General features: G+C 73.8%; 39 protein-coding genes, 1 tRNA gene and 3 pseudogenes. 23 read left to right on the top strand and 20 right to left on the bottom strand.

Annotated elements, in window-relative coordinates; translation table 11 throughout:
* Positions 1-136: 136 nt before the first annotated feature.
* Complete coding sequence (locus KME75_RS14300) at positions 137-490, bottom strand: hypothetical protein (RefSeq protein WP_219415124.1); 354 nt, start codon at positions 488-490, stop codon at positions 137-139.
* Between the two features lie 123 nt (positions 491-613).
* On the opposite strand from KME75_RS14300, the gene KME75_RS14305 reads away from it, so the two are divergent.
* Positions 614-1798: an IS630 family transposase gene (locus KME75_RS14305; protein WP_219415125.1), complete on the top strand. Its 1185-nt coding sequence runs from the start codon at positions 614-616 to the stop codon at positions 1796-1798.
* On the opposite strand, the gene KME75_RS43120 is transcribed toward KME75_RS14305, so the two are convergent.
* From KME75_RS43120 to KME75_RS14315, 3 genes and pseudogenes are all read right to left on the bottom strand, one after another.
* Positions 1799-2305: a GNAT family N-acetyltransferase gene (locus KME75_RS43120; protein WP_308282776.1), complete on the bottom strand. Its 507-nt coding sequence runs from the start codon at positions 2303-2305 to the stop codon at positions 1799-1801. It lies immediately after the preceding gene.
* Between the two features lie 197 nt (positions 2306-2502).
* Positions 2503-3195 (bottom strand): annotated as a pseudogene (locus KME75_RS46735) (GNAT family N-acetyltransferase); the annotation flags it as partial.
* 11 nt (positions 3196-3206) lie between these two features.
* Positions 3207-3692, bottom strand: a complete 486-nt coding sequence (locus tag KME75_RS14315) for a DUF309 domain-containing protein (protein WP_219415149.1) — start codon at positions 3690-3692, stop codon at positions 3207-3209.
* Between the two features lie 57 nt (positions 3693-3749).
* On the opposite strand from KME75_RS14315, the gene KME75_RS14320 reads away from it, so the two are divergent.
* Together KME75_RS14320 and KME75_RS14325 are read left to right on the top strand one after the other, a co-directional pair.
* Positions 3750-4886 (top strand): dipeptidase, encoded by a 1137-nt coding sequence (locus tag KME75_RS14320; RefSeq protein WP_219415127.1) that lies wholly within the window; start codon positions 3750-3752, stop codon positions 4884-4886.
* A gap of 52 nt (positions 4887-4938) precedes the next feature.
* Positions 4939-5550, top strand: a complete 612-nt coding sequence (locus KME75_RS14325; protein WP_219415128.1) for a vitamin K epoxide reductase family protein — start codon at positions 4939-4941, stop codon at positions 5548-5550.
* 9 nt (positions 5551-5559) lie between these two features.
* Here the strand turns inward: KME75_RS14325 and KME75_RS14330 are convergent, their stop codons facing one another.
* A complete protein-coding gene (locus tag KME75_RS14330; protein WP_219415129.1) occupies positions 5560-6351 on the bottom strand; it encodes a helix-turn-helix domain-containing protein in 792 nt (263 codons plus the stop codon).
* Positions 6352-6432: 81 nt separating this feature from the next.
* Between KME75_RS14330 and KME75_RS14335 the strand changes: the two genes are divergently transcribed.
* A complete protein-coding gene (locus KME75_RS14335; protein WP_219415130.1) occupies positions 6433-7428 on the top strand; it encodes an NmrA family NAD(P)-binding protein in 996 nt (331 codons plus the stop codon).
* A gap of 634 nt (positions 7429-8062) precedes the next feature.
* Here the strand turns inward: KME75_RS14335 and KME75_RS14340 are convergent.
* A tRNA-Leu gene (locus tag KME75_RS14340) sits at positions 8063-8146 on the bottom strand.
* Positions 8147-8253: 107 nt separating this feature from the next.
* Here KME75_RS14340 and KME75_RS14345 point away from each other — a divergent pair.
* The 5 genes from KME75_RS14345 (at position 8254) to KME75_RS14365 (ending at position 13047) form a co-directional block, all read left to right on the top strand.
* Positions 8254-8889, top strand: coding sequence for an ANTAR domain-containing response regulator (locus tag KME75_RS14345; protein ID WP_219415131.1), 636 nt, complete (start codon positions 8254-8256; stop codon positions 8887-8889).
* A gap of 154 nt (positions 8890-9043) precedes the next feature.
* Complete coding sequence (locus KME75_RS14350; protein ID WP_219415132.1) at positions 9044-10372, top strand: branched-chain amino acid ABC transporter permease; 1329 nt, start codon at positions 9044-9046, stop codon at positions 10370-10372.
* A gap of 10 nt (positions 10373-10382) precedes the next feature.
* Positions 10383-11468 carry a branched-chain amino acid ABC transporter permease gene (locus KME75_RS14355; protein ID WP_219415133.1) on the top strand — a complete coding sequence of 362 codons (1086 nt, stop codon included), beginning with the start codon at positions 10383-10385 and terminating at the stop codon, positions 11466-11468.
* Positions 11465-12307: an ABC transporter ATP-binding protein gene (locus KME75_RS14360; RefSeq protein WP_219415134.1), complete on the top strand. Its 843-nt coding sequence runs from the start codon at positions 11465-11467 to the stop codon at positions 12305-12307. Before KME75_RS14355 ends, KME75_RS14360 begins: the two co-directional genes overlap by 4 nt.
* Entirely contained in the window at positions 12304-13047 is a 744-nt protein-coding gene (locus tag KME75_RS14365) for an ABC transporter ATP-binding protein (protein ID WP_219415135.1), read from the top strand. Before KME75_RS14360 ends, KME75_RS14365 begins: the two co-directional genes overlap by 4 nt.
* A 29-nt stretch (positions 13048-13076) precedes the next feature.
* Here KME75_RS14365 and KME75_RS14370 read toward each other — a convergent pair whose 3' ends face one another.
* From KME75_RS14370 to KME75_RS14385, 4 genes are all read right to left on the bottom strand, one after another.
* Positions 13077-14369: an ABC transporter substrate-binding protein gene (locus KME75_RS14370; protein ID WP_219415136.1), complete on the bottom strand. Its 1293-nt coding sequence runs from the start codon at positions 14367-14369 to the stop codon at positions 13077-13079.
* Between the two features lie 145 nt (positions 14370-14514).
* Complete coding sequence (locus tag KME75_RS14375; protein ID WP_308282772.1) at positions 14515-14937, bottom strand: hotdog fold thioesterase; 423 nt, start codon at positions 14935-14937, stop codon at positions 14515-14517.
* Positions 14938-14949: 12 nt separating this feature from the next.
* On the bottom strand, positions 14950-16089 hold the full coding sequence (locus tag KME75_RS14380) for a winged helix DNA-binding domain-containing protein (RefSeq protein ID WP_219415138.1): 1140 nt from the start codon (positions 16087-16089) through the stop codon (positions 14950-14952).
* 48 nt (positions 16090-16137) lie between these two features.
* Positions 16138-16953 (bottom strand): class I SAM-dependent methyltransferase, encoded by an 816-nt coding sequence (locus KME75_RS14385; protein ID WP_219415139.1) that lies wholly within the window; start codon positions 16951-16953, stop codon positions 16138-16140.
* Positions 16954-17184: 231 nt separating this feature from the next.
* Between KME75_RS14385 and rpsA the strand changes: the two genes are divergently transcribed.
* The 5 genes from rpsA to KME75_RS44910 all read left to right on the top strand — a co-directional run bounded on the left by rpsA (position 17185) and on the right by KME75_RS44910 (position 22382).
* Positions 17185-18657, top strand: a complete 1473-nt coding sequence (gene rpsA, locus KME75_RS14390) for a 30S ribosomal protein S1 (protein WP_219415140.1) — start codon at positions 17185-17187, stop codon at positions 18655-18657.
* Positions 18658-18812: 155 nt separating this feature from the next.
* On the top strand, positions 18813-19502 hold the full coding sequence (locus KME75_RS14395) for a hypothetical protein (RefSeq protein WP_219415141.1): 690 nt from the start codon (positions 18813-18815) through the stop codon (positions 19500-19502).
* Between the two features lie 21 nt (positions 19503-19523).
* On the top strand, positions 19524-20720 hold the full coding sequence (gene coaE, locus KME75_RS14400; protein WP_219415150.1) for a dephospho-CoA kinase: 1197 nt from the start codon (positions 19524-19526) through the stop codon (positions 20718-20720).
* Positions 20721-20814: 94 nt separating this feature from the next.
* Positions 20815-21543 (top strand): RNA polymerase sigma factor, encoded by a 729-nt coding sequence (locus KME75_RS14405; protein ID WP_219415142.1) that lies wholly within the window; start codon positions 20815-20817, stop codon positions 21541-21543.
* Entirely contained in the window at positions 21540-22382 is an 843-nt protein-coding gene (locus KME75_RS44910; RefSeq protein WP_219415160.1) for a hypothetical protein, read from the top strand. The genes KME75_RS14405 and KME75_RS44910 overlap by 4 nt, the downstream gene beginning before the upstream one ends.
* 97 nt (positions 22383-22479) lie before the next feature.
* Here the strand turns inward: KME75_RS44910 and KME75_RS14415 are convergent, their stop codons facing one another.
* Complete coding sequence (locus tag KME75_RS14415) at positions 22480-23031, bottom strand: ribonuclease FAU-1 family protein (RefSeq protein WP_219415151.1); 552 nt, start codon at positions 23029-23031, stop codon at positions 22480-22482.
* Positions 23032-23072: 41 nt separating this feature from the next.
* Here KME75_RS14415 and uvrB point away from each other — a divergent pair, with 41 nt between their 5' ends.
* From uvrB to KME75_RS14430, 3 genes are all read left to right on the top strand, one after another.
* Positions 23073-25262 carry an excinuclease ABC subunit UvrB gene (uvrB, locus tag KME75_RS14420; RefSeq protein WP_372452597.1) on the top strand — a complete coding sequence of 730 codons (2190 nt, stop codon included), beginning with the start codon at positions 23073-23075 and terminating at the stop codon, positions 25260-25262.
* A 341-nt stretch (positions 25263-25603) separates the two neighbouring features.
* A complete protein-coding gene (locus KME75_RS14425) occupies positions 25604-26875 on the top strand; it encodes a glycosyltransferase 87 family protein (RefSeq protein ID WP_219415143.1) in 1272 nt (423 codons plus the stop codon).
* On the top strand, positions 26872-27210 hold the full coding sequence (locus KME75_RS14430) for an MmcQ/YjbR family DNA-binding protein (protein ID WP_219415144.1): 339 nt from the start codon (positions 26872-26874) through the stop codon (positions 27208-27210). The genes KME75_RS14425 and KME75_RS14430 overlap by 4 nt, the downstream gene beginning before the upstream one ends.
* Here the strand turns inward: KME75_RS14430 and KME75_RS14435 are convergent.
* Positions 27162-28117, bottom strand: a pseudogene (locus KME75_RS14435) (LysR family transcriptional regulator). The gene KME75_RS14430 and the pseudogene KME75_RS14435 sit on opposite strands and share 49 nt — an antisense overlap.
* Positions 28118-28188: 71 nt before the next feature.
* Here KME75_RS14435 and KME75_RS14440 point away from each other — a divergent pair.
* From KME75_RS14440 to KME75_RS45880, 3 genes and pseudogenes are all read left to right on the top strand, one after another.
* Positions 28189-29109: an EamA family transporter gene (locus KME75_RS14440; RefSeq protein ID WP_219415153.1), complete on the top strand. Its 921-nt coding sequence runs from the start codon at positions 28189-28191 to the stop codon at positions 29107-29109.
* An 87-nt stretch (positions 29110-29196) separates the two neighbouring features.
* Positions 29197-29700: pseudogene (locus KME75_RS47585) on the top strand (GAF domain-containing protein); the annotation flags it as partial.
* A 139-nt stretch (positions 29701-29839) separates the two neighbouring features.
* Positions 29840-30400, top strand: coding sequence for a hypothetical protein (locus tag KME75_RS45880; RefSeq protein WP_308282777.1), 561 nt, complete (start codon positions 29840-29842; stop codon positions 30398-30400).
* A 52-nt stretch (positions 30401-30452) separates the two neighbouring features.
* Here KME75_RS45880 and KME75_RS14450 read toward each other — a convergent pair whose 3' ends face one another.
* From KME75_RS14450 to KME75_RS47455, 5 genes are all read right to left on the bottom strand, one after another.
* Positions 30453-31412, bottom strand: coding sequence for a hypothetical protein (locus KME75_RS14450; RefSeq protein ID WP_246632089.1), 960 nt, complete (start codon positions 31410-31412; stop codon positions 30453-30455).
* Between the two features lie 135 nt (positions 31413-31547).
* Entirely contained in the window at positions 31548-32438 is an 891-nt protein-coding gene (locus KME75_RS14455; protein ID WP_219415145.1) for an ABC transporter permease, read from the bottom strand.
* Positions 32435-35194, bottom strand: coding sequence for an alpha/beta fold hydrolase (locus KME75_RS14460; protein ID WP_308282773.1), 2760 nt, complete (start codon positions 35192-35194; stop codon positions 32435-32437). The genes KME75_RS14455 and KME75_RS14460 overlap by 4 nt, the downstream gene beginning before the upstream one ends.
* 65 nt (positions 35195-35259) lie before the next feature.
* Positions 35260-35571, bottom strand: a complete 312-nt coding sequence (locus KME75_RS14465) for an antibiotic biosynthesis monooxygenase family protein (RefSeq protein WP_219415146.1) — start codon at positions 35569-35571, stop codon at positions 35260-35262.
* Complete coding sequence (locus KME75_RS47455) at positions 35547-36677, bottom strand: ABC transporter substrate-binding protein (RefSeq protein ID WP_246632090.1); 1131 nt, start codon at positions 36675-36677, stop codon at positions 35547-35549. The genes KME75_RS14465 and KME75_RS47455 overlap by 25 nt, the downstream gene beginning before the upstream one ends.
* A 179-nt stretch (positions 36678-36856) precedes the next feature.
* Here KME75_RS47455 and KME75_RS14480 point away from each other — a divergent pair, with 179 nt between their 5' ends.
* Positions 36857-37249 carry a cupin domain-containing protein gene (locus tag KME75_RS14480; protein ID WP_219415147.1) on the top strand — a complete coding sequence of 131 codons (393 nt, stop codon included), beginning with the start codon at positions 36857-36859 and terminating at the stop codon, positions 37247-37249.
* 106 nt (positions 37250-37355) lie between these two features.
* Positions 37356-38294, top strand: a complete 939-nt coding sequence (gene ligD, locus KME75_RS14485) for a non-homologous end-joining DNA ligase (protein WP_219415156.1) — start codon at positions 37356-37358, stop codon at positions 38292-38294.
* A gap of 228 nt (positions 38295-38522) precedes the next feature.
* Here the strand turns inward: ligD and KME75_RS14490 are convergent, their stop codons facing one another.
* Both KME75_RS14490 and KME75_RS14495 read right to left on the bottom strand, forming a co-directional pair.
* Positions 38523-39032 (bottom strand): metallophosphoesterase family protein, encoded by a 510-nt coding sequence (locus KME75_RS14490; RefSeq protein ID WP_219415157.1) that lies wholly within the window; start codon positions 39030-39032, stop codon positions 38523-38525.
* Positions 39033-39034: 2 nt separating this feature from the next.
* Positions 39035-39409 (bottom strand): FKBP-type peptidyl-prolyl cis-trans isomerase, encoded by a 375-nt coding sequence (locus tag KME75_RS14495; protein WP_308282774.1) that lies wholly within the window; start codon positions 39407-39409, stop codon positions 39035-39037.
* Between the two features lie 83 nt (positions 39410-39492).
* Here KME75_RS14495 and KME75_RS14500 point away from each other — a divergent pair, with 83 nt between their 5' ends.
* Positions 39493-40986, top strand: a complete 1494-nt coding sequence (locus KME75_RS14500) for an MFS transporter (protein WP_308282775.1) — start codon at positions 39493-39495, stop codon at positions 40984-40986.
* On the opposite strand, the gene KME75_RS14505 is transcribed toward KME75_RS14500, so the two are convergent.
* Complete coding sequence (locus KME75_RS14505; RefSeq protein ID WP_219415148.1) at positions 40987-43065, bottom strand: S9 family peptidase; 2079 nt, start codon at positions 43063-43065, stop codon at positions 40987-40989.
* Between the last annotated feature and the right edge of the window lie 203 nt (positions 43066-43268).

Genomic DNA, 43268 nt, shown 5'->3' on the forward strand with positions numbered 1-43268 from the left:
GGCCACCGCGCGGTCGCCACCCGCTACGACAAGCGCGACTACATGTTCCGCGGAACCATCGACGTCGCCTCGATCAGGATCTGGCTCCGCGACCCCGTCCCATGATCCAAGGGACACGCTCTAGTGGTTCCGGTCGTTAGTTCGTCGGGGGTCTGAGGTCCTGCCAGGCGGTGGGATCGCCGAGGTAGAGGCCGCAGGCGAGGTCGAGGGCGTCCTGGCAGGTCCCGATCGGTAGTCCGCTCGGGAAGATCGACTCTTGGTAGTCGTCGTGGCTGGCCCGGTAGATCGCGACCTGCCAGTCGTGGGCGGACCCGACGTAGCGCAGCCGGCACAACGGCAGGGTCCCTGCCTCGGTAGTGGCCTCGACGTAGGTGAACACGCCGCGGTGATGCATCTGCAACTCGGTGATCTGCGGCCAGCGTTCGCGGGCACGAGCGGCCAGCCGCTGCCGCACGGAGATCTTGGTCGACTCGGGGAACGTGACCGCCACCTACTCATCGTGACAGCCGCCCGGTGTGCTGCCGGGCCCAGGACAGGTGCCTCTGGCCGCCCGGACTGGGATCACGGTGTGTCGCGACCCCGCTCATCATCGCTGCCAGAGGACAACGCAGCGATGCCAGTGCCCAGCCCGTTTGTCATCGTGCTCACCGCGACCGAGGAGACCGAGTTGCTGGCACGAGCGCGCAACGGGCGCACCGAGCATCGAGACCGGGTCCGAGCCCGGATTGTGCTCGCCGCCGCGGCCGGTGACTCCAACGCCGCGATCGCCGCCGAACTCAGGCTGTGTGTCGACACTGTGCGCAGATGGCGCCGTCGGTTCCTCGCCGGGCGCCTGGAGGGCTTAGCCGATCGGCCCCGGTCCGGGCGGCCGCGGCGGTTCACCGCGGTGCAGGTCGCCGCGATCACCGCGCTGGCCTGCACCCTGCCCGCCGAGACCGGGATACCCCTGTCACGGTGGAGCAGCACCGAGTTGGCCACCGAGGCCATCACCCGCGGCGTCGTCAAGACGATCTCGGCGTCCACGGTGCGCCGGTGGCTGGCCCGCGCGGCCATCAAGCCCTGGCAACACCACTCCTGGATCTTCCCCCGCGACCCCGACTTCGAGACCAAAGCCGCCCGAGTGCTCGACCTCTACGCCCGCACCTGGGAAGGGACCGAGCTGGGCCCGGACGACTACGTGATCAGCGCGGACGAGAAGTCCCAGCTCCAAGCCCTACAACGTCGCCACCCCGGCCGACCTGCCGGTCCGGGCCGAACCCGGCAGGTGGAGTTCGAGTACCGGCGCGGCGGGACCCTGGCCTACTTTGCCGCCTACGACGTCCACCATGCCCAGGTGATCGGCACCATCGCCCCGAAGACCGGGATCGAGCCCTTCACCGAACTGGTCGCCAAGGTCATGACCAGTGAGCCCTACGCCTCCGCGCGGCGGGTGTTCTGGATCGTCGACAACGGCTCGTCGCACGCCGGGCAGGCCTCGGTCGACCGGATGACCGCAGCCTGGCCCACCGCGACGCTGGTGCACCTGCCGATCCACGCGTCCTGGCTCAATCAGGTCGAGATCTACTTCTCGGTCCTGCAGCGCAAGGCCATCAGCCCCGTCGACTTCCCGATCTCGACGCCCTCGCCCAGCGCATCCTGGCCTTCCAAGATCGCTACAACACCAGCGCGACACCGTTCGACTGGACCTTCAGCCGCACCGATCTCCGAGCACTGCTCGACCGCCTGGGCCCACCTGAGCAGACCACCGCGCTCTCGACCGCCGCATGACCCCCGACGAACTAACGAACCCAACCACTAGCTAGCGCGGACACGCTGGTCGGTCCGACACGAGCCGGTCGTACCAGCCACCGTCGTCGAGCCGGCGCTCCTCCCCGACGCCGACGAGCCCGTCCTCCCGGAACCGCCCGGCCAGGGTGAACCCGGCCCGCTCCGCGACGTGCCGGCTCGCGGTGTTCGTCCAGGAGGCGCCGATCTGCAGCCGGTGCCTGCCCAGCCCGCCCGCCTCGACCGGGGTGAACGCGTGCGCGGTGACCAGGTCGACGGCCTCGCCGACGACCCCGCGGCCGCGCGCGTCGGGGTGCGCCCAGTAGCCGATCTCGCCGCCCGTCGGGTTGCGCGGCGTGTCGAGGCCGAAGATCCCGACGTTGGCCAGCAACCGGTCGTCGGCCTTGTCGGTGACGGCCCAGGTGGCCCCGTCCCCAGCGACTCCTGCAGCCGGCAGCCCAGCACGAACGCCCGGGCGTCCTCGGTCGTGTACGGGTGCGGCAGGTGGACGAGCCAGCGCCGGGTCCGCTCGTCGCCGCAGGCCTCGGCGATCCGCGGCAGGTCGGCCTCGACGCGCGCGCGCAGCCGCACCCGCTCACCCTCCAGGACGGGCACCGGCCACCAGGTCGTCCGGGGCCGGGCCGGATCGCCCGGGCGCAGGGAGGCGTACCAGGCGTCAGCCAGGGCCCCGCGCCGATCCAGTGCCCGCGGACGGACGCCGTCGAAGGTGAACCCGCAGGCGTGCGCCACCCGCCAGGACGCCAGGTTCCCCGCCGCCGCCCACCAGTGCACGATCGGCAGGTCGTGGGAGTCGAACCCCCATCGGGTCGCGAGCCGGACCGCTCGGGACATCACGCCGCGGCCGCGGGCCCACGGCGCCAACGCGTACCCGAGGAACGGTGGTGCCCCGGGGCTCAGCGCGACGTTCCCGGCGAACCGGGTCCGCTCGCCGTCCCGCGCCTCGATCGCCCACCCGAACGCGCTGCCGTCGCGCCACCCCGCCGGGACGGCGTCCTCGACCCAGCTGCGGGCATCCGCGGGACCGTACGGGCTCGGGATTCTGGTCCAGCGGACGGTCTCGGGATCGCGGGCCATGGCGACGAGGTCGTCGACGTCGGCGAGCGTGGGGAGGCGCAGCGTCACCACGCCGTCGGTGAGCTCGGGCGGGGACATCGCCAGATCATGGCGGCCGCGCGAGGGCGACGCGATCGAAATCGGGGCCCCGCGAAGTACGTACCGGCGCGGTGCTCCCGTAGCCCTGCGCCCCGACTGCCGGCGCTGTCCGGATCGGCGCGAGAACGCCGTGTCTGCTGGCTGAAGTGCGCGAAACGTCATCTCGCCACGATCTCGGTCGTGGTGATCGCGGCGAGTGCGCGGTTTCCGTTGCCGGCGGCGCAGCGAGCGCACTGTCGCGACGATCTCGGCACGCATCCCGCGGATGGTCAGAGCGGGTCGGCGCCGCGCAGCCGTGGCCGCACGTCCGCGTCGGTCAGCACGGCGACGCCCGCGTGCCCGATCTGCCGGGCCAGCGCCTCGGCGTGCGCCCGCAGCCCCGGGACGTCGATCCCCGCGGGCGCGGGCCCGTCCCACTCCGCGAGGTGCCCCGCCGCCCGGTCGAGGAGCGCGGCCGCCCCGCGGTCGTTGCCGCGCTGCACGTGGGTGAGGCCGACCGCGAGCTGAGCCAGCGCCCGCCACAGCTGCCGCTCGTCCGCCGGCGCGGCCTTCCACGCGCCCTCCAGCACCTCGTGGGCCTGGAACGGCAGGCCGTCGTCGAGCAGGCGCTGGGCCTCGGTCACCGACTCGTCCGGGGGCAGCACCAGGTCATCGGGCACCCGGTCCACGCCGGCGGCCCCGCGCGGCAGCGGGCGGCCCGAGGCGTCGCGGGGACGGGAGTTGCGGGCCCGCCCGGTGGCGTCGCGGTCGCGCATGGTCACGGCGCCCACCCTGCCACCGCCCGGGCGACACCGCAGGAATACTCGGGCACCGTGCACCACGACGCCGCGCTCGACCTGCTCACCCGCACGCCGCTCGTCGACGGGCACAACGACCTGCCGTGGGCGCTGCGCCGGCTCGCCGGGCCGGACCCCCGCGCGGCCGTTGCGGGCACCGACCTCGCGGCCGGCCTGCCCGCCCTGCAGACCGACCTGCCGCGGCTGCGCGCCGGACGGGTCGGCGCTCAGTTCTGGTCGGTGTACGTGCCGTGCTCGTTCGCCGGGGCCGACGCCGTCGCCGCGGTGCTCGAGCAGGTGGAGCTGGTGCACCTGCTCGCCGAGCGCTACCCGGCCGACCTCGGTCTCGCGACCACCGCCGACGAGGCCGAGACCGCCTTCGCGGACGGCGGGGTGGCCTCGCTGCTGGGCGCCGAGGGCGGACACTGCATCGGGGGCTCCCTCGGCGTGCTGCGGGCGCTGCGCCGGCTCGGCGTCCGATACCTGACGCTCACGCACAACCTGAACACCGACTGGGCCGACTCCGCCACCGACGAGCCGGTGCACGGCGGGCTCAGCGCGTTCGGCCACGAGGTGGTGCGCGAGATGAACCGCATCGGCATGGTCGTCGACCTGTCCCACGTGGCCGTCACGACGATGCGCGACGCCCTCGCGACGACCGCCGCGCCCGTCCTGTTCACCCACTCGTCCTGCCGGGCGGTCACCGACCACCCCCGCAACGTCCCGGACGACGTGCTGGCCGCCCTGCCCGCCAACGGCGGGGTCTGCATGGTGGCTTTCGTGCCGCGCTTCGTCTCCACCGCCGTGGCCGAGTGGGACGCGCTGCTGCAGGAGGCCATGACCGCCGCCGGGCTCGACCATCGGGACCTGCGGGCCCGCGACGCCTTCGCCGCGAGGTGGGACGGCCCGCCGTGCCCGTCCGCCACGCTCGACGACGTCGTCGCGCACGTCGAGCACGCCCGCGAGGTCGCCGGCATCGACCACATCGGCCTGGGCGGCGACTACGACGGCACCGCCGAGCTCCCCGTCGGGCTGGAGGACGTGTCGCGCTACCCCGCGCTCTTCGCCGCGCTGCTCGAGCGCGGGTGGAGCGAGCAGGACTGCGCGAAGCTCGCCGGCCGCAACGCGCTGCGGGTGCTGCGGGCGGCCGAGGACGTCGCGGGCACGTCCTGACCGGGACCGCCTGCCCGCGTAGCGCCGACCCTGCTGGGTACAGCCGGGGGACGTGGTCGACGAGGGAGGCGGCATGGGCTCGTGGTGGAGCAGACGGCCGGCGGGGCCGCGGGCCGCTGCCGTGCGGCCGGGCGGCGGGGGAGTGGGCCGGTCCAGCTCGCCGGCGGCGGAGCGGGTGAGCGACGACCTGCGCCGCGGTACCGGCAGCTACCTGGAGCAGCGGCGGCGGATCGCCGGGCTCACCTCGCTGGCGGGGTTCGCGCTGGGGGTGGTCGGGCTGTACCAGTTCGGGCTGCTGCGCCGGATCCCGGAGCCGCCGCTGCGGATCTTCGACGCCGCCGCGGTCGACGCGTCCGGTGAGGCCTACCAGGAGTTGAAGACGCCCGACGCGACCCTCGGCCTGCTCAGCGCGGCCGTCACGCTCGTGCTCGCCGGTGCGGGCGACCGGAACCGGGCGCGCACGGCGTCGTGGCTCCCGCTGCTGCTCGCGGCCAAGACCGCGGGCGACGCGGCCGGCGGGCTCGTCCTCACCGCGGAGCAGCTCACGAAGCACCGCAAGGTGTGCTTCTGGTGCACCATCGCCGCCGTGGCACAGATCGCGACCGTGCCGTACGCGGTGCCCGAGGCGAGGGCAGCGCTGCGACAGCTCCGCGGCCGCGGCTGACCGGTGCCGTCACCCACGCACGGCGCTCGGCGCCACAGCCCGCTCGCGCTTGAACGCCGCGCTGAACGCGAACGCGTCGGCGTACCCCACGCGACGCGCGACGGCCGCCACCGTGGTCGCCGGGTCGGCGAGGTACTCGGCCGCGAGCGTCATCCGCCACTCCCGCAGGTACGTCAGGGGCGCACACCCCACCAGCGCGCGGAAGCGGCGGGCGAACGCCGCCCGGCCCGATCCGCCCCGCGCCGCCAGCTCCTCCACCGTCCAGCGGTGCGCCGGTTCGTCGTGCAGGGCGGCGAGCGCCGGGCCGACCACCGGGTCGGCGAGTGCGGCGAACCAGCCGGGCCGCTCGGCCGCGCGGGCGCCGAACCAGGCGTGCAGCGTGCACGTGAGCAGCCAGTCCAGCAGCCGGTCGCGCACCACGGACGGCCCGTCGCCGCCGATCTGCCGGTCGAGCAGCTCCAGGAGGGTCACGCAGTCCGGCCCGTCGGGCGCGACCACGGCGACGCCGGGAAGCGCGCTGGTCAGCCGGACGCCGCCGGCCCGCGCCCGGTACCCCCACACCATCACCGACGCGCCGGCACCGCCCGCCGTCACGGGCACCGGGTGGCCGGGCTGCAGCATCACGACGCCGCCCGGGGGCAGCGGTCGGCCTTCGACCGTTAGCTCGCCGGTGACCAGCCCGACGAACACCAGCGGCGCGCGTACCGGGACGGCGTACTCCTCGCCCCGACCGAGGCGGGCGCGCAGCAGCGTGCCCTCGTGGGTCCGGATCCCCCGCAGGAGCGCCTCCAGAACAGTCACGCCCGGATCGTAGACGCGCACGCAGCCCTCCCAGACGCGCCGACATGGCCGCGGGACTCGGGGCGCCGTTGACTGATCGACATGAGTGCAGAGATCGCCGTCCTCGCGGGGACGGGCAAGTCGGGACGGCGGGTGGCCGCCGCGCTCCGGGCGGACGGACATCCGGTGCGCGTCGCGTCACGGCGCGCCGAGGTGCGGTTCGACTGGACCGACGACCGGACCTGGCCGGCCGTCCTGGACGGGGCCGGCGGGGTCTACCTGGTCGCCCCGGACGACCCCGCCCCGGTCCCTCCGTTCGTCGCCGCGGCCGAGCGCGCCGGGCTCGAGCGGGTCGTGCTGCTGTCGGGCCGGGGCTCCGAGGCGTGGCACGGCCGGTTCGGACGGTCGATGGCCGCGGCCGAGGACGCGGTGCGCGGCAGCGGCCTGCGCTGGACGGTCGTGCGGCCCAACAACTTCATGCAGAACTTCACCGAGGACCTCTTCCACGCCCCGCTGCTCGCCGGCCGCCTGGCCCTGCCCGCGGACGGGGTGCCGGAGCCGTTCGTCGACCTCGACGACGTCGCCGCCGTCGTCGCGCGGCTGCTCACCGCGGACGGCCACGCCGGCCGGACGTACGACCTGTCGGGCCCCACCGCGCTCACCTTCGCCCAGGCCGTGGCGACCATCGCCGCCGCGGCGGGCAGGCCGATCCGCTACGAGACCCTGACCCCCGACGCCTACGCCGCCGAGCTGAGGGCCGGCGGCCTGGGGGAGTGGGCCGCCGAGCTGAACGGCATGTTCGCGATCATGGCGGAAGGACACATCGCGGCCCCGGCAGGCGGTGTCGAGGAGGTGCTGGGCCTGCCGCCGCGGTCGTTCGCCGACTGGGTGGCCCGGACCGCACCCACCGGCGTCTGGACCCCGGGGGGGCTGACTCCTCACGCCTTCGGCCCCACCACCTCGTCGAGCGCGGCCACCGCGGCCCGGCGGGCCACCGAGATCGTGTCGGCGCGGGGGCGGCGGTGGGCGATCCCGAGCCGGTCCAGCGCGGCGGCGCAGAGGGCGAGGATGTCGGCGGACTTGTTCGAGAAGAAGTAGCGCGGATACTCGTGGCGGGTGGTCCTGCCGTCGACCGTGCGGGTGGCCCAGTTGGTGATCCGGCAGCCGTCGGAGTGGAACAAGCCGCGGAGGAACGCGCCCGTGTGCTGGTCGACGAGGTCCTCCTGCCACGGCTCGAGCAGTATGGGTCGGGTGTGCTTCTTCCCCGGGCCGTGTTGCGGGAAGAGGCATAACCAGTGCTTCGAGTAGCTCTTGATCTCCATGCAGCCCGTGCGGCGGACCCGGCACACGGACGCGGCCAGCACATCACGCATCGACGCCTCGACGTCGTCCATGATCTTCGGCCAATCGTCGGAGCAGGAGAGGGACAGCGCTTGAACGCCGCGTCGATGCATCGTGATGTGGCCATCGCCGAGGTAGGCACCAAGGAGATACGCATAGGACCCGGCGAGAGTGCCGTGGCCACAGCGCGGGCAGCGGGATCCAGATTGCCCGGAAGCCCGGCGATCGCCTCGTCGCCAGTGGGCGATGGTGCTTTCCGGTATGCCTGTCACTCGGGCGATCTCACGCGTGGACACACCCGGGTGGCACAGTGCCAGGACCCGGTCGACCGTGTCCTGGGGGTACATGCTCCGAGTATCCGGAGCGGCACCGACAGTTCTGGAGAGAGGAGTGCCGGGAGCGGGACTCGAACCCGCATGTCCGTCAGGACAGACGATTTTGAGTCGTCCGCGTCAGCCGATTGCGCCATCCCGGCGGGGTGCGGTCTAGAGACTAGCAGCCACTGAGATCACAGGCCTTCGTGCCCGCGAGGCCGGTAGTCTGAATGCATCCCGTACGACCCTCCGACGAAGGAGCCCCCCTGTGACCCAGCAGGTTTCGGAGCAGGACAGCACCGCCGGCGAGGCCGCACCGGCCACCGGCCTGCGCGTGCTCGTGGTGGAGGACGAGGCGCTGATCCGCCTGGACCTCACCGAGATGCTCACCGAGGAGGGCTACGTCATCGCCGGTGAGGCCGGCGACGGCGAGCAGGCGGTCGCGCTTGCCCGCCAGCTGCGCCCCGACCTCGTGATCATGGACGTCAAGATGCCCAAGGTCGACGGCATCGCGGCCGCGGCGTCGATCGTCGAGGACCGGATCGCCCCGGTCGTCATGCTCACCGCGTTCAGCCAGCGCGAGCTGATCGAGCAGGCCCGCGACGCCGGTGCGATGGCCTACCTGGTGAAGCCGTTCGCCCGGCACGAGCTGGTGCCGGCCATCGAGCTCGCGGTGTCGCGCTTCGCGGAGAAGCGCGCGCTCGAGGACGAGGTCGCCTCGCTCAACGACCGGCTCGAGACCCGCAAGGTCGTCGACCGGGCCAAGGGCCTGCTGATGATCCGGCAGAACATGACCGAGCCGGAGGCGTTCCGCTGGATCCAGCGCACCGCGATGGACCGCCGCACCACCATGAAGGGCGTGGCGCAGGCGATCGTGGACGGGCTGGCCGCCCCGAAGGCCTGACCAGGGCCCCTGCGGCCGGACGGGTTCCGGCCGACAACTGAACATTACGGCGAGTGCACGATTCGGCCGCGCAACCGGACGTTCGTCACTCGCTGAGCTAAGGTTCCGCGCCGTGCGGCAACAACCGGTCGACACCGGGGGTCCAGGAGGATTCGTGCGGCGACGACTGGTCACTCTTCTCGTCCTCGTGCTCTGCGCCATGGCGGCAGGCACCGGGTGGGCGACTGCCCAGGAGGGGGAGGCGGTCGGCGGCACCCTGCGCGGGCCCGAGGGCGATCCGGTCGCCGGGGTCACGGTCACCGTCACCCAGGGCGGCCAGGAGATCGGCTCGGCGACCACCGATGCGGAGGGCGCCTGGCAGGTGCCCGTCCCCGCGCCCGGCAACTACGACATCACGCTCGACCCGGCCACCCTGCCCGACGGCGTCGTGCTGCGCGACGCCGACGGCGCCACGCTGGCCGGCGTGACGATCCGGCCGGGCCAGCAGCGCACCGTGCTGTTCCCCCTGGTCGCGGCCGGTGAGGCCGCGCCAGGAGGGGAACCGGGCGGCGGGCCGGCGCCCCCGCCCGTGCCGGCGGACACCGGGCCGGGCATGGGCGCGTTGCTGGCGCAGCTCGTCGTCGCGGGCATCAAGTTCGGCGCGATCATCGCGATCACGGCGATCGGCCTGTCGCTGATCTTCGGGGCCACCGGCCTGATCAACTTCGCGCACGGCGAGCTGGTGACGATCGGCGCGGTCGTGGCGTTCTTCCTCAACGCGGCGGCGTCCGGGCCGGGGTGGCCGCTCATCCTCTCCGGCGTCATCGCGGTAGTCGTCGGCGCCCTGTTCGGGGCCGGCCTGGAGCGCGGCCTCTGGCGGCCGCTGCGGATCCGCGGCACCGGCCGGATCCAGCTGTTCATCATCTCGATCGGGCTGTCGCTGCTGCTGCGCTACGTCGTGCTCGTGATCTTCGACTCGCGCCCGCAGCCCTACGCCGACTACGTCATCCAGCAGGTGATGGAGTTCGGCCCGGTCGCGATCACGCCGCGAGACCTGGTGATCACGCTGCTGTCCCTGCTGGTACTGGTCGGGGTCGGCGTCATGCTGCTGCGCACCCGCATCGGCAAGGCGATGCGCGCGGTGGCCGACGACCGCGACCTGGCCGAGGCGTCCGGGATCGACGTCTCGCGCGTCACCCTCTACGTCTGGACCCTGGGGGGCGGGCTGGCGGCGCTCGGCGGGATCCTCTTCGGCCTGTCCGAGGTCGTCGCGTGGGACATGGGCTTCCGGCTGCTGCTGCTGATGTTCGCCGCGGTGATCCTGGGCGGCCTCGGCAGCGCGTTCGGGGCCATGGCGGGCGGGCTGTTGGTGGGCCTGGTCGCGCAGCTGTCCACGGCCTGGTTCCCCGTGGAGCTGCAGAACGCGTGGGCGCTCGGTGTGCTGATCCTCGTGCTGCTCGTCCGTCCACAAGGCATCTTCGGCCGGGCCGAGCGGGTCGGGTAGGGGGCTAGCGATGGATCTGGTCGTCATTCTCGCCGACGCGGTCCGGGGCGGCTTCGGCCCGGTTGCCGCGATCTACGCGCTCGCCGCGGTCGGCCTGAACATCCACTTCGGCTACACCGGGCTGCTCAACTTCGGGCAGGTCGGGTTCATGCTCGTCGGCGCGTACGGCGTGGCCATCACGGTGGCGGTGTTCGGCGGCCCGCTGTGGCTCGGGGTGCTCGTCGGGATCGTTCTCGCCGTCGTGCTGGCGCTCCTGCTCGGCATCCCTACGCTGCGCCTGCGGGCCGACTACCTCGCGATCGCCACCATCGCGGCGAGCGAGGTGTTGCGCATCGTCTTCAACGCCGGGTTCGCCCGACCGGTCACCGGCGGTGTGTTCGGTCTGCAGCAGTTCGCGAACGCGTTCTACGCCGTCAACCCGATCCCCGGCGGCTCCTACGGGTTCGGCAGGCTGAGCTTCTCGCAGCGCGACCTCTGGGTGATGCTCGTCGGCTGGGGCGCTGTCGCGGTCGCGACGCTGGGCGTGTTCCTGCTGATGCGCAGCCCGTGGGGCCGTGTGCTGCGTTCGATCCGCGAGGACGAGGACGCGGCGCGCAGCCTCGGGAAGAACGTCTACGGCTACAAGATGCAGAGCCTCGTGCTCGGCGGCGTCGTCGGGGCGTTCGGCGGCATGCTGCTCGCCATCGACGCGCAGGCGGTGGCCCCCAACACGTTCAACCCCGAGGTCACCTTCTACATGTACGCGCTGATCATCCTCGGCGGCGCGGGCACGGTGCTCGGGCCGGTGCTCGGCTCCGTGCTGTTCTGGCTCCTGCTGAGCGTCGCCGACAGCGCGCTGCGGCAGGCGGCCGGGGCGGGGTACCTGCCGGAGATCATCTCGGCCGCCGACGTGGGCGCCCTGCGGTTCGTGCTGGTCGGGATCCTGCTCATGCTGCTGCTCGTGTACCGGCCGCAGGGCATCCTGGGCAACGCGCGGGAGATGCGCCTCGAGGCCGGGGCGGGCGGCATGGCCGCCGGGCGCAGGCGGCGACCGTGGTCGCGGCGCCGCTCGGCGGGGGCGGACGAGCAGCGCGTCGAAGAGAAGGTGGGCCGATGACCACGACGGATGCGCTGGCCGGCGTGGCCGCCGAGCCCGGTTCCGCGAAGCCCGACCCGCTGCTCGTGGTCGACGGCGTGCGCCGCGACTTCGGGGGCATGCGCGCGGTGGACGTCGAGCACCTGGAGGTGCAGCGCGGGGTCATCACGGGGTTGATCGGGCCGAACGGCGCGGGCAAGACCACGCTGTTCAACCTGCTCACGGGCTTCGACAAGCCGACGGCCGGCCGGTGGACGTACGACGGGCAGGACGTCACGGGCGTGCCCGCCCACAAGCTCGCCCGCCGCGGGATGGTCCGCACCTTCCAGCTCACGCGGGTGCTGTCGCGCCTGACCGTGCTGGAGAACATGAAGCTCGCCGCCGTCGACCAGCGGGGTGAGCGCTTCATGGCGGCGCTCCTGCGGCCGCTGTGGGGCGCCCAGGAGGCCGAGGTGGAGCGCCGCGCCGACGAGCTGCTCGAGCGGTTCCTGCTGCACACCAAGCGCGACGACTACGCGGGGTACCTCTCCGGTGGGCAGCGCAGGCTGCTGGAGGTGGCGCGGGCGCTGATGGTGGATCCGACGCTGGTGATGCTCGACGAGCCGATGGCGGGGGTGAACCCGGCGTTGCGGCAGGACCTGCTCGGCCACATCGACGGGCTGCGGCGGGCCGGGCGCACGGTGCTGTTCGTCGAGCACGACATGGACGTGGTCATGGAGATCAGTGACTGGGTGGTGTGCATGGCCCAGGGCCGGGTCATCGCCGAGGGGCCGCCGGCAGTCATCTCGGGCAACCGCGAGGTGATCGACGCCTACCTCGGCTCGCAGCATGACGAGCCCACCTACCGGGAGGAGTCATGACCGACACGGCCGCCGGTGAGCCGTTGCTCGCCGCCGAGTCCGTCGTGGCCGGGTACCTGCCCGAGGTCAACATCCTCAACGGCTGCGACCTGCACCTGGCGCCCGGCGAGATCGTCGGGATCATCGGGCCGAACGGCGCGGGCAAGTCCACCCTGGTGAAGGCCATGTTCGGGTTGCTGCCGATCCGGTCGGGGTCGATCCGGCTCGACGGCACCGAGATCACCAACGTGGCCGCGCACCGGCTCGTCTCGCTCGGGATCGGGTACGTGCCGCAGAGCCGCAACGTGTTCCCCTCGCTCACGGTTGAGGAGAACCTGCAGATGGGTCTGTACCAGCGGCCCAAGCGGTTCGCGGAGCGGATGCGGGCGGTCACCGACCTCTTCCCGCTGCTCGGCGAGCGGCGCAAGCAGCGGGCCGGGTCGCTGTCGGGCGGGGAGCGCCAGGTGGTGGCGATGGGGCGGGCGCTGATGATGGAGCCGAAGGTGCTCCTGCTGGACGAGCCGTCGGCGGGCCTGTCCCCGGTGGCGCAGGACGACGCGTTCGAGCGCATCCGCACGATCAACGGGGCCGGCGTGTCGATGGTGATGGTGGAGCAGAACGCGCGGCGCTGCCTGGAGATCGCCGACCGCGGCTACGTCCTCGACCAGGGCCGCAACGCCTACACCGGGACGGGCCGGGAACTGCTCACCGACGAGTCGGTGATCGAGCTGTACCTGGGGACGCTGGCCAAGGCGAAGTAGTCCGGGAGACAGCGGAAGGGGTCATCGGATCAGCTCACGGGCTGGGACTGCACCGTGTCGAGGGTGACGAGCTCACCCTGCTCGTTGAACGAGTAGATCTCGATCGACGCCGTGCCCGGCTCGCCGGCCGGGACGAACTCCAGCGGGCCGCTGGCGCCGTCGTAGTCGATGTCCTCCCCGTTCGCGACGAGCTCCTGGCACTCGGCGAAGGACGTGCACTTCGTGCCCTCCCTCGTGACTCCGACGATCTCGTCCTTGAAGACGCTGGGGTCGTCGGTGCCCGCCACCGCGGCGGCCAGGGCGATGATGTTGACGCAGTCGAACACCTGCGGGGCGAACTGCGTCTCCACCAGGTCGGGCGCGAACTCCCGCAGCCCGGTCAGGAACTCCTCGTTGGCCGCCGACGCCGGCGCGGTGCCCTTCATCCCCGCGAGGACCGCCGGGTTGCCCGGCGCGACGAGCGAGGCCAGGTCGGTGTTGCGCAGGCCGTCGGCGCCGTACACGCCGACCGCGTTCGGGCCGAGCCCGGCCTCGATCAGGCCCTGCAGGATCTGGGTGCCCTCCTCGAACGCGATCACGACGACCGCGTCCGGCTGGGCGCCCTGCACCTGCTGCACCAGCGCGTCGAAGTTCTGAGCGTTCGGGTCGTAGGTCTCGTTGAGCGCGACCGTGGCGCCCGCCTCTTCGAGCGCCTGCGCCGTGGCGTTCGCCAGGCCCACGCCGTAGTCGTCGGCGCGGGCGACGATGGCGACGTTGCTGTGGCCGTCGGAGATGATCGTCTCCGCGAGCACCGGCCCCTGCAGGGCGTCGCTCGGCGCCGTGCGGAAGTAGTAGTCCTGGTCGTTGTAGTCGGTGAAGTTCGGCGCGGTGTTCGAGCCGGAGCACTGCATGACCTCGGCGCCGGTGACCCGGTCGATGATCGCCAGCGACTGGCCGGATGCCGCGGCGCCGAGCAGGGCGTCGACGCCGGCCGCCAGCACGCGGTCGGCCGACTGCTGGGCCACGGCCGCCTGGTCGGACTCGTCGCCTGCGACCAGGTCGGGGATCGGCGCGCCGAGGACGCCACCTGCCGCATTGATCTCGGACACGGCGTAGCGCGCGGCTTCCACCTGCGGTGGGCCGAGGTAGGCCAGCTGGCCGGTCTGGGGGAAGACGTATCCCAGCATCAGGGTGCCGTCGCCGCCGTCGGCGGCGCCGCCGCCGGGAGTGGGGGCCGCGTCCGGGGCCGTGCCCTCGCCGTCGCCGCCACCACCTCCGCAGCCGGCGATCAGGAGCGCGGCCGCGGACATGACCGTGATCGCGCGCAAACGGGTGCTCGTCATCTGCTCCTCCGGTTCGTGGAGATCACGAGGTGTCCGCGGAGCGTAGTCGGGGACCGGCGGCGCGGGAGCCGATTGGAGCCGAGTCGTGACCCGTTCGCGTCGTCGGGGGCCCGCATCGGGGGATCGGCTCGGGGCGGCCGCCGGGTCAGCCGGGCCGGTTGTCGCGGTGGAGGCAGGTGAGCTTCGCGGTGCACGTGCGCCGCCCCTCCTCGTCGGTGATGACGATCTCGCTCGTCGAGGTGCTGCGGCCGACGTGGATCGGGCGGGCGACGCCGGTGACGACGCCGCTGGTGGCCGAGCGGTGGTGGGTGCAGGCCAGCTCGAGGCCGACCGGGAACCGGTCGGGGAGCGCGTGCAGTGCGGAGAGCGTGGATCCCAGCGTCTCGGCGAGCACCGCGTTCGCCCCGCCGTGCAGGAGCCCGAAGGGCTGGCGGTTGCCCTCGACCGGCAGCGTGCCGACGACCTCGTCAAGGCTCAGCTTCAGCAGGGTGATGCCCATGCGCTCGGCGAGCTGCTCCGGGGGCGGTGGCGGGTGGCAGGTCGGCGGGGTCGATCGGCACGGCTGCACTCTATGTCGCACTCATGCCCCCACCTCCTCCCACCCGACGCGGACCGCTCCGGCACCGGTCAGCGGGCCGAACCGCTGGGGGGCGGCGTCGACGGCCCGGCGCAGCGGCGGGTCGACCGCGGCGAAGGGATGCACGGTGACCGCGAGCTCGCCGCCCCGGCGCTCGTGGCTCCAGACGCCTGCCACTGCCCCGTCGACCACCAGCACCGGCGAGATCCAGCCCGCGGTGCGGGACACCGCCGCCTCCCTGCCGGGTGGGATCGCCCGCCTGCGGTGGCTCAGCGGGGCGATCACCCACGGGTCGAACCCCGGGAGCAGCACGGGCGCGTCGGCGGCGTCGGTGCCGCCGTCGGGAACGGCCGCGAGCGCGTCGGCGTCCTCGGCGCGCACGACGTAGCCGGCCTCGCCGTCGATCTCGACGGGGGTGAGCGCGTCGGCGTGCTCGCGGATCCACTGCCTCGCGGGTGCGGGCTGCTCGCCCCACCAGCGTGCGATGTCGGCCGGGACGGCGGGGCCGTTGGCGGCGAGGAACCGCAGCAGCACCTCCCGGTTCGCCGCGGCCGGGTCGAGCGGCGTGACCGGCCTGCCCAGCCACGCCGCCGGGTCCACGAACGTGACGGTGCCGTCGGTGGCGGGCCCGGAGCAGAGCAGCCCGCGCGCCGCGGCGGGCTTGAGCAGCCCGCCCCACCCCGTGGCCAGGGGCCCGGCGAGCGACGGGTAACCGAGTCGCGCGCATACGGCGTCGGCGAGTTCGTTCCGGGTCATCGGGGTGGCGCCGAGCACCTCGGCGACCGCGTCGGTGATCGCGCGCAGTCGGGCGCCGGTGACCCCGTGCTCGCGCTCGAACGACGGCGGGAAGCGGCGCCGCGACTCCCGGTCGGTGAGCGCCCCGACCCACACGTCCAGCTCGTCGGCGGGCAGCAGGTGCAGGGTGCCGCGCATCGCCCAGGTACGGACGAGGCAGCGATCGCCCCACAGCGCGCGGTCGAGGTCGGGCGGCCCCGCGCTGCGGACACCGGCGATGAGCGCGGTGGCCGACGCGACCTGCGCGTGCAGCCCGCAGACGCGCCTGGCCGCACCGACGGCGTCGGCCGCGGGCTCGAGCAGCAGCTGACGGCGCAGCCGCCACCGGACCACCTGTCGCCAGGTCACCTTCACGAGGCGATCACAGCACGGGGGTCCGACAGTTCGGCGGGCGCGCTACGGCCGGTGACAGATGAAGATCGCCGTACCCGGGAAGAGGGCCCCCCGCAGCGGGGACCACTGCCCCCACACGGTCTCCCGCCCCTCCGGCCATTCCGGCTCCACGACGTCGTCGAGCACCAGCCCGGCGGCCACGACGTCGCGCACGCGGTCACCGATCGTGCGGTGGTGCTCCACATAGGTCGCTCGGCCGCTCGCGTCGATCTCCACGTACGGGGTGCGGTCGAAGTAGGACTGCTGCACCACGAGCCCGTCCGGCCCGGGGTCGTCGGAGAACATCCAGCGCATCGGGTGGTTCACCGCGAACACCCAGCGGCCGCCGGGCCGCAGCACGCGCGCCACCTCGCGCATCACCCGCTCCGGCTCGGCCACGAACGGGACGGCTCCGAAGGCCGAGCAGGCGATGTCGAACGACGCGTCGGCGAACGGCAGCCGCTCCGCGCCGGCCTGCACCAGCGGCACACCCACCCCGGTGGCGGCGCCCAGCGCGGCGGCGTGGCGCAGCATCGCCCCCGACAGGTCCAGCGCCACCGGCCGTGCGCCTGCCCGCGCGAGCCAGCGCGCGCACGGGGCCGAGCCGCAGCCCACCTCGAGCACGCGGCGCCCGGCGACGTCGCCGAGCAGGTGGGCGTCGGCCTCGCGCAGGCCCTCCGGGCACCAGACGAAATCGACGTCGCCGATGTCGCGCCCGTGTTCGGCCAGGTAGTCGTCTGCGTCGGCGTCCCACCAGAGGCGGCTGGCGCGCTCGGACTCCTCGGTGCCGACGGTGCGGCGGGCGACCCCCGCCGTCCCCAACATCTCCTCGGCGCTCATGTCAGGATATTGGCAGCTCGCACGGGGGTACCCGCATTGCCGTGCTGATCGGGGCGCGCGTAGCATCGTACTCGCGGTGTGGTCAACGTCGCGGGTTCAGCGCGCGCTTCGCCCGACCACACGTCGCGTTGCAATCCACGATCCACGAGCAAGGGTGACAGCACCACGTCACAAGACGTACTCCACCAGGTCCGCACCACCAATCCATCCACCACCGGAGCACTCCACTACATGTCCACCGACACCACCGCCGCCCCGACCACCACGCCGCAGGTCGCCGTCAACGACATCGGGACGGAGGAGGACTTCCTCGCCGCCATCGATCAGACGATCAAGTACTTCAACGATGGCGACATCGTGGAGGGCACCATCGTCAAGGTCGACCGCGACGAGGTTCTGCTCGACATCGGCTACAAGACCGAGGGCGTCATCCCCTCGCGGGAGCTCTCGATCAAGCACGACGTCGACCCCGCCGAGGTCGTGTCGGTCGGTGAGTTCGTCGAGGCCCTGGTCCTCCAGAAGGAGGACAAGGAAGGCCGCCTGATCCTGTCCAAGAAGCGCGCGCAGTACGAGCGCGCCTGGGGCACGATCGAGGCCCTCAAGGAGGCCGACGAGCCGGTCGAGGGCACGGTCATCGAGGTCGTCAAGGGCGGCCTGATCCTCGACATCGGGCTCCGGGGCTTCCTTCCCGCCTCGCTGGTCGAGATGCGCCGCGTGCGCGACCTGCAGCCCTACGTGGGCCGCAAGATCGAGGCCAAGATCATCGAGCTGGACAAGAACCGCAACAACGTGGTCCTGTCCCGGCGCGCCTGGCTGGAGCAGACCCAGTCCGAGGTCCGCAGCGAGTTCCTCAACCAGCTCGCCCGCGGCCAGGTCCGCAAGGGTGTCGTCTCCTCGGTGGTCAACTTCGGTGCGTTCGTCGACCTGGGCGGGGTCGACGGCCTGGTGCACGTCTCCGAGCTGTCCTGGAAGCACATCGACCACCCGAGCGAGGTCGTCGAGGTCGGCCAGGAGGTCACGGTCGAGGTCCTCGACGTCGACCTGGACCGCGAGCGCGTCTCGCTGTCGCTCAAGGCCACGCAGGAAGACCCGTGGCGCCTGTACGCCCGCACCCACGCGATCGGCCAGATCGTGCCGGGCAAGGTCACCAAGCTCGTTCCCTTCGGTGCGTTCGTGCGCGTCGAGGAGGGCATCGAGGGCCTGGTGCACATCTCCGAGCTGGCCGAGCGCCACGTGGAGGTTCCGGAGCAGGTCGTGCAGGTCGGCGACGACGCCATGGTCAAGGTCATCGACATCGACCTCGACCGGCGCCGCATCTCGCTGTCGCTCAAGCAGGCCAACGAGGGCATGACAGCCGAGACCGAGTTCGACCCCACCCGCTACGGCATGGCCGCCGAGTACGACGACCAGGGGAACTACATCTACCCCGAGGGCTTCGACGTCGACAGCGGCGAGTGGCAGGAGGGCTTCGAGGCCCAGCGCGAGGCGTGGGAGAAGCAGTACGCCGAGGCGCACACCCGCTACGAGCAGCACATCGCGCAGATCCGCAAGACCGCCGAGGCGGAGGCCGAGGCTGCCGCCGACGGCGGCGGTGCCGCCAACTACTCCTCGCAGGGCGGGGGTGCCCCGGCCGAGTCCGGCGGATCGCTCGCGAGCGACGAGCAGCTGGCCGCGCTGCGGGAGAAGCTCTCCGGCGGAGCGTGATCACCCTCCGGGGATGATCCTCGGACGGCCCCGGCGACCACTGGTCACCGGGGCCGTCCCCGTTCCGGTGACCGAAGGGTCACATTTGGGCCCCGTTCGGTGCTCGACCGGGTGCGTGAGGTGAGTTCCGCGCCGCTGCGATCTACCGTGGAACCATGCGCGGGGGACGTCGCCGAAGGAGAGGCCTCCGCGCGGGTGCGGTGGCCCTCGTCGCGATCGCGCTGGCGGCGGCGTGCGGTGCGCCGTCCGCGGAGAACACGCCCGTTCCCACGTTCGCCACACCCACCGAACAGCGCGACGCGTCCGGCGCACCCACCCCCGCCGACGGGGAGATCCCCGACGACTGCGTGCGTGTCCTCGACCCCGCCGTCATCGAGGCAGTGCTCGGCCTCCCGCTGGGTTCGGTCGGTGTGCGCACCATCATCGGCATCCCGCAGCCGTCCGTCGGGCGCACCGAACGGGTCTCGTGCAGCTACGTGGGCACGCCTGCGGGGCCGGCGAACGGTCGCACGCTGCTCGACGTCAACGCCAGCGCCTACACCGACCCGGACGCGGCCAGGAACCAGTGGCGCGTCAACGCCGACGCTGAGGACGGCGACCGCCGTGAGCTGCCGATCGGCAGCGCGTCCGCCGTGCTGATCGACCGCGCCGACGAGTCCGTGCTGATGGTCGTGCACGGCACGAGCAACCTCAGCCTCGTGCTCCCCGACCGGCCACTGCCCGGGGGCCGCCCCCGTGGCGACGCGCTCGTCGACATCGCGCTGCGGGCACTGCCGGCCGTCGCCCAGTCCGGGGCGGCCCCGCCGCCCCCCACCAGCCGCACACAGCGACCGGGCTCCGCGTGAAGATCGCGTAGCGTGACCCGCATGCTGCGGGCGGGGTTGACCGGGGGAATCGGATCGGGCAAGTCGACCGTCGCGCGCCGGCTCGTGCGGCACGGAGCCGTGCTCGTCGACTCCGATGTGCTCGCCCGCGAGGTGGTCGCCCCGGGCACCGAGGGTCTCGCCGAGGTCGTCGCGGCGTTCGGTCCCGAGGTCCTCGACGCCGAGGGCGCCCTGGACCGTCCGGCGCTCGCCGCCGTGGTCTTCGGCGACCCGGGCGCACGGGAGCGCCTCAACGGCATCGTGCATCCCCTCGTCCGCCGCCGCAGTGCCGAGCTGATCGCCGCTGCACCCGCGGACGCCGTGGTGGTCCAGGACATCCCGCTGCTCGTCGAGGGCGGGATGGCCGCGCTGTTCCCGCTGGTCGTGGTCGTGCACGCGGACCCGGAGGAACGGGTCCGGCGCCTGGTCGAGCTGCGCGGCATGCCCGAGGCCGACGCCCGCGCGCGGATCGCCGCCCAGGCCGGCGACGATCTGCGCCGTGCGGCCGCGGACGTCTGGCTGGAGAACACCGGCGCGCCCGCGGAGCTGGAGGCCGCCGTCGACGCGCTGTGGTCCGGCCGGCTCGTCCCGTTCGAGGAGAACGTGCGCATGCGCCGTCCGGTCCGCGGCGGGCCGGCCCGGCTCGTCGAGCCCGATCCGGAGTGGGCCGCCCAGGCGGCGCGGCTGGCCGCTCGGGTGGCCGCGGCAGCGGGAGAGCGCGGGCGCGGCGTCGCCCACACCGGTTCCACCGGGGTTCCCGGGCTGCCGGCGAAGGACGTCATCGACCTGCAGCTCGGCGTCGACTCCCTGGCCGACGCGGACGCGATCCGCGACGCCCTGCGCGACGCCGGGTTCCCGCGCCGGCCCGAGATCGACCACGACAACGCGAAGCCCACCGGCTCGGCACCGTGGCCCGAGCGCTACCACGCCTCCGCCGACCCGGGCCGGCCCGTGCACCTGCACGTGCGCGAGGTCGGCTCACCGGGCTGGCGCCACGCCCTGCTCTTCCGCGACTGGCTGCGCGCCGACGCCGACGCGCGCGCCGAGTACCTCGCGGTCGAACGGGAGGCCGAGGCACGCTACGGCGACGATCCGAACGGACTCCGTTACAGCGAGTACACGGAGCCGTGGTTCGACGCCGCGCTGCCCCGCGCCGAAAGCTGGGCCGCATCCTGCGCGTGGTCTCCGTCGTTGCACTGATCGGACGAGCGGCTCGTAACGCACCGCAGCGGGCTCGCGATGGGGAAACAGGATCGGTCCACGTCCGTGTGATCGGTGATGGGAGGACCAGAAGGTGAGCGCACCGGTCGACCAGCGTGCGAACGCCGACGAGATCCCCGCCGCAGAATCCGGGAACACCCGCATCGTGCAGGACGACCCCACCCCGACGCCCGCCCAGCTGCGCGTCGACTTCGGTGCCCACCTCGAGGCCAACTACCAGCGGCTCGTCGCCCAGCTCTACGCGATCACGCTGGACCCGGGTGAGGCCCACGACGTCGTCCAGGACGCCTACTCGCGGGCCTGGCGCAACTGGGCCGAGGTCGGCCGCTCGCCCGACCCGAGCGCCTGGATCCGTCGCGTGGCGGTGCGCTCCACCATCCGCAGCTGGCGGCGCCTGTTCGCGCGCCTGGGGATCGGCCGCCCGCGCACCATCGGGGCGGGCGTCGACCCGCGCACCGGGGCGCTGCTCGCCGCACTCGGCAGGCTGCCGGCCGCCGAGCGCCGCGCGGTCGTCCTGTCGCACATGGCCGGCGTGTCCCTCGCGGAGATCGCCGCGGTGGAACAGGTCACGGTCGGCACGGTGCAGGCGCGCCTGTCGCGGGCACGGAACGTGGTCACCGAGGGCATGGCGGACGCCCTGCCCGCGGTGCTGGGGGTCGCCGTCGACGACGGCTACGACGACGACTACGAGGTCGGGGCGCACGACGCCGACGAGGACGGTGCCGACGGGCACGCGGCCGAGGGGCACGACGTCGAGGGGTACGGCGTCGACGCGCACGACGACGAGGGGGAGAACCGGTGAACGAGTCCTTCGACCGCGTGACCGACGAGTTCCGGCGGCTCGACGACGAGCTGTCCGCCGCGGTCACCCTGCCCGCCGTCGACTCGGTCATCCGCCGTGCCGGCACCCTCAACCGGGCCAGCACGGCCGCCGCCGCCGCGGTGCTCACCGTCGGTTCGCTCGGGGCGGTCACGGCACTCGCACAGGTCGCCGCCCCCGTCTCCACCGCGGAGGCCGCGGGCGTCGTGTCGCCCGGGGCGTCCCCCGGTGGCACCGAGGCGCAGGACCGCGGCCCGTCCGCGGGCGGGCAGGACGCCCAGGCCGGCGGCGGCGCCGCCGCGCCCGCCCCCGGATCGCCCCAGCAGCAGCAGCTCGCCCCGCTCCTGCCCGGGCAGCCGCTGCCCGAGGGGATCGGCGGCGACGTCCCGCTCGCGCCCCCGCCGCCGCCCCCGGCCGACGGACCGCCTCCCGCCGTGCTCCCGCCCGCGGGCGCGGTCACGCAGGACCCGACGGTGAACCCGCCCGCGACCGGCGAAGGTCAGCCGGACCCGACGACGCGGCCGTCGCGGCCGTCGACGAACAACCCGCCGCGAACAACGAACCCCCGCCCGCCGGTGACGACGAACCCGCCGACCGAGGAGCCTCCCACCGAGGAGCCCCCGACGGAGGAACCTCCTACCGAGGAGCCGCCGACGGAAGAGCCTCCGACGGAGGAACCTCCTACCGAGGAGCCCCCGACGGAGGACCCGCCCACGGAGCCGCCGTCGGACGGCGGTGGCGAGACCTCGACGTCGGCCGCCCCGCCGATGACGGAGACCGGGACAACCGTGCCGACGGGAACTCCGACCACCGCCGCCTGATCCCGGCGAAACCCCGCTGATCAAGGCGCAGACGTCGTCCTGACAGATCGACAAGGGACGTCAGTGCCATGATCACGGCATGCGGGCCGCGTGGCGCTCAGGGTGGAGGGCTCGGCGACGCGGGTTCGGCCGCCGGGCGCTCCTTCCAGCTCAGCACGATGCCCATCCCGGCCAGCCAGGCGTTCAGGTCGTGCCCGTGCGCCGCCAGCCCGTCGATCGCCCGGTAGGCCCGGAGCATGGCCGACTCCGCGGCCGCCGGGTCCAGCAGCCCGAGCGCCACGGCGGCGACGAACTCGTCCACGTCGATCAGCTCCGCGCCGCAGTGCTGGTGCACGACGATGTCGAGGTAGTGGTCGGTGAGCAGCCACCGGTCGCCGTCGCGGACGATCTCGCACACGTCGAGGTAGAAGTCCTGATCGCGCTCGTGACCCGGGTTCCACCACCAGTCGGTGACGCAGAGCCCCAGCTCGGGCAACAGCCAGGACTGCACCCAGTGCGCGGTCGGGCGGTTGATCATCGCGCGGCTCATGTAGAGGCCGAACGGCGTCAGCCGGTACTCGTCCACGGCACGCTCGATGCCCTTGGTGTCGATGTTGATCCTGGCCGGGACGTCGAAGTGGGCGGTCTTCGGCGGGTGCACGGGGTCGATGCTGCCAAAGACTGTCGGTGGGGGCTCGTACCCTGGAGGACGTGGCATTCGCGACAGAGGTTCCGGGCAGCGCGGCGCAGGGGGAGCAGGACGTCCCCACCGCGCACTCCGAGTTCCGCCCGGTCGGGGAGATCGAGCGCAAGGGCGGCCGGTTCGAGGTCGTCAGCCCGTACCAGCCCGCGGGCGACCAGCCCACCGCCATCGAGGAGCTGGAGAAGCGCATCCGGGCGGGCGAGCAGGACGTCGTGCTCCTGGGCGCCACCGGCACCGGCAAGTCGGCCACCACCGCGTGGCTGATCGAACGGCTGCAGCGGCCCACGCTCGTGATGGCGCCCAACAAGACGCTCGCGGCGCAGCTGGCCAACGAGCTGCGCGAGATGCTGCCGAACAACGCGGTCGAGTACTTCGTCTCGTACTACGACTACTACCAGCCCGAGGCGTACATCGCGCAGACCGACACCTACATCGAGAAGGACTCCTCGATCAACGAGGACGTCGAGCGGCTGCGCCACTCCGCCACCCACAACCTGCTGTCCCGGCGCGACGTCGTCGTGGTCGCGTCCGTGTCGTGCATCTACGGCCTCGGCACGCCGCAGTCCTACCTCGACCGCTCGGTGAAGCTGGAGGTCGGCGGCACCGTGGAGCGCGACGTGCTGCTGCGTGCGCTCGTCGACGTGCAGTACAGCCGCAACGACCTGGCGTTCAACCGCGGCACGTTCCGGGTGCGTGGCGACACCGTCGAGATCATCCCGGCCTACGAGGAGCTCGCGATCCGCATCGAGTTCTTCGGCGACGAGATCGAGGCGCTCTACTACCTCCACCCGCTCACCGGCGACGTCGTCCGCCAGGTCGACGAGCTGCGCATCTTCCCCGCCACCCACTACGTGGCGGGCCCGGAGCGCATGGAGAAGGCGGTGCGCAACATCGAGGCCGAGCTGGAGGAGCGGCTGGCCGAGCTGGAGGGCCAGGGCAAGATGCTCGAGGCCCAGCGGTTGCGCATGCGCACCCAGTACGACCTCGAGATGATCCGGCAGGTCGGGTTCTGCTCCGGCATCGAGAACTACTCGCGCCACATCGACGGCCGCGGGCCCGGGTCGGCGCCCGCCACGCTGATCGACTACTTCCCCGACGACTTCCTGCTGGTCATCGACGAGTCGCACCAGACCGTCCCGCAGATCGGCGGCATGTACGAGGGCGACATGTCGCGCAAGCGCAACCTCGTCGACTTCGGGTTCCGGCTGCCGTCGGCGGTCGACAACCGGCCGCTCACGTGGGAGGAGTTCGCCGACCGGATCGGCCAGACGGTCTACCTGTCGGCCACCCCCGGACCGTACGAGCTGTCGCGCACCGGCGGTGAGTTCGTCGAGCAGGTCATCCGGCCCACCGGCCTGGTCGACCCGAAGGTCGTGGTGAAGCCGACCAAGGGCCAGATCGACGATCTGGTGCACGAGATCCGGGAGCGCAGCGAGCGCGACGAGCGGGTGCTGGTCACCACGCTCACGAAGAAGATGGCCGAGGACCTCACCGACTACCTGCTCGAGCTCGGCATCCGCGTCCGATACCTGCACTCAGAGGTCGACACGCTGCGGCGGGTGGAGCTGCTGCGCCAGCTGCGGCTCGGCGAGTTCGACGTGCTGGTCGGCATCAACCTGCTTCGCGAGGGCCTCGACCTGCCCGAGGTCTCGCTGGTCGCGATCCTCGACGCCGACAAGGAGGGCTTCCTGCGCTCGGGTACCTCGCTGATCCAGACGATCGGCCGCGCGGCCCGCAACGTGTCGGGCGAGGTGCACATGTACGCCGACAAGATCACCGAGTCGATGCAGTACGCCATCGACGAGACCGACCGCCGCCGGGCCAAGCAGATCGCCTACAACGAGGAGCGCGGGCTCGATCCGCAGCCGTTGCGCAAGAAGATCGCCGACATCCTCGACCAGGTGTACCGCGAGGCCGAGGACACGGAGGTCCCCGTCGGTGGGTCCGGCCGCAACGCGTCGCGCGGCAAGCGGGCCGCGGGGGAACCGGGGCGGGCGAGCGCCAGCTCCGGGGTCGTCGCGGGCCGCGACACGGCGAACATGCCACGCGCCGAGCTCGCCGACCTCGTGCAGCAGCTGTCCGACCAGATGCTCGCCGCGGCGCGCGACCTCCAGTTCGAGCTCGCCGCCCGGCTCCGCGACGAGATCGCCGACCTCAAGAAGGAACTGCGCGGGATGGACGCGGCCGGCATCCGCTGACCACGCTCCCGCCCACCGGTCGGGCGCTCGGTGCGCCCCGTGGTGGTCGGTGCCCCTCGTCGACGGGGCGCGTGGCCGGTGTCGGGATGCGTGGCCGGGTCGGGGTGGCGGCAAGGCCGCGGTGTCCGTGCCCCCTCTCGTGGTCGGTGCGCCCCGTCACGGGGTGCATGGCCGGAGACGGGGTGCATGGCCGGAGACGGGGTGCATGGCCGGAGACGGGGTGCATGGCCGGAGACGGGGTGCATGGCGTCGCCCGTCCCTCGTGACGCCCCCGCCGCCGGAACGTGTCACAGAAGGGTTACCGTGACGGGGGATCGGACGACCGGAGGAGAGGGCACAGCGTGACGGTTGTCGGCGCGACGGGCACGCGCGCCGGGCAGCGGCTCCTCGACCTGCTCCGCGCGCCCCGCCGGGTGCTGCTCGTCACCGTCCCGCTGCTGGCGCTCGTGCTCGCCGGCCTGGTCGTGCACACCGGCGGGCGGCACATCGACCTCGAGGTCTACCGGTTCGGCGTGCAGGCGTGGCTGTCCGGCGGCGACATCTACGGTCCGCTTCCCGAGACGTCCGGGAAGATCGCCCTGCCCTACATCTACCCGCCGTTCGCGGCGTTGCTGATGGTGCCGCTCGCGGTCGTGCCGTGGACCGCGGCCTGGGTCGGGCTGCTCGCGGTGTCCGTCCTCGCGCTCGGCGCCACCCTCTTCGTCGTCGCGCGCAGGCTGTGGCCGTCGGGCGGGCGGGGTGGCGCGCTCTCGGTCACCTCGATCGCGCTGCCGCTGGCGCTCGCGGTCGAACCGGGCCACGCGATCGACTTTGACGTCCCCGCCGACCGACCGGCGCTGGCCCTCGAGCCGGTGCTCCAGACGATCGAGTTCGGGCAGATCAACCTGGTGCTCATGGCGCTGGTGGCGCTCGACTGCCTGGTGGCGCGGCCGCGCTGGCCCCGCGGGCTGCTCATCGGGATCGCCGCGGCGATCAAGCTGACGCCCGCGGCGTTCGTGCTGTACTTCCTGCTGCGCCGCGACTACCGCGCCGCCGTCACGGCGGCGATCAGCGGGGCGGCCGCCACGGCGATCGGGTTCGCGATGGCGCCCGCGGCGTCGCTGCAGTTCTGGCTGGACAACCCGACCGGCGGGGTGAGCGGTTCGCCGTTCTTCACCAACCAGACGATCGAGGCCGTGCTCGTGCGGGCGGGCGTCGACGGCACCGTCCGCACGGTCGCGTGGCTGCTGCTGTCGGTCGCGCTGCTGGCGATCGCCGTGCCGGTGATCCGCAAGGCGCCCCCGCCGCTCGCCTTCGTGGCCACGGCGGGCGTTGCACTGCTGGTGTCGCCGACGTCCTGGTCGCACCACTGGGTGTGGGTGGCGCCCGCGCTGCTGGTCGCCGCGGCCACCGCATGGCGGGAGCGGTCGCTGCTCGGGGCCGTCGTCACCCTCGCGATGGCCGCGGTGTTCGTGATGGCGCCGCACCAGCGCGGGTTGCCCCGGGCCGGCGAGCGGGAGTTGGGCTGGACGCCGGCCGAGCAGGTCGTGGGCAGCACCTACGTGTGGTTCACCGTGCTGCTGTTCGTGCTGCTGTGGTGGCGATGGCGGTCCCGCCCGGTGCCGCAGCCGTGACCCACGACGAGCTGGTCGCCTACTGCCTGGCCAAGCCCGGCGCCACCCCCGATGAGCCGTGGGAGGGCGACCTCGTCGCCAAGGTCGGCGGGAAGATCTTCGCCTTTCTCGGGGGCGGCGGGCTGGGCGTCAAGTGCGGTCGCGATGCAGATGAGGCCGCCGAGTTGCGCCACCGCTACCCCGACAGCGTCGCGGTCATGGCCTACATCGGCCGCCATGGCTGGAACAGCATCACCCTCGACGGCGCCATTCCCGACGACGAGCTGCGCGAGCTCGTCGACGAGTCCTACGACGCGGTGGTCGCGAAGCTGCCCCGGCGCCTGCGCCCGGCCTGATCCCGGGTCACGACCGCCGCCGCCTCGGCGCGCAGCGCGTCCAGCACCGTGCGCACGGCGGGCCGCTCCGCAGTGCTGGTGCGCAGCACGGCCTCCACCAGCCGTGCCGCCCGCACCCCGGTCAGCGGGCGGCGCACGAGCCGACGCCCGCCCCGGTCGTCGGTGGAGTAGCGCGGCAGCAGCGCGATCCCCCGGCCGGCGGCCACGAGCTCCTCGGTCACCGAGAAGTCGTTGATCCGCTGCACCACCCGCGGCGTGGTGCCGGTGCGCACGACGAGCGAGCGCAGCACGTCGTCGACGGGCCAGCCGACCTCCACGCTGATCCACGCCTCGTCCGCCAGCTCCTCCAGGCGCAGGTGCCGACGACGGGCGAGCGGGTGGCCCGGGGGAGCACCACGTCGAGCGGCTCGCGCAGCAGCGGCACCACCTCCCAGCGCTCGGACGGGTGCGGGGGAGCCACCTCGTCGCGGTGGCTGATGACGATGTCGAAGTCGGCGGCCAGGGCCGGCACGTCGGCGGGGGTCATGTCGACGTCGCGGCACTGCGGCCCGACCTCGGGCACGGTGTCGAGCCGGGCCAGGAGCCCGGCCAGCATCATCCGGGCGCCGGACGGGAAGAGCGCGATCCGGACGTGCCCGCGCGGGGTGGTGCGCAGCCGCTCGACGGCGGCGTCGGCGCGCGCCAGTGCGGCGAGCACGGCCTCGGCCTCGGCGACCAGTGCGTGCCCGGCCCCGGTGAGCCGCAGCCCACGGCCGGCGGGCTCGGTGAGGGGCAGCCCCACCTCCTCGGCCAGCGCCTTGAGCTGCTGGGAGATGGCCGACGGGGTGAAGGACATGGCGGCGGCGACGGCGGTGACCGAACCGCGGTCGGCCAGCTCCCGCAGGATCCGCAGCCGCTGCACCTCCATGAAGCCACGCTACAAGGACGGCTCAGATCTTTTCGATGGTCTTCCCGGTCGCGGCCAAGGACGGTGGAGGGGTGAACGCCCGCGACCGCCTGCTCGCCGCCTTCGTCGCGGTGCTGTGGGGCGCCAACTTCCTCGCCATCCACGTCGGGCTCGAGCACTTCCCGCCGCTGTTCCTGGCCGCACTCCGGTTCGCGGTGATCGCGGTCCCGACCGTGCTGCTGGTGCCCCGCCCGCAGGTGCGGCTGCGGTGGCTGATCGGGTACGGAGTCGGGTTCGGCACGCTGCAGTTCGTCTTCCTGTTCGTGGCGATGGACATCGGCATGCCGACCGGGCTGGCGTCGCTCGTGCTCCAGGCGTCGGCGCCGTTCACCGTGCTGCTCGGGGCGTTGCTGCTGCGCGAACGCCTCTCGGCGCGCCAGGCCGTCGGCATCGCGCTCGCCGTGCTCGGGCTCGCGGCGATCGCCGCCGTGTCCCGGGCGCAGACGGCAGCGGTGCTGCCGGTGCTGCTCACCCTGCTCGGTGCGCTCGGCTGGGCCTTCGGCAACCTCGCCAACCGGCTCGCGGCGCCGCCGAACCCGCTGCACCTGACGCTGTGGATGTCGGTCGTGCCCCCGGTCCCGCTGTTCGCGATGTCCTGGGTGACCGAAGGGACCGCGTCGTGGGGGGCCGCGCTGCGGGCCGCCGTCACGCCCGCGGGCCTGCCCGGCGTGCTCGCCCTGGCCTACACGGCGGTGCTCGCGACCGTCGTCGGCACCGGGATCTGGACGGCGCTGATGCGCCGCCACCCCGCTGGCGTCGTCGCGCCGTTCTCGCTGCTGGTGCCGGTGGTCGGGATCGCGCTGGCCGCGCTCGTGCTGCACGAACGGCCGAGCGCCGTCGAGCTCGCGGCGGCCGTGGTGATCGTCGGCGGCGTCCTGCTCGGGACGCCGCGGGCAGTGCGGGCCGGCGATCACCCGCCCGAACCCCTCGCCCGGACCGCTGCGAGTGCCTAGTCTGGCGCTCGGGTGATGCCGATGACAGCCGCGGACGACGGGGTCTGCGCGATCCGGCCGGGAGTCGACCTCGGCCGCCACGCTCGCATGCTGGCCCGCGTCCACGACGCGCTGCTGTCGGGAGACCGCCCGCCGGTCGCCCCCCGCACGCTCGTGGCCCGCTCCTGGCAGCGGGTGCGCGCGCAGGGCGTCGACCCCGACCGTGGCGGCGCACACCGGCCGGTGTCCGCCGAGGAGGTGGAGCAGCGCCGGGCCCGCTCGCCGCTGCAGCGGGTGCTGCCGGAGCTGCGCGCAGCGCTCACATCGGTGGCCGAGGACGCCCGGCACGTGATGGTGATCACCGATGCCGACGGGGTGCTGCTGTGGCGCGAGGGCGCCACGCAGGTGCGCCACCGCGCCGACCGGCTGGGGTTCGCCGAGGGCGCGAACTGGTCGGAGGCCGTGGTCGGCACCAACGGGATCGGCACCGCCCTCGCCGAGGACGCCCCGGTGCAGATGTTCGCCGCCGAGCACTTCGTGCGCACCCACCACGTGTGGACGTGCACCGCCTGCCCCGTGCACGACCCGCGGACGGGTGAGCTGCTCGGCGTCGTCGACGTGAGCGGGCCCGCGGAGACGGTGCATCCCACCACCGTGGCGCTCGTCGGCACCGCCGTGAAGCTCGGCCGAGGCGAGCCTGTGGCGCCGCCACGAGAGCCGCCTGGAGGCGCTGCGCACCGTCGCCGCGCCGGTGCTCGCGGCGGTGCCCGGCCCCGGGCTCGTCGCCGACGAGCACGGCTGGGTCGCCGCCGTTACGGGCATACCGTTCGTCGAGCGGGTCGCGGTGCCCAGGGCGGACCGGCCCGTCGCCGTGCAGGGCCTCGGGCTGTGCGTGCCCGAACCGGTGCCCGGCGGGTGGCTGCTGCGCAGCGGCCCGGCCGGCGCGAGCGCCCCGCTGCACCTCACCCTCGACCTCGACGGCAGGCCGCCGCGCGCGACGGTGCAGGGCACCAACCGGTGGGTCCACCCGCTCTCCACCCGGCACGCCGAGGTACTCCTGCTGCTGGCCCACAACCGGGACGGGCTCGACGCAGCCGCCCTGAGCGCCGCGCTCTACGGGCACAGCGGCTCGCTGGTCACCGTCCGGGCCGAGGTCTCCCGGCTGCGCAGGACCCTGGGCGGGCTGCTGCTCGCGCGGCCCTACCGGATCGCGCCCGAGGTGCGGGTGGAGCTCCCGGAACTCACCGGCACCACGTTCGTCCGCAAGTCGAGCGCGCCGGGGGTACGCGCGCTCGCGAAGCAATTCCGATAGGACGACCGGCACTTTCGTCCAATCCTATTGAACGAACGTGCCGTTCGTGCCGTCAGCTCGAGGGGATTGCGTACACCGGTGGGCGCGGGGACCGCGCCGCGTTGCGATAGTTGCGGCGGAGTTCGTCCAGTACCCGGGTGGGGTGGAGCTCCAGCTTCGACGGCTGTGTGTGCATCACGACGATGTCCTCGGCCATTATCGTCGAGCGGCGATCGAGGGTGCGCTCGTAGTCCTCGGGGCTGAGATGCCATTCCTTCGAGTCGATCTCCCAGGCCAGTCCCACGTCGTCGAACCAGGCGTCGGGCATCGCGAGGAACCGCCCCGCCCGGTCGTAGAGCTTCACGTTCCACATCGGCGCCGGAAGGGCGCTGCGGCGCACGAGAGCGCGTGCGTTCGCCTCCGCCACCGATCGGACCCCGTCGCTGATCTCGGTCAGTACCTCGCGCGGAAGCTTGGTACCCCGGCCGCTGCCCGCCTCGACCTCCGCGTGGAGTTGCGCCGGCGTGCACCGGTTCCGCTGGACCACCTCGGCGATCGCCGAACGCACCTGGTCGCGCTCGCGGATCCGGCGGGCGAAGTCCAGCACCGCCCGCGCGATCGGGGCCAGCGGCCACCGTCCCGGCTCGGGTACGGGCAGCCGGTCCGTGCGTTCGGCGAGCACCCGGCCGGACCCGGCCCGGCGCCGGTCGGCCGGCAGCAGCACGTGAACCGGACCGGACGGGCTGGGCACCCGCCGCATCCCGTGCAGCTCCAGCGCGTCGAGTCCGGTCAGAACGGCGCCGTCACCGGCGTACAGCAGGGCGGCCCGACGGCGGTCGTCGCGGGTCGGCGCCCCGTTGGTGAGCATGACGATTCCGGGCAGCAGCCAGCGCCACGGCCCGCCCGCTCGGCAGCGGTGAGCGACGGTGCTGCGGCCCAGCCCGAGCTCGCGCAGCGCCTCGACGCGCACGACGGCGCCGCCGCAGTGGAGGGCGAACTCGTCAGGCCGCAGGGAACAGGATCGATGTGGCATGGGCCAATGCTCACCCGGAGGGGCGCGGCGAACGAGTGATTCGCGATTCTGTGGATGAGCGAAGCCCGATGTGCACAACGTCAGGGGCACGAACGGCACTTCCGTCCAAACCTATCGGACGAAAGTGCCGTTCGCTCAGCTCGTCACGTCTTTGCGCGTGAAGCGCCACACCGCCGCCGACGTGAAGATCGCGGCGTACGCCAGCGCCGAGAAGGCGCCGCTCGTCATGTCGCCCCAGTCCACCTGCTGGGCGAGCAGGGCCGCCCACGCGTCGCCGTAGTGCGTGGGCAGGAAGTCGCGCAGGTCCTCCAGCGCGGTGATCTGGTCGAGGATCTGGGAGACGATCGACGCCATCACCGCGCCACCGACGGCCCCGAGCGGCGCGTCCGTCGACACCGACAGCAGCAGCGCCAGCCCGGCCACCCACAGCAGGTGCACGGCCACGTAGACCGCGCCGACCAGGACGCGCCCGGCGCCGGTCCAGAACGGCAGCGACTCACCCGTGGGGCTGACCAGGTCGCCCGCCCCGTACGCGAGGACCCCGACCAGCAGCGCGACCACCGGCAGGAGCAGCAGCGCCGCCGTCGACAGCAGCCCGGCGACGATCGCCTTCTGCCGCAGCAGCCGCGCCCGAGGGATCGGCGCGGCCAGCAGGTAGCGCAGGCTCGACCAGGACGCCTCGGCCGCCACCGTGTCGCCGAAGAACAGCGCCACGACCACGACGAGCAGGAACGACGCCGACGCGAACAGCGCGAACACCGCGAAGTTGACCGCGCTGCCCTGGGCGAGGTCGACGAGGCTGAGCGAGCCACCGGGCCCGTCGTCCTCGGCCAGCGCGAACGCCGCCCAGAGGATGACCGGCAGCGCGGCGACCAGCGCGAACGTCACCTGCGTCCGCCGTCGCTTCAGCTGACGCACGAGCTCGACCCGCAGCGGCAGGGTCCGACCGGGGCGGTAGGTGGACGGGGCGGGACCGTCGCCGCCGAGCGCGCCGGCGGTGCCCTTCCTGGTGGACGGGACGGTCATGGGGTGGTGTCCTCTCCGACCAGTTGCAGGAAGGCGTCCTCGAGCCGCCTGCGGGGGCCGGCGGCGGTCACGCCGACGCCGGCGTCGACCAGCGCCCGCACGGCCGACGCCCGCAGCGTGCCGTTCAGCTCGGCGTGCACGGCGCCCGCGCCGACCTCCACCGACCGGACGCCCGCGAGCGCGGTGAGCACCGAGGCGGCCCGCTGCGGCTCGTCGACGGTGAAGCTCGCGGCGCCGCCGCCGGCGATCACGTCGTCCACCGTGCCGTCGGCCACGACCCGGCCCCGGTGCATGACGACGACGTGGCTGCACGTCTGCTCCACCTCGGCGAGCAGGTGGCTCGACACCACCACCGTGCGCCCGGCCGCGGCGTAGCGGTGCAGCACCTCGCGCATCGCGGAGATCTGGGGCGGGTCGAGCCCGTTGGTCGGTTCGTCGAGCACGAGCAGCTCCGGCAGGCCCAGCATCGCCTGCGCGATCGCGAGCCGCTGCCGCATGCCATGGCTGTACGTCCCGACCCGGCGCCGCACCGAGTCGCCGAGCCCGGCGATCTCCAGCGCCTCGTCCAGGTGCGCCTCCGACTCCGGGCGGCCGGTCGCCGCCCAGTACAGCCGCAGGTTCTCGATCCCGGACAGGTGCGGCAGGAACCCCGGCCCCTCGACGAACGCCCCGATCCGCGCCAGCACCGGCGCGCCGGGTCCGACCTCCTCCCCGAACGCGCGGATGGTGCCGGCGGTCGGGCGGATCAGCCCCATGAGCATCCGCAGCACGGTGGTCTTGCCGGCGCCGTTGGGCCCGAGCAGGCCGAGCACCATCCCGGCCTCGACGGTGAACGACACGTCCGTGACCGCGCTGAACCCGCCCTTGTAGGTCTTGGCGAGGCCGCGGATCTCCAGGGGGCGGTCATCGGGTCGCGCCGGCGCGGGCCGCGGCCTGCGCAGCCGGGCGACGAGCCAGGCCAGCAGCGCGGCGGCGAGCACGCCGCCGATGCCGAGCAGCGGCCCGAGCGGCACGGTGTTCGCGGTGACGTTCGGGCCGGGCACCACGGGCACGACCAGCGCGCCACCGGCGTCGACCTGCCAGACGGCGGGCTCCGGCGAGCCGGTGAAGCCCTGGTCGGTGGTGCTGATCGCCACCTCGAGGTGGTTGCCCGCCTCGACCGGCGCCACCACCCCGGGCAGCGTGACGGACACGGTGGCCGGGGTGCCGTCGGCGGGCACGGGCACCCGGATCGGGGCGACCGCCCCGCCGAGCAGGGTGCGCCGCCCGTCCGGCGCGACCTCCGACATCGACACGTGGAGCACGGCCTCGGCCGGGCCGGGCTGTCCGGGGACCCGCGACACCGACACCTCGCCCCGCGGCGCGCCCGTCACCAGCAGGGGGACGTCGAGCGCCGGCGTGCGGAACTGCGCCGACTGGCCGGGGAGGGCGCCGGTGACCGACCCGAGCGCGCTGCCCAGCGCCCCGAGCCCGCCGAGCCCGGGGAGCGAGGTGATCGCCGCGGGGTTGCCGCCCGCCGGATGCAGGACGATCTGCGACGCGCCCTCCAGCCCGAGCGTCTCGGTGCGCAGCGGCGCCGTGCCGGCGAGGCCGGGGTACTCCGGTGCGACGACGGTGCGGCCGGTCGGGGTGTCGCCGCGGGTGCGCACCCCGCTCTCGACGGCGTAGGCGAACCCGGTGCCGGGGTCGTCGCCGGTGCCGGCGAGGTGGAAGGCGAACCAGTCACCGATCTCGTCGCGCACGGCCTGCCCCGGCGCGGCTCCGTCGTGGCCCCCGGCGTACCACACGACTTTGACGGTGCCGCCCGCCGCCGCGATCTGCCGGGCGTTCGCGTCGGCGTGGTCGAGCCCGAACAGGGTGTCCCGCTCGCCCTGCACGAGCAGGGTCGGCGCGGTGATCCGGTCGGTGCCGGTGGCGGGGGACGACCGGCGCAGCAGCTCGGCGGTCGCGGGGGAGAGGCGGCCGGTGGTGGCGGCCTCCGTGTAGGCGGCGCACACCTCGGCGGTGAACCGCCCGCAGGTGGCGGGCAGGTCGGTGCCGTTGACGTCGGGGGCGGGGCCATCCGGGGGCGGCGCCAGCCCGGCGGAGAAGAACACGCCGGCCCAGCCGCTCTTGAACACCCCGTCCGGGGCGAAGGCGCCCGGCGCGGGGGTGGCCGGTGGGGGCGAGGCGGCCGCCGCGTTGGGGAACAGCGCCTGGCCGAGGTCGTTCCAGGTGATCACGGGGGCGAGCGCGTCGACCCGGTCGTCGTACCCGGCCAGCAGCAGCGCGATCGCCCCGCCGTACGAACCGCCGGTGATCCCCACGCGCGGGTCGCCCGGTGCGTCGAGCTGCACCTCGGGGCGTTCGGCCAGCAGGTCGACGAGCGCGCGGGCGTCGGCGACCTCGTGGTCGGGGGAGTTGAGCGCGATCCGGCCGGTGCTCGCGCCGAACCCGCGGGCCGACCAGGCGAGCGCCACGAAACCGCGGGCGGCCAGCTCGCGGGCGTCGGCATCCACCGACTCCTTGCTGCCGCCGAACCCGTGAGCCACGAGGACGGCGGGCGCCGGGGTCGCCGCCGGGAGGTAGAGCGTGGTGTCCAGCTCGACCGGACCGGTGCTGCCCGGCCCGCCGGGCACCGTGACGCGCTGCTCCTCCAGGCGGACCTCCGCCGGGGACGCCGCCGCCGGCGGGGCGCCGACCGCGGTCGCGGACAGGGCCAGCAGGACGAGCACGAGGATCGGCGCGGCCCGTCGGCCGCGCGGGATGGGGGGCACGCGACGACGGTATGTGAAGGCGTGCCCGGCCCCGCGCGGCAGCCCTCAGCCGGTTCTCAGATGACTCAGTGACCCAGGGCAGGCTGCGTCAGGACGTCGTCGGCGTGCTCGACGCGCGGCTCCCCGGCGAGGTGCGGGCCGATCAGCTCGCGCCAGCGCGTGAAGTTCTCCGACTGGCGGAACCCGACGGTGTGCGCCTCCACGCTGTCCCACTCGACGAGGAGCACGAACCGCGTGGGCGTCTCGATGCTGCGGGTGAGCCGGGCCCCGCCGAAACCGGGCGTGTCCGCGATGTACCGCACGCCCTCACGCACGGCGGCGGCGAACTCGTCCTCCGTGCCGGGACGGACGTTCAGGTCGGCGATCTCGAGCACCATGCCCGCATCCTGCCACGGTCAGCTGAGGGCCCGGCTCCCGCGGCCATCTGGCCGCGGAACAGCACCTGCGCCGTCGGGACGTCGTCCGGGCTCGGCCACGTGCTCGCATCCCAGACCGACGCAGAAACGCGCGCCCGCAGTGCACGAACAGCTCCTCGACCTCGACCATGACGGCCAGCCGGGGGGCGTCCCCGCGCAGCGCGAGGCGGTCGGCGAACGGGGGGTCGCGCACGATCGCGGCCCGCCCGTTGACCCGCAGCGTCTCGCCCACCCCGGGCACGACGAACAGCATCCCGACCCGGGGGTGGCGCCGGCTCGGGCACGAGCTCGCGCAGCTCGGACTCGCTCGTGACCACGTGCAGGTCGGTCCCCGCCGTCACGACCCGGCCCCCGCCGCCCCGTTCTCCCAGGGCCGCGGCGAACAGCGGCGCCGTCGCGTCCAGCGCGTAGGACAGTCCGACCGCGGAAGCGCTGGAGAACGCCTGGACCAGGGTCGGATCCGACAGCAGGACGCTGCGACCGCCCGCCACCGAGGGGATCACCTGGTAGAGCGGGTCGTCGGTGACGAGCGCCGGGTCGAAGCCGATCGGGAACGTCACGGTGAGGTCGGCGTCGAGCAGGTCCATCCGCTCCTGCGAGACCGGCACGTAGAAGTTATCGCCCGCGAGCTCCTGCACCGCCGGGGAGTTGACGAACCCGAGGCGGCGCAGGAACTCGACGCGGCCGTCGCCCTCGACGTAGGCGCCGTACCCCTCCGACGTGCGGGCGGCGACGGCGACGGTGGCCCGGTCGAAGGCGGGGTTGGCCGCGGCGACCTCGGCGAACCGGGCGTCCAGCCCGGCGCGCAGCTCCGTGGCCTCCTCGGTGCGGCCGAGGGCGGTGCCGATCAACTCCAGCTGGTCCTCCCACGAGGTCAGATAGGCCGCGGACGCGGTGTCGGGAATGCCGACCACCGGATCGCCGAGGCCGGTCAGCTGCTCGTGGCGGGCCTGCTCGCCGCTCGAGCGGGTGTCGAGGATCAGGTCGGGTTCGAGGGCGGCGAGCGCCTCGAGGTTCACGTCCAGCGTGCCCAGCAGAGTGGGTGGCGTGTCGTAGCCCTGCTCCATCCAGGGGCCGAGGCCGTCGCCGCCGAACGCGAGCCGGTCGGCGTCGCCGACCGGCTCGACGCCCAGCTACCTAATGTCCCGGGTGGGGTCGGTCGCCGACACCGCCATGATCATGCTCACACCGCCCCGTCACGCACCGTCCCACGAGTGCGCCGCAGGGATTTCGGGCATCAGAAGGCATGGACCACTTCACGATCGCGACCGTCGCCGAGCAGAGCGCCGACTTCCGCCGCGTCCTGTGGACCGGCGAGCACACCCAGCTCGTCGTCATGACGATCCCACCCGGCGGCGAGATCGGCGAGGAGGTGCACGACGGGATCGACCAGATCCTGACGTTCGTCAGCGGCACGGGCGAGGCGCGGGTCAGCGGGCAGAAGAAGAAGGTGGTCGCGGGCGACCTCGTGGTCGTGCCGTCGGGCAAGAAGCACAACTTCGTGAACACCGGCCCGAACCCGCTGGTGCTCTACACCGTCTACGGGCCGCCGGAGCACGCCGACCGCGTGGTGCACCACACGAAGGAGGAGGCCGACGCCGCCGAGGAGGCCGGCGAGGACGAGCCGCCGACGTCCTGACCCCCGCCCCGCGAGTCGGCACGCAGTGGCGGGCGAGTCGGCACGCAGTGGCGCTGGATCCGCCGCGCCGGCGTGTGATGATGCTCTCGTGGCTCGCGAGAAGGTCGTGGAGAGCAGGGCCGGGGTCGAGCTGTCCAACCTCGACCAACCGCTGTTCGACGGCGCCGACGCGACGAAGCGCGACCTGGTCGACTACCTCGACGCCGTGCGCGAGCGGATCCTGCCCGAGCTGCGGGACCGGCCGCTGTCGGTGATCCGCGTCCGGCCGGGGCAGGAGCCGTTCATGCAGAAGAACGTGCCGAAGTACACCCCGGACTGGGTGCGCACCACGCAGGTGTGGGCCGAGGCGTCCCGGCGTGAGGTGTCCTACGCCCTGTGCGACGACCGGCGCACCCTGCTGTGGTTCGCCAACCAGCGCGCCGTCGAGTATCACCCGACGCTCGTCCGCGTCGGGCAGGCCCACACCACGCACCTCGTGCTCGACCTCGACCCACCGGCGGGGGACGCGTTCGGCCACGTCGTCAGCGCGGCGCTGCTGGTGCGGCAGGCGCTCGCCGACTCCGGCCTGGCGGGCGTCGTGAAGACCAGTGGTGCCAAGGGGCTGCACGTGTTCGTGCCGCTGGACGAGCGCGTCGGGATCGAGGACGCCGCGGCCGCCACCCGGGCCCTCGCCGCGCGCGCCGAACGGATCGACCCGGACGTCGCCACCACCGCATACATCAAGGAGGACCGCGGCGGGAAGGTGTTCGTCGACTCCACCCGCTCCGGCGGCGCGACCGTGGTGGCCGCCTACAGCCCGCGGGTGCGGCCGGGCGTGCCCGTGTCGTTCCCCGTGTCCTGGGACGACCTCGACCGCGTCACGCCCGCCGACTTCACCGTCCGCACCGCGCCCGGCCTGCTCGCCGACGCCGACCCGTGGCACGAGCGGATGCCGCCGCAGCAGACGCTGCCCGCCGACCTCGTCGACGAGGGCCACGGCATCCCGATCGCGCGGGTGCAGGCCATGCACGAGGGCAAGCGCCGGGCCCGCGCCCGCCGGCAGTAGGCCATCCCGGGCGACTCGCGTGTCCGGAACGGGCGACTCGCGTGTCCGGAACGGGCGACTCGCGTGTCCGGAACGGGCGACTCGCGGGTCAGAAGCGGGCGACTCGCGGAGGACTCCCGCGAGTCGCCCGTTTTCGCCGCGCGAGTCGCCCGGTTTCCGCGTCCGAGTCGCCCCACTCGCGCGCCGCGTTGTGCCGACTCGCGCGCCAGTTCGTGCCGACTCGCGAGGTCAGCGGCGGGGCGGCGGGTCGAGGTGGTGGAGCTCGACGGCGGTCAGGGCGCCGTCGGCGACCTCGGCGGTCATCCACGTGAACGTCGGCTGGCGGCGCCGGTCGGTGGGCGAGCCGGGGTTGAGCAGCCGCAGTCCGTTGGGTGCCGTCGTGTCCCACGGAATGTGGCTGTGTCCGAACACCAGCACGTCGGCGTCCGGGTAGTCGGCGGCGCAGCGACGTTCCCGGCCGGCTTTGGCACCCGTCTCGTGCACCACCGCCAGCCGGACGCCCTCGAGTTCGACGCGGGCCACCTCGGGGAGCCGGCCCCGCAGCTGCGGCCCGTCGTTGTTGCCGAAGACCCCGACCAGCCGCCGCGAACGCGCCTCGAGCGCGTCGAGCAGCTCGACCGACACCCAGTCGCCGGCGTGCACGACGACGTCGGCGGCGTCGACCGCCGCCCAGACCGGTGCGGGCAGGTCCTTCGCCCGCACCGGCAGGTGCGTGTCGGAGATCAGCAGCAGGTGCAGGGTCAGCTCACCCCGACGAGGTCCACCACGAAGATCAGCGTTTCGCCCGGCTTGATCGCGCCGCCCGCGCCGCGGTTGCCGTAGCCCAGGTGCGGTGGGATCACGAGCCGGCGACGCCCGCCGACCTTCATGCCGGCCACGCCCTGGTCCCAGCCCGCGATGACGCGGCCCGCGCCGAGCGGGAACCGGAACGTCGAGCCGCGGTTCCAGGACGCGTCGAACTCCTCGCCCGTGGAGTGCGCCACGCCCACGTAGTGCACCTCGACGGTCTGGCCCGCGGTCGCCTCGGGTCCGTCGCCGGTCTGGATGTCCTCCACCACCAGGTCGGCCGGGGCCGGCTCGTCGATGGGGTCGATCTCGGGTCGCTGCAGCGCCACGCTGTCCTCCTTGTGTCGGCCGCCCAGCCTGCCAGCCGCCCGGGCGTCGCACATGATCGGGGCGAGTCGGGTACCCCGGACCGGTGACCGAAGCCGCCCCCCGCCCCTCCCCGCCCACGTACGAGCCCGATCCGAGACGCTGGCGCGCGCTGTCGGTGACCCTGGCCGCCGGGTTCATGAGCCTGCTCGACGTCAGCATCGTGTCGGTCGCGCTGCCGTCGATCCAGCGGGGGCTCGACGCCAGCGCGGCCGAGGTGCAGTGGGTGGTGTCGGGGTACGCGCTCACGTTCGGGCTGGCGCTGGTGCCCGCCGGACGACTCGGGGACGCGCTGGGCCGGCGGCGCATGTTCCTGTGCGCGCTCGGCGCGTTCGTGCTGTTCAGCGCGCTCGCGGGCCTGGCACCCACCGCGGAGACGCTCATCGCCGCCCGGCTCGCGCAGGGCGTGGCGGCCGGGTCGCTGGCCCCGCAGAACTCCGCACTCATCCAGCAGCTGTTCCGCGGAGCCGAGCGGGGGCGCGCGTTCGGGCTGTTCGGCGCGACCGTCGGCATCTCCACGGCTGTCGGTCCGATCGTCGGCGGGGTGATCCTCGCGCTCGCCGGCGAGGCGGACGGCTGGCGGTGGATCTTCTACGTCAACATCCCGATCGGCGCGCTCGCGCTGGTGCTCGCGGCCCGGCTGCTGCCGCGGGGGCGGACCGGGCCGCGCGGCCACATCGACGTCCTCGGGGCCGCGTTGCTCGGCGGCGCGGTGCTGGCGGTGCTGCTGCCGCTCGTGCAGGCCGAGTCGGGTGGGCTGGTGCGGCTGTGGTGGCTGTTCCCGGCGGGCGCGGCGCTCGGGGCGGCCTTCGTCCTCTGGGAACGACGGGTGGTGCGCCGCGGCCGGGACCCGCTGCTGGACGTCCGCCTGCTCGCCGGGACGCGGGGATATGCCTCCGGCGTCACGCTGGGCACCGTCTACTTCGTCGGCTTCAGCGGGATCTGGCTGGTGTTCGCGCTGTTCTTCCAGACCGGGCTCGGCTACACGCCTCTGCAGTCCGGCCTCGCGGTCACCCCGTTCGCCCTCGGATCGGCGGTGTCGGCGGTGATCGGCGGACGGCTGGTGGACCGGCTGGGCAGGCTGCTCACCGTGATCGGGCTGAGCCTCGTCGTCGTCGGGCTGGCCACGACGGCCGTGCTGCTGTTGCTGGTGCCGCCCGCGGCGGCCGGGGGAGCGGTGGCGGTGCCGCTGCTCGTGGCCGGGGCGGGCGGCGGGTGGGTGATCTCGCCGAACACGACGATGACGCTGCGGCACGTCGAGGTGAGCGGGGCGGGCTCGGCGGGCGGGGCCCTGCAGACCGGGCAGCGGATCGGCGCCGCGATCGGCACCGCGGGGCTCGCCGGCACGTTCTACGCCGTGCTCGGCGCCACCGGTGAGGACTTCGCCGTCGCGGTCTTCGTGGCGATCGGGACGGCGGCGCTCGCCCTGTCGCTCGCCCTGGTCATCGGCGTGCTGGAGTGGCTGGCGGGTCGGAGGCGAGCGGCGCGGGCGGCAGCGTCCCCCGACGAGGACGCCGGCCACCTCGCCGACCCGCAGTGATCATCCGATCGCGTCGTCGACCCCGAGCGCCTCGCGGAGGAACTGCACCTGCAGCAGGAGCAGGTTCTCCGCCACCACCTCCTGCGGTGTCATGTGCGTGACGCCCGACAGCGGCAGCACGCTGTGCGGCCGCCCGCCCGCGAGCAGCGCTGACGACAGCCGCAGGGTGTGCGCGGCGACGACGTTGTCGTCGGCGAGGCCGTGCACCAACAGCAACGGCCGGGACAGCCCCGCCGCGTCGGCGAGCAGCGACGACCGGGCGTAGGCGTCCGGGTCCTCGTCGGGATGCCCGAGGTAGCGCTCGGTGTAGTGCGTGTCGTAGAGCGCCCAGTCGGTGACGGGGGCGCCCGCGACGGCGGCGTGGAACACGTCCGGGCGGCGCAGCACGGCGAGCGCCGCGAGGTAGCCGCCGAACGACCAGCCGCGGATCCCGACGCGGGTGAGGTCCAGCTCCGGGTGCTGCTCCGCGACCGCGTGCAGGGCGTCGACCTGGTCGTCGAGCACCGGGGAGGCGAGGTCGCCGCGCACCGCGCGCTCGAACTCCGGGCCGCGACCGGGCGTGCCGCGCCCGTCGGTGACGACCACGGCGAAGCCCTGGTCGGCGAACCACTGGCTGGTGAGGTGCGCGCCGCGGGCGGCGAGCACCCGCTGCGCGTGCGGGCCGCCGTAGGGGTCCATGAGCACCGGGAGGGGCCTGCCCGGCTCGTGGCCGGTCGGCAGCAGCACCGCCGTGCGCAGCTCGCGCTCGCCGGCGCGCAGCAGCGTGACGCGGGGCAGCAGGCCCGGCAGGTCGGCGAACGACGGGATCGTGTGCTCGGCGCCGCCCCGGTGCACGCTGGTGACGGTGCCGTCGGCGTCGAGGGCCTGCCGGGCCACCACGAGCGTGCCGCCGGCGAGCCGCCCCGAGTGCACGCCGTCGGGGGGCGTCAGCGCCGTGAGCCCGTCCGGTCCCCACGTCCACAGCCCGATCGACACCGGGTCCTCGCTCGCGCGGAACAGCACCACGTCGCCGTCGATGTCGAGCACGTCGCGGACCTGCAACGACGGCGGCGTCACCGGCTCGCCGTCCACGACAAGGCGCCGCGCCCCGTCGGCGTCGCCCGCCGTGACGAGCGCGCCCGACGCGGTGTGCGCCGGGACGCCCGGCACGATGTCGACCCACACCGGGTCGGTCTGTTCGTGCACGACCGAGGTCGCGCCGGTCGCGACGTCGACGCGCAGCACGCGCAGCGCCTTCTGGTCCCGCGGCTGCACGACGACCAACAGCCCCTCGGCGTCCCACACCGCGTCGGCGAGGTACTCGCCCTCCCACTGCACGGGCACCTGCGCGCCGTCCAGCCCGACGATCTGCAGCGACACCCGCGCGTTCGCGGTGCCCGCCGCCGGGTAGGCGACGATGGCCGGCTCGCGGTCGGGGTTGGCCGGGTCGGCGATGTGCCAGCGGCGGACGGGGGTGTCGTCCACGCGCGCGACGAGCAGCGCCTCGCCGTCGGGCGACCACCAGTACCCGCGCATCCGGCCCATCTCCTCGGCCGCGACGAAGTCGGCGAGGCCGAACGTGACGTGCTCGCCGTCGGGCTCGGCCAGCGCGGTGGTGGTGCGCGCGGTGATGTCGTGGACGTGCAGCGCTCCGCCGCTGACGAACGCGACGCGCCGCCCGAGCGGGTCGGGCCGCGGGTCGATCACCGCGCCCGGGGTGTCGACCAGGCGCGGGGTGAGCCCGGCGGCGAACTCGGTGACGTAGAGCTGCCCCGACAGGGCGAACGCGGCCATCGTCACCGGGCGGTCGGTGGCGTAGCCGACCACGCCGCCCGCCTGTTCCCTGCTGCGCTCGCGGCGCGCCCGCTCCTCGGGCGGCAGGTCCTCCTCGGACCCGGCGGCGAGCTCGTGCGGGTCGGCGACGAGCCGTTCCTCGCCGCTGCCGAGGTCGAGCGTCCACAGGCACGTCACGGGGTCGGTGCCGCCGCGGCTGCGCAGGAAGACGACGCGCTCGCCGTCGGGGGACACCGTGAAGCCGCGCGGGGCGCCGAGGGTGAACCGACGAGTGCGGGCCTGCCGGCGCGGGAAGCTGTCCGTCACGGTCGGTCAGTCTGCCTCCGCGGCGATTCGCCGGTCAGAAGGGGGCGACTCGCCTGTCGGGACCGGGCGACTCGCGTGTCGGGACCGGGCGACTCGCGTGTCGGGACCGGGCGACTCGCGTGTCGGGACCGGGCGACTCGCGTGTCGGGACCGGGCGACTCGCGTGTCGGGACCGGGCGACTCGCGTGTCGGGACCGGGCGAC

The organism is Pseudonocardia nigra, assembly GCF_019396355.1.
GTDB classification, from domain to species: Bacteria; Actinomycetota; Actinomycetes; order Mycobacteriales; family Pseudonocardiaceae; genus Pseudonocardia; species Pseudonocardia nigra.

Bases quoted from the DNA above. Each gene is read 5' to 3' on its own strand.
- KME75_RS14305 (WP_219415125.1), top strand. From the start codon at position 614: ATGCCAGTGCCCAGCCCGTTTGTCATCGTGCTCACCGCGACCGAGGAG.
- KME75_RS14315 (WP_219415149.1), bottom strand. From the start codon at position 3,692: ATGCGCGACCGCGACGCCACCGGGCGGGCCCGCAACTCCCGTCCCCGC.
- KME75_RS14335 (WP_219415130.1), top strand. From the start codon at position 6,433: ATGAGTGCAGAGATCGCCGTCCTCGCGGGGACGGGCAAGTCGGGACGG.
- KME75_RS14355 (WP_219415133.1), top strand. From the start codon at position 10,383: ATGGATCTGGTCGTCATTCTCGCCGACGCGGTCCGGGGCGGCTTCGGC.
- KME75_RS14360 (WP_219415134.1), top strand. From the start codon at position 11,465: ATGACCACGACGGATGCGCTGGCCGGCGTGGCCGCCGAGCCCGGTTCC.
- KME75_RS14365 (WP_219415135.1), top strand. From the start codon at position 12,304: ATGACCGACACGGCCGCCGGTGAGCCGTTGCTCGCCGCCGAGTCCGTC.
- KME75_RS14370 (WP_219415136.1), bottom strand. From the start codon at position 14,369: ATGACGAGCACCCGTTTGCGCGCGATCACGGTCATGTCCGCGGCCGCG.
- KME75_RS14385 (WP_219415139.1), bottom strand. From the start codon at position 16,953: ATGAGCGCCGAGGAGATGTTGGGGACGGCGGGGGTCGCCCGCCGCACC.
- rpsA (WP_219415140.1), top strand. From the start codon at position 17,185: ATGTCCACCGACACCACCGCCGCCCCGACCACCACGCCGCAGGTCGCC.
- KME75_RS14395 (WP_219415141.1), top strand. From the start codon at position 18,813: ATGCGCGGGGGACGTCGCCGAAGGAGAGGCCTCCGCGCGGGTGCGGTG.
- coaE (WP_219415150.1), top strand. From the start codon at position 19,524: ATGCTGCGGGCGGGGTTGACCGGGGGAATCGGATCGGGCAAGTCGACC.
- KME75_RS14450 (WP_246632089.1), bottom strand. From the start codon at position 31,412: ATGCCACATCGATCCTGTTCCCTGCGGCCTGACGAGTTCGCCCTCCAC.
- KME75_RS14455 (WP_219415145.1), bottom strand. From the start codon at position 32,438: ATGACCGTCCCGTCCACCAGGAAGGGCACCGCCGGCGCGCTCGGCGGC.
- KME75_RS14465 (WP_219415146.1), bottom strand. From the start codon at position 35,571: ATGGTGCTCGAGATCGCCGACCTGAACGTCCGTCCCGGCACGGAGGAC.
- KME75_RS47455 (WP_246632090.1), bottom strand. From the start codon at position 36,677: ATGGAGCAGGGCTACGACACGCCACCCACTCTGCTGGGCACGCTGGAC.
- KME75_RS14480 (WP_219415147.1), top strand. From the start codon at position 36,857: ATGGACCACTTCACGATCGCGACCGTCGCCGAGCAGAGCGCCGACTTC.